Origin of the sequence: Acutalibacter muris (assembly GCF_002201475.1) — a bacterium.
Lineage (GTDB): Bacteria > Bacillota > Clostridia > Oscillospirales > Acutalibacteraceae > Acutalibacter > Acutalibacter muris.
The window spans coordinates 338,612-396,098 of record NZ_CP021422.1 but is presented as its reverse complement, the minus strand read 5'-3'; the positions used below and the strand labels follow the sequence as shown (position 1 = coordinate 396,098).

The following is a 57,487-nucleotide window of genomic DNA, read 5'->3' as shown; positions in this document are numbered from 1 at the left end:
TGCGCCGAGCGCACGGCCATCTTCTCCGCCGTGGCGGACGGACATAGAAATTTTGCCGCTATAGCCGTAGCGGGGGCCGGGAAGGAGCAGGAACCCGACTTCTTCTGCACCCCCTGCGGCGTGTGCAGGCAGGTGATGCGGGAGTTCTGCAAGCCGGATTTCGAGATAATCATGACCGACGGCAAGGATATAAAAGTTATGACCCTTGAGGAACTCTTACCCATGGCCTTTGGGCCCGACGACTTGGCGTAAGCCGGAGGTTTTTACAATGCGTATGTACGATATCCTCCACAAGAAACGCGAGGGCGGAGAGCTTTCCACAGAGGAGATAAGCTGGCTGGTAAGGGCCGTCACGGAGGGCTCTGTGCCCGACTACCAGATATCCGCCCTATTGATGGCCATATACTTTAAGGGCATGACCCCCGATGAGACCGTGGACCTCACCTGGGAGATGGCCCGCTCCGGGGACATGGCGGACCTGTCCCCCATACCCGGGGCCAAGGTGGACAAGCATTCCACCGGCGGGGTGGGCGACAAGACCTCGCTGATAGTGGGACCCATCGCCGCCGCCTGCGGGGTGAAGATAGCGAAGATGAGCGGCCGGGGGTTGGGCCATACTGGCGGCACGGTGGACAAGCTGGAGAGCATACCGGGCCTCTGTATGGATATCCCCCGGGAGAGGTTCTATGAGATAGTGAACAGGACCGGCATAGCCATCGTGGGTCAGTCCGGCAGCTTATGCCCCGCCGATAAGAAGCTCTACGCTTTAAGGGATGTGACCGCCACCGTGGACAGCCTGCCTCTTATCGCCGCCAGCATTATGTCCAAAAAGCTTGCCGCCGGGGCGGACGCGATCTTGCTGGACGTGAAGCTGGGCTCCGGGGCCTTTATGAAGACCCTGCCCGAAGCGGTGGAGCTGGCAAAGCTCATGGTGGACACCGGCAATAAAGCCGGACGGCGTACTGCCGCCCTGATAACCGATATGGATATGCCCCTGGGACGGTGCATAGGCAATGCCCTGGAGGTCAGGGAGGCCGTGGAGATACTCCACGGCACGGGGGACAAGCGCCTGACGGAGCTCTGCCTGGAGCTTTCCGCCGGGATGATAGTTCTGGCTGGGCTGGCCGAAACCCGAGAGGACGCGCTCTCTAAGGCCCGTGAAGCCATAAGAACAGGCCGGGCGTTCAAGGTCCTCTGCGATATGGTATCGGCCCAGGGCGGAGATTCCTCCTGCCTTGAAGATACAGGCAAGCTCCCCCTCTCCCCCTGCGGGCTCACGGTCACGGCAGCCGAGTCCGGCTATATCGCCGCCCTGGACGCGGAGGCCTGCGGCCTTGCGGCAATGGAACTTGGCGCGGGCCGGGAGAGCAAGGAGGACGAAATAGACTATGGCGCGGGCATAGAGCTCCTTGCAAATAAAGGCAGCAAGGTGGAGCAGGGCCAGCCCATAGCGAGGCTCTACGCCGGATCCGAGGGCCGGTGCGAGAGGGCGAAGGAGCGTTTCCTCTCGGCCCTCAGCATAGAAAAAGAGGAGCCGGAAGCCCGGCCCCTCATAATAGAGCGGATAGGTATTTAGTATTCCGGGCCCACCTTGGGCTCCGGGTACTCCTGGCCGAAGGTCTCAACAGTGACCTTCTCCATTATCTGGTCGGAGTCGGGCCTGTCGTCCCGGTCGCGGCTCGCGTGGGCGATGGCGTCGGCCACCTCCTGGCCCTCGGTGACCTTGCCGAAGGCGGCGTACTGGCCGTCAAGGTACGCCGCGTCCGCCACCATTATGAAGAACTGGCTGCCCGCGCTGTCGGGCATCTGGGAGCGGGCCATGGAGATAACGCCGGTGGTATGTTTTAAGGGGTTCTGGGTGCCGTTGGCGGCAAACTCGCCCTTTATGCCGTAGCCCGGGCCGCCCATACCGGTGCCCTCGGGGTCGCCGCCCTGTATCATGAAGCCGGGGATGACCCGGTGGAATATGGTGCCGTCATAAAAGCCCTTTTTTACAAGGGAGATAAAATTGTTCACCGTGTTGGGAGCAATCTCGGGGTAGAGTTCCACCTTGATAATGCCCTGGTTTGTCTCAATGGTGACGATGGGATTCTGCAATTTCTAAACCTCCATTTTTCAAGTTTGCCTTACTTCATTTTTTCATTATAACATAAAAGCCGGGGAAAGCATAGCCCCCTGCCGTAATTTTATAATTTATTAACAGTGAGTTCACGAATCCCATTTGTGAACCCGGGTTTACAAGAAAGGACGGAAATGATGAAGCTTATCTCATGGAATGTAAACGGTCTTAGGGCCTGTATGGGCAAGGGGTTCATGGACGTTATAGAGCAGGAGCAGCCCGACGCCATATGCTTACAAGAGACTAAAATGCTCCGGGAGCAGGCGGACTTCCAATTCCCCGGCTACCTTGAATACTGGAACTCCGCCGAGAAGAAGGGCTATTCCGGCACGGCCATTTTTACCAGCACCGAGCCCATAAGCGCAGCCTACGGCATAGGCTGCGAGGACTACGACCGGGAGGGCCGGGCTATCACCCTGGAGTATGAGAGCTTCTGCCTGGTGACAATATACACCCCCAACTCCCAGCGGGGCCTGGAGCGGCTGCCCTTCCGCATGGTCTTTGAGGACAAGCTTCGGGAGTACCTCTATAGGCTCCGGGAGAAAAAGCCCGTGGTGGTCTGCGGGGATCTGAACGTGGCCCACAGGCCTATAGATTTGAAGAACGACAAGTCAAACATCGGCAACGCGGGCTACACCTATGAGGAGCGGGGCAAGTTCAGCGAATTACTTGCCAGCGGCATGACAGATACCTTCCGCTATCTGTACCCGGACAAAGAGGAGGCGTATTCCTGGTGGAGCTACCGCAGCAACTCCCGGGAGAACAACACAGGCTGGCGCATCGACTATTTCCTCTGTGACAAGCGCCTGGAAAGCAGGATAGAGGACAGCCTGATACTGCCTCAGTACACGGGCAGCGACCACTGTCCGGTCTGCCTTATCTTAAAGGAGGACGAAAATGCCTGATATCAACGCACTGAAAAGCTGGCTTAAAGAGAGTAGGCACACCGTGTTCCTGGGGGGTGCGGGCGTTTCCACCGCCAGCGGTATCCCGGACTTTCGCAGCGCCCACGGGCTGTATATGCAGAAAAAGTCCGGCATATCCTATGAGGAGATGCTGTCAATAGATTACTACCGCGCCCACACAGAGGAGTTTTACGACTTTTTAAGGAAGGTCATGCTCTATCCCGACGCAAAACCCAACCCCGCCCACTATGCCCTCTCTAAGCTTGAGCGGGAGGGCTTGCTGGAGGTGGTGATAACACAGAACATAGACGGCCTGCACCAGATGGCGGGCAGCAAAAATGTCATAGAGCTCCATGGCAACGAGAACCGCTATATCTGCGTAAAGTGCGGCAAAGTCTACGATATGCGCTACGTGATGGACTGCAAGGGTATACCCCTCTGCTCCTGCGGCGGGGTGCTCAAGCCCGATGTGGTGCTCTACGGCGAGGCTTTGAAGGAGCGTGACCTGGGCCGGGCGGTGCAGTACGCCTATGACGCGGACCTGATGATAGTTGGCGGTACTTCTTTGGTGGTATATCCGGTGGCAGGGCTGGTGCAGTACCTTTGTAAGGAGGCGAAGCTTGTGATACTCAACCGGGACCCCACCCCCTATGACAGCCGCGCCCAGCTTATCCTCAGGGAGGATTTAGCCGAAGTGCTGGCAGATACGGCGGATTTGTAAATCCTGGAAACTTATGGTATAATAGAGGGAGAAAAACACACAAAGGAGTGGGAAAATGGAGGAAAGCCTCAATAGACGTCAGAAGGGCCTTGTAAGAAGGTTCCTGCCATATTTCAGAAAGTACGTATGGGTGATGGTCTTCGACCTGTTCTGCGCCGCGCTCACTACGGTCTGCGAGCTTACACTGCCGCTTTTAATGCGGTACGTGACGGATATGGGCATAAACGACCTGGGGGCCCTGACCTTGCAGGTGGTCATAAGGATAGGTATGCTCTATCTGTTCCTGTGCCTTGTGGACGCGGGGGCCACCTTCTTCCGGGCCTCCATCGGCCATATAATGGGCGCGAGGATGGAGACGGATATGCGCACCGAGCTCTTTGCCCACCTGCAAAAGCTCAGCTTCAACTACTTTGACAACATGAAGGTGGGACAGATAATGTCCCGCATAACCTCGGACCTCTTCGATGTGACGGAATTCGCCCACCACTGTCCCGAGGAGATATTCATGGCAACGATAAAAATTGTGGGCGCGTTTATCATCCTTTGCGGTATGAGTGTGCCGCTGACGCTGATAGTCTTTTCCGTGGTGCCCTTCATGGTGCTGGCCGCCGCCTATTTCAACATGAAGATGCGCAGCCAGTTCCGCCAGCAGCGCAGCCAGATAGGCGAGATAAACGCCCAGGTGGAGGACAGCCTTCTGGGTGTGCGGGTGGTGAAATCCTTCGCCAACGAGGGCGTGGAGACCGAGAAGTTCGAGGCAGGCAACAAAAAGTTCTTCAACATCAAGCGGGGCCGATACTACCTGATGGGCGGCTTCGAGGCCACAAACCGTATGTTCGACGGCCTTATGCACTTCCTGGTGCTGTTAGTGGGCGCTATATTCATGATAAACGGCAGCGTCCAGCCCGCGGACCTGGTGGCCTATATGCTCTACGTGGGCACCCTCATTACCTCCATCCGCCAGCTGGTCCAGTTTGCCGAGCAGTTCCAGCAGGGCATGACCGGCATCGAGCGCTTCTTCCAGATACTGGACGCGGACGTGGACATCTTTGACGAGCCCGGTGCGAAGCCCCTTGAGATAAAGGAGGGCGGCGTCCACTTCGAGCACGTGGGCTTCTCCTATGCCGACGACGGCAGGCAGGTGCTCAGCGAGATAAACCTGGACGTAAAACCCGGCCAGAACGTGGCCTTAGTGGGGCCCTCCGGCAGCGGCAAGACCACCCTGTGCAACCTTATCCCCCGCTTCTACGACGTGACCGAGGGCCGCATAAACATCGACGGCCAGGACATCAAAAACGTCACCCTCAAGTCCCTTCGGGAGCAGATAGGCTTTGTGCAGCAGGACGTATACCTGTTTTCCGGCACCGTCTTTGAGAACATCGAGTACGGCAGGCCCGGGGCCACCCGGGACCAGGTCATAGCCGCCGCCAAACAGGCCGGGGCCCACGGCTTCATAACCGAGCTCAGCAATGGGTATGATACATACGTGGGTGAGCGGGGCGTAAAGCTTTCCGGCGGACAGAAGCAGAGGATAAGCATCGCCCGGGCGTTCCTTAAAAACCCGCCCATCATGATACTGGACGAGGCCACCTCGGCCCTTGACAACGAGAGCGAGAAGATAGTGCAGGAGTCCTTGGAGAAGCTCTCAAAGGGCCGCACCACCTTCACCATTGCCCATAGGCTTTCCACCATCAAGAACGCCACGGTGATACTTGTGCTCACGGAAAAGGGCATTGAGGAAAAGGGCACCCATGGAGAGCTCATGGCAAAGGGCGGCGTGTACTATAATCTATACAACACCTACAGCGGAGACAAGGAGGATTAAAGATGGACGCCACAGCGTTTTTCAAGAGCATAGCTGGCAAACGTGTCGCCTTCTGCGGCATAGGACGCAGCCATATGCCCCTTATGGAGCTCTTTAAGAAGCATGAGGCGATAGTCTCTGCCCGGGACCGCCGCAGTTTCCAGGAGCTGGGGGAAAACGGCCGGATACTCCAGGACCTTGGCATAGATCTGATACTGGGCAAGGATTACCTCCATGATCTTAATGAGGATATAATTTTCCGCACCCCGGGTATGCCCTTCCATCTGCCGGAGCTGGAGGCCGCCCGCAAGCACGGCCAGGCGGTCACCAGCGAGATGGAGCTCTTCTTTAAGCTCTGCCCCTGCAAGATATATGCTGTCACCGGCAGCGACGGTAAGACCACCACCACCACCCTCCTCTCGGAGTTTTTAAAGGCCGAGGGTAAGACCGTGCACCTGGGTGGGAATATAGGCAGGCCCCTGCTGCCGGAGATAGAGTCCATCTCCCCGGACCATGTAGTGGTGGCCGAGCTCTCCAGCTTCCAACTAATCTCCATGCGCCAGGGCCCGGACGTGGCCGTGGTCACCAACCTTGCCCCCAACCACCTGGACATACACAAGGACATGGAAGAGTATGTGGACGCGAAGAAGAACCTTGTCCTGCACCAGGACGGCTTTTCCCGCACGGTATTAAACGCCGATAATGAGATAACCGCCGGCTTTAAGGACCTTGTGCGCGGGGACTGCTGGCAGTTCTCCCGAGTGACCGAGCCCGCCCGGGGGGCCTTTTGTGACGGCGAAAAGATAACGGTGAACGGCCAGCCGCTTATGAACGTTGGGGAAATAAAGCTTCCCGGCTGGCACAACGTGGAAAACTACATGGCCGCCATAGCCGCCGCATGGGGTGACGTGTCCCCGGAGAATATGCGCAAGGTGGCAAGGGAGTTCGGCGGCGTTGAGCATAGGATGGAGTTTGTGCGGGAGCTGGGCGGGGTAAAATACTATAACGACTCCATTGCCAGCTCCCCCAGCCGGACTATCTCCGGGACCCTTAGCTGCTATGACAAAAACCTGATACTCATCTGCGGCGGCTATGACAAGCATATCCCCTATGATCCCCTGGGCACACCCATATGTGAGCGTGTGAAGGAGCTGATACTCATGGGCGACACGGCGGAAAAGATAGAGCAGGCCGTAGTCTCCTGCCCAGAGTACAGCGAGGGCCTTCCCAGTATCCACCATGTAAGCGATATGCCAGGGGCCGTTGCCCTGGCCCATAAGCTGGCCGCCCCTGGGGACGTGGTATCCCTGTCCCCGGCCTCGGCCTCCTTTGACCTGTACCCGGGCTTCGAGGCCCGAGGGCGGCACTTCAAGGAGCTTGTGAACCGGCTTTAAAACTAAGGAACCTATCCAAAAAGAGAGGAAGTCAGATAAATGAAGAACAACAGAGGACCACATAAGGGCGGCCGCGGCTTCGGCGAACCCCGCCGGGTATTCGGCGCCCCCGCTGAGGACGCCTACCGGCTGCCCAGCGCCGCCAGCACCCCCGAGGAGCTGCTCCTGCTTGGCGCTCTCAAGCGCTGCGGCGGGGACGGCGTACCCAGCAAGTCCCTCCAGCGGGAGGCGGGCATACGCGACAAGGACAGCTTCTACAAGGCCTTAAAGAGCCTTGAGGAACTGAAGGAGGTCACGGTAGACAAGGACCACTGGGTAAAGCTTGTGCCCCCGGCAAAGGAGATAGAAGCGGAAATAGTCTCTCTCTCCGCCCGCTTCGGCTTCGCAAAGCCGAAGATCGGCGAGGACATCTTTATCCCCGGCCGGGATCTGAACGGCGCGTTTCTGGGGGATAAGGTGATACTCTGGGACCTGCAAAAGCGGGACAGGGGGCCTAGCGGCAAGGTCAAGCGCATAGTGGAGCGCAAGGAGAATAAGCTCACCGGCACGGTGCACATAAACGAGCACGGCTCCGCTGTTGTGACCCCCGACGGCCCTGTGCGCTATGATATGGAGGTCCAGGCCGCAAGGCTTGGCGGCGCAAAGGACGGCGACAAGGTGCTCATAGAGCCCATACAGGACGGCCGAGGGGACTGGAGCCAGGCCGCCGTGAAATATGTTTTCGGCACCGGGGACCGGGCTCGGGTATGCGCCGACGCTATAATAGAGCGCTGCGGCATACCTACGAAGTTCCCCTCCGAGGTCATGGCCCAGGCGGAGAAGATATCCCGAATGACCGTAACCCAGGCGGATATAGACGAGCGCCTGGACCTTCGGGACGAGCCCATCTTCACCATCGACAGCGCCGACGCAAAGGACCTGGACGACGCGGTGTCAGCCATGAAGACCGTTGACGGCTACACCCTGGGGGTGCACATCGCGGACGTGTCCCACTATGTGAAGGCGGGCACGCCCATCGACACCGAGGCCTTTCTCCGGGGCACCTCGGTGTACTTTGCGGACCGGGTGATACCCATGCTTCCCGAAGCCCTCTCAAACGGCGTTTGCTCTCTGAATGCGGGCACCGAGAAGCTGACCTTTTCGGCGCTGATGGATTTCGACCTTGACGGCAATATGATAGACTACCGCTTTGAAAAGACGGTTATAAACTCAAAGGTCCGGGGCGTGTACAGCGAGGTAAACGAGATTTTTAAGGGCACTGCGAGCCCAAAGATACTGGAAAAATACTCCCCGGTCATGGACAGCCTTATGGCCGCCAAGGAACTTGCGGATATTTTGCAGCATAACGGCAAATCCCGGGGCCAGATGGACCTGACCAGCGACGAGACCAAGTTCCTCCTCAACGAGGACGGCGTGTGCATAGACCTGCTGCCCCGCACCCAGGGCATATCCGAGGAGCTTATCGAGCAGCTGATGGTGGCCGCCAACTGCGCCGCCGCCAAGGCCAGCCTTGACGCGGAGATACCCTTCCTATACAGAGTCCACGAGAAGCCCAACCCCGACAGGGTCTATGAGCTCTGCGACCTCTTTGACCGGCTGGGGGTAAAATGCGGCGAGCTTAAAAAGGGCAGTCCCAGCGCAAAGGACTTCGCGGAAGTCCTCAGTCGGGTAAAGGGCACCGGGAAGGAGTCCCTTGTAAACCAGCGTATACTGCGCACCATGGACAAGGCCCGGTACGACCACCGGGAGCTTGGCCACTTCGGCCTGGCTCTAAATGAGTACAGCCACTTCACCTCCCCCATACGCCGCTATCCGGACACCTCTATCCACCGCATTTTGAGCGATGTTGTCCGGGGCGAGGATAAGGGGAGCATACGAAAGAAGTACAAGACCTTTGCCGAGGAGTCGGCCATAGAGAGCTCCAAGAACGAGGTCAGAGCCGTCACCGGCGAACGGGACGCGGAGGACTGCTATATGGCCGAATATATGCGGGCTCACCTGGGCGAGCATCATGTTGGGGTCATAAACGGCGTTACCCCGAAGGGCATATTTGTAAAGCTTCAGAACAACGCCGAGGGCTTTATAAGCCTTGGGGATTTCGAGAGCTGTGACTTCGAGTTCGACGGCGAGATCTGCCATAAGTGCCGCCGCAGCGGAAAGACCCTGATGATGGGCCAGGAGCTGGCCATTATTATCGCCGGGGCGGACGTGGCCACCGGGCGCATAGACTTTATGCCCGAGGAGCCGTGATATTTTGACTTAGCTTTTCATAGGTATTTACTGGCGAGGCTTCGCCCGCCACCCTTTAAGAACCCCCAAAAACTTTTACATGGAAGGGCATACTTTATGAAAAGCTTCATCTTCTCCGGCGTGCTGGGCTTTGCGGCCCTGGCCGCCGTCAACCTGACCGCCCAATACACCGGCGTAGCCCTGGCCGTCACCCGCCTGTCTGTGGCGGTCTCCGGCCTTCTGGGCGTGCCCGGCGTTACCCTTATGGTAATTTTAAACACGATACTGCTATAATCTTAATAAGAAGCGAGGGAAGTCAAAATGTTCATCATCAACACCACCTACCTTGATAAGGATTTCCACCTTGTAAAAGGCGACCTTCAGATTGAAAACGGCAGGATAACCGCCTGCGGCCCCCACCTGCCCCGCAATGACGGGGACACGGCCATAGACGCGGCGGACTACACCATCGTCCCCGGCTTTGTGGACGTGCATATCCATGGCTGCGACGGCGCGGATACCTGCGACGGCACCCCCGAGGCCCTTGAAAAGATGGCTCGGTTCCTCCTGGCCCACGGCGTGACCTCCTTCTGCCCCACCACCATGACCGTGGACCGGCCCACTATTGAGAAAGCCCTGCTTGCCGCCAAAAGCGTCCATGAGAGCCCCATAGAAGACGGCGCAAAGGTGGCCGGGGTGAACATGGAGGGCCCCTTCATTTCCGCCGCTCGTAAGGGGGCCCAGAGAGAGGACGACATCGTCGCCCCGGACTTTCAGATGTTCAGGGAGCTCTTCGACCTTTCCGGCGGCCTTGTGAAGCTGGTAGACGTGGCCCCGGAGCAGCCAGGCGGCGAGGACTTTGTAAAGCGGGCAAAGGAACTCTGCCGGGTGTCCATCGCCCACACCACCGCCGACTATAACACGGCCAAGGAATCCTTCGACTGGGGCATAACCCATGCCACTCACCTTTTCAACGCCATGAATGGCCTGCACCACCGGGATCCTGGCGTGGTGGGGGCGGTCTTTGACGACGAGCGCGTCCGGGCCGAGATAATCTGCGACGGCCAGCATATCCATCCCGCAGTGCTGAAGACGGCCTTCCGGCTTATGGGCGACAGGCTGCTCATTATCAGCGACTCCATGCGCGCCAACGGTATGCCCGAGGGTACTGCCTACGACCTGGGCGGCCAAATGGTCACCGTCTCCGGCGGCAAGGCCGTACTGGAGGACGGCACCATCGCAGGGTCCGTCAGCAACCTCCATCAAGAGGTCAAGAACCTTGTAAGCTGGGGCGTGCCCCTGGAGACGGCGGTGAAGTCCGCCAGTCTTATCCCCGCCCTGCAGATTGGCCTTGATAAGGAGATTGGGAGCATTGAGCCCGGCAAGTACGCGGACCTTGTGATACTGGACAAGGACCTGGAGATATCCGCCGTGTGGATAAGCCATGGGGAGGAAACCCAGTGCGCGGTGAAGAAGGCGTAAAATCACAAAATAAAAAGGGAGCCTCCGGCTCCCTTCTTATTTTGGTTTTATAACAAAAGAGATAGTTTCCCAAAAGCCGGAAACTATCTCTTTTCGAATATCCCTTATTTCAACGCCTTCTCCAGCGCCTCCACCACAATTTCCAGCGCTTTTATCCTGGCGTACTTCTTATCCACCGACTCCAAAATATGCCAAGGCGCATAGGTGGTGCTGGTCTTCTCCAACATCTCGTCTATGGCCGCCTCGTACACGTCCCACTTCTCCCGGTTGCGCCAATCCTCGTCTGTAAGCTTCCACTGCTTGGCGGGGGTGTTCTGCCGGTCGGTGAAGCGCAGGAGCTGGGTGTCCTTGTCTATCTGCACCCAGAACTTCAGCACCACCGCCCCCCAGTTCGAGAGCTCCTGCTCAAACTCGTTCATCTCGTAGAAGGCCCGCTGCCAGTCGTTTTCCGTGCAGAAGCCCTCCAATCTCTCCACCATCACCCGGCCGTACCAGCTGCGGTCAAAGATGGCTATGTGCCCGTCCTTTGGGAGCCTTGTCCAGAACCGCCACAGATAGTGCCTTGCCTTCTCATGGGGCTCGGGGCTGGCGATGGGGTGCACCTCGAAGCCCCGGGGGTCCATGGCTCCGGTCAGGCGTTTGATATTGCCGCCCTTGCCGGCCGCATCCCAGCCCTCGTACACTATCACCACCGGCACACGCTTGCGGTAAAGCCTATTATGAAGCATACCCAGCTTGCCCTGGAGCTCCTTGAGCTTAGTCTTGTACTCCTCGTCGGTGATGGTCTTGCTCTTTAATTCCACCTCCCTGAGCTTGGGCATCTTTACAAGCGGGAACACGTTTTGCAAAAGGGGCACAGCCAGGCTGCCGTTGTGCAGGGCTGTGTCTATCCCCGTGCACAGTGCCTCCATCACCTGAAGCTCAGCGAAGCGCTTATTCTTCGCGTCCACAATGTACCAAGGGGCGCTGGGGGTGTTGGTGTCCTCCAGATACTTGTCGAACACGTCCAGGCACCGGTCATAGTGGCTGTTCTGCCAAACGTCCCCCCGGCTCACCCGCCAGGCGGTGTCCTTATTGTCCATCAGGGCGTTTATCCGTCCGGCCTGCTCCTTTTTGCTGATATGGAAGAAGAACTTTAGCACCAGATAGCCGTTATCGGTGAGCTGACGCTCAAAGCGCTTCACGCTGTCCACACGCTGGGCGTAATCCCCGCCGTCTAACACCCCTGAAAGGGTCTCCTTGGTTATCTCGTCCATCCAGCCGGAGTCCAGGAAGGTGAACTTTCCCTCCTCGGGTATCTTCTCAAAGTACCGGGTTAAAAAGGGCTTGCGGCGCTCCTCGGCGGTGGGGGCGGCCATGGAGAACACCTTGAAGAACCTGGGGTCGATGTTCCTGATTATCCGGCCGATGGCGCTGCCCTTCCCGGCGGCGCCCCAGCCCTCTATAAGCACCAGCACCGGCAGCTTCTTATCCTTTAGCTGCATCTGCTGTACGGCCAGCTTCTCCTGGGCGGCCTTCAGCCGCGCCTTTACCTCGTCCTTCTCCGGGCGCGCCGGACGTATCCAATTTTTAAGCATATTGCTCACCTCAGTGATAATCTTAGGATTTGATGGAGACATTATAACATATTTACCCATGAAAATCCAGGCTTTTTTCACCAAAACAGCAATTATCCCGCACTTCTTTTATGCGCACCCGCATCATTTGCCCCCCAAGCTCTCCCGGGGCCTCCACCTGCACCGGGGTGTAATTGGCCGTCAGGCCCTCCCATATTCCGGGGCCTGCCTCACGCTCTATAAGCACCTGCTCCGTGCGGCCCACCTGGGAACGCAGAAAACTGAGCCGGGAGGCCTCCATGGCCTCCGAGAGCACACGGCTGCGGCGTTCCTTCACGGCGTTTGACACTTGATCCGGGGCCCTGTCGGCCACGGTGCCGGGCCGTCTTGAGTAGGCAAAGACGTGTACCTTTGCAAAGCCCACCCTTTTGCAAAAGTCCAGGGACTCCATAAACTCCCCCTCGGTCTCTCCGGGGAAGCCCGTCATCACATCGGTGGTAACAGCGCAGTTGGGGAACGCCGCCCTCAGCTCCTCCACTATCCTCATATACTCAGCAGAAGTATAATGCCTGTGCATACGCCGCAGTGTCGCGTCACAGCCGCTTTGCAGCGACAGATGGAACTGGGGGCAGAGCTTGTCCTGCCGCTTCATTCTTTCAATGACCTCCGGGGTCAGCCGCTCCGGCTCTAAGGACCCCAGCCGCACCCGGCTTATTCCCTCCACTGAACATGCCGCCTCTACCGCGTCGCAGAGGGTGATTCCCAGGTCCTGTCCATAGGCGGGCAGATTTATCCCGGTGAGCACCACCTCCTTATAGCCCCTTTCAGACAGCCCCGCCACCTCGGCCCGAATATCGCCCATGGGCTTCGAGCGCACATGTCCGCGGGCATATGGGATTATACAGTAGGCGCAGTACCGCTCGCAGCCGTCCTCTATCTTCAAAAAGGCCCTGGTATGCCCCGAAAGCCCCCGCACGCTCATGGGCTCGAAGGGTTCGCCTTTGGTGCGTGGGGCCACGTCCACTATCCGCTGCTTGGTGGATAGGTACTCCATTATCCTGTCCGCCAGCTCTCCTCTTTTCGAGTTGCCCAGAATTATGTCCGCCTCCATAAGCTTCTCCGCTTCATGGGGGAAGGCCTGGGGCCAGCAGCCGGTGAGCACCGTCACCGCGTCCGGGTTCTGCCGCTTAAGCCGCCGCAGGGCCTGCCTTGCTTTCTGGTCGCTCTGGGCCGTAACCGTGCAGGAGTTCACAATAAGCACATCGGCGGGCTCATTGTCGCCGGCGGCGGCAAAGCCCCGGCCCTCCAGCCTCTCCCTCATGGCCTCGGTCTCATACTGGTTCACCTTGCAGCCCAATGTCAAAAACCTAACCTTCACTCTCCGCCTCCTGCCGCTCCAGCTCCTCCGAAAGCTCCGTCCACTCTGAAAGCAGTTCCTCGCTCCTTGCGTTCAGCTTTGTCAGTTCCTCCGTGACCCTGGTCAGTTCCTCATAGTCTGCGGCCACCTCCGGGTGGTTTAGCTGCTCCTCCAGTTCCCCGCGCTTTGCGTCGTTCCCCTCTATCTCCTGCTCCAGCTTTTTAAGCGCCGTGCGCATACGCCGAAGCTCCGCCTCCCGCTCCTTGCGCTGCTTATAGAGGTTCACCTTCTGAGGGGCCTCCTGCTCCTCTTTTTCAAGCTGCACCTGCCGCTTCTCGAGATAATAGTCATAGTTGCCGTGGTAGAGCTCCGCTCCCTTCGGAGTCAGGGCGTACACCTTATCGGCCAGCTTGTTGATAAGATAGCGGTCGTGGCTCACCACGAACAGGGTGCCGTCATAGCCCGAGAGGGCGTCCTCCAAAGCCTCGCAGGAGCCGATATCCAGGTGGTTTGTGGGCTCGTCCAAAAGCAGGAAGTTTGCCTTTGAGAGCATAAGCTTTAATAGAAGCACCCGAGCCCGCTCCCCGCCGGAGAGGGCCCCCACGGGCTTGAACACGTCCTCTCCCTTGAAGAGGAACACCGCCAGGGCGTTTCGCACCTGGGTCTCGGTCATGCGCGGGTGCTCGTCCCATATCTCGTCGAGGACCTCCTTGCCGTCGTGCAGGCTCATCTGTGACTGCTCGTAATAGCCCAGGTCCACCCCCGCCCCCAGCTTTACAAAGCCGGTATCGGGCCGGTACTGCTCCAAAAGTATCTTGAAAAGGCTGGTCTTTCCGCAGCCGTTGGGGCCGATAAGAAATATCTTCTCCCCCCGCTTTATCTCGATGCTGACCTTCTCAAATATCTTCGCCCCCCCGAAGCTCAGGCTCAGTTCCTCTGCGGTCAGCACGTCGTCGCCGCTCCTCCTGCTGGCGCTGAATTGGAAACGTATGCTCTCCGGGTCCGCGTCGGGCTTTTCCAGGGTGGCCTCCAGCCGGTCAATGGCCTTCTGCTTGCTGGCGATGGTCACATAGTTGCGCTCCTGGTTCCAGCGTTTCTGCTGCTCGATAATGCCCTCTATGCGCTTTATCTCTTTTTTCGTGTTCTCATAGACCCGCTCCAGGGCCAGCCGCTTCTCGGCCTTTAGCTCCAGGTGCCTTGAGTAGTTGCCCTTATAGCTCTCCACGGTCTTGTTCTGCATGAGCAAAGTGCGCTCGGTGACTTTATCGAGAAAATAACGGTCATGGGATATGACGATATATGCCCCCTGATAGTTCAAGAGGAACCCCTCCAGCCACTCCACCGACTGGAGGTCCAGGTGGTTCGTGGGCTCGTCCAAAAGCAGCAGGTTCGCGCCGCTTAAAAGCATCTTCGCCAACTGGAGCTTGGCCTTCTGCCCGCCGGAGAGGACCCCCACCTTATTTCCTATCTGCTCCTCTGTGAGCCCCAGGCCCATCAGGGCCGATCGGGCCCGTGAGCGGCAGGTGAGCCCGCCGCCCGCGGCGTACTCCTCGTTGAGCCGGTCCTGGCGCAGGATAAGCTCGTCCATCTCCTCCTTGGGCGGGGACTGCAAAAGGCGCTTTGAAACCTCCTCCAGTTCTCTCTCCATGTCCGTAAGATGGGTGAATACGGTCATGACCTCCTCAAAAGCGGTCTTATGGAGGTCCCGGCAGACATGCTGCTCCATATACCCGGGCACGGTCTCTCTTGAGAATATGGCCGAGCCGGTATCCGGGGAATACTCGCCGGTCAGGGTCTTGAACAGTGTGGTCTTGCCGGAGCCGTTTACTCCTACCAGGCCGACGTGCTCGCCCTTTTGCAGCTCGAAGCTGACGTTTTCTATTATGGTCTCCTCGCCAAAGGCAAGGGATATATCTGAAACGGTGAGGATAGCCATATTGTCTCCTTTTCAACTTATATATCATGTGGACAGGCCATTTTATTATAGCATATCCCGGCGATTTGTCAAATAGTGGTAAAATATCCCTGGAACACAATTTTTATGTAAAGTATTTTATAAATAAGCCTTGCTTTTACGCCACATATAGTGTATAATTTAAAGTAATAGTTCTTTTTAAGGGAGATGTAGTCACTGTGAAATGCCCCTATTGCGGTTATACCGAGAGCAAGGTCGTGGATTCCCGCCCCACTGACGAGAGCGAGCGCATCCGGCGGCGCCGGGAGTGCCTGAAATGCGGCAAACGCTTCACCACCTATGAGGTTATAGAGAGCGTACCAATCGTCGTCATTAAGAAGGACAAGTCCAGAGAGGCCTTCGACCGGCAGAAGCTATTAAACGGCCTGCTGCGCGCCTGTGAAAAGCGGCCGGTGTCTCTGGACACCCTGGAGCATATCGTGGGAGAGATCGAGGTCCTGCTCCAGAATTCCCTGGATAAGGAGGTCTCCTCCCAGCGCATCGGCACCTACGCCATGGAGAAGCTCAAGAGCGTGGACGAGGTGGCTTATGTGCGCTTCGCCTCGGTCTACAGGCAGTTTAGAGATATCAACAGCTTTATGGAGGAGCTGAACAAGATCATCAGCCAGAAGCAGGGGAACTAGGCTTTTGTAAGGCCCAACTAAAAAACCAGGCGCACTGTGTATCCCGGTGCGTCTGGTTTTAGTCATTTTTAAGCTTAAAGCCTCGCAGCCAGCTCCTTTAAATATTCCCTGAAGGCCGCCCCGATCTCCGGGTGTGTAAGGGCCGTCTCCACGTTGGCCTGCATAACCCCCAGCTTGCTGCCCATGTCATAGCGGGTGCCGGTAAAGTCCACGGCTATCATACTCTTCTCGCGGGCCAGGGCCTTCATGGCGTCCGTAAGCTGTATCTCCCCGCCCGCACCGGGCGGAGTGTTGTCCAGCATATCGAATATCTCCGGCGGCAGTATGCAACGGCCCAGTATAGAATAGAGGGAGAACTCCTCCCCGGGCTTCGGCTTCTCTACCATATCCGTGCACCTGAGACAGCCGTCCTCTAAGGGCTCCACCAGCAGGGAGGAATACTTGCGTATGGCCTCGGCGGTAACCTCCTTAACCCCCACCACGCCCAGGCCGTATTTCTCATAGGCCCTGATAAGCTGACCGCAGGCGGGCTCCTCACCCATTATAACGTCGTCTCCATACAGCACCGCAAAGGGCTCGCCGCCCACAAAGGCCCTGGCGCAGTTCACCGCGTGGCCCAGACCCTTTGTCTCCTTCTGCCGCACGTACCAGACGTTACAGAGCCTTGAAATGCCTATAACCTGCTCGAGCACGTCGGACTTATTGGGATCGGCCGAAAGGCGCTCCTCCAGCTCCGGGGCCCGGTCGAAATGGTCCTCCAAAAGCCCCTTGCCCCGGTTTGTTATGATAAGCACGTCCTCAATGCCCGAGGCCGCCGCCTCCTCAACGATATACTGTATGGCGGGCTTGTCCACAATGGGCAGCATCTCCTTTGGCATGGCCTTTGTGGCCGGCAGCACCCGTGTACCCAGCCCCGCAGCGGGTATAACGGCCTTGCGTATCTTTTTCACCTGTATCGTCTCCTTCTCTCGGGAAGTTACAGCAGCAGCGGCACCACATTCACCAGCAAAAAATAGCACACGAACATACACACGGCAACGGAGGTGTTCACCCCGCCCTTCTGGTCCAGGGTCATATTGGGCTCTATGGAAAGGTCCGCAGACTTGACCCTGCGCACGGTGACTATACAGTGGCGCATATACATCTTGTTGCCCCTGACGCCTATGAATATCATCAGCGCCAGCATAAGCAGAAGGCACATCATCGGCAGGCAGAGCTCCAGGTACAGGGAGGGTTCCTCGGTGATAAGCTGGCTTATCACCAAAAGCTGCTCGTTGGTAAGGCCCGTGGAGAGCCCCGCCGACACGTCTATGCCCGCCTGCTGCATAAGGCCCAGAAGGGCCGGCGTGGCCACGAACACAGACGCGGCCAGGTACAGAAGGTATAAGAGAAACATCAGCGCTGTGACCACAATTCCGTACTTATACTGCTTGCGGTACAGCATCCAGGCCCCCGAGAACAGGAAGGCGCAGAAATTGAACTTGTTTCTGCCGGTCTGCTTTATATAGCGGAAGGTTGGCATATAGTAGGTGGTGTTCTGCTTAACAAGCTTGGAAGCATCACCATAGCTTACCCCCATATCCAGGGTATCCGCAGGGCTCACGCCGCCCATAGGGTCGAACATAAAGGGCATCTGCCCATAATACCGGCCCTGTGGCGTCCCGCCCGGCTGGTAGGGGTTCTGGACCGGCGGCCGGCTGCCTCCGCCCTGTCCCTGGAAAGGGGCCTGGGGGCCCGGGGCGAAGGGATTCTGTCCCGGCAGCGGCGCGCCGCAGTGGTCGCAGAACCTGGAGCTATGGGCGCTGAGCCCGCCGCAGACAGGGCACTCCCGGTCTTTTACCTCAGCCGTGACCGGGGGCTTTGGGGGCGGCGGAGGGGCCCATTCCCTCCCCTTCTCGTGCAGGTCGTCAAAAATGCACTGGCCCTTCTCCTGGTAGCACTCCCGGTGATAGGGCGCGCCGCATTTGGGACAGACAACAATATCGTCCTCGTCGGTAAAGGCTTTGCCGCAGACCGGGCATTTGATGCCTGTAAAGTTTATCATACTTAACATGCCATTCCTTTTATTATTTGAGTATCCTAAAGGTTATTGTACACGATTTTTGGCAAGGTTGCAACTCATACCGCAGGAATTTTCATTCTGTTTACAAAGTTGTTGCCATTTTGTAACTCTTCCGGGCATTTTACCATTGAATTAACCGGGGTTTGGGCTTATAATGGAGAGTAGTCTAATATCCATATAAGGGGGCGGCCCGTTTGAACTTTCTGATGTATTCCCTATGTGCCCTGCCGGTCTGGGGCGCAGCGTTCGTGCTGTACTTTATCCTGAGGAGAGCCGGACTCATGAGGGAGAGCCTTATAGCAAAGTGCTTGGGAAGCTTCCTCTCCGTCGTCTCGTCTGGGCTGGGGCTGTACCTAAGCGGAGCGTCACCTATACGGGAGCCTGTTTTCTGGTTCTTTGTGCTGTGCACCGCCGCGGACGCCCTCTTGGAGATAAGCTTTGTGCCGGGGATGCTGCTGTTCGGCGGGGCACATATATGCCTTATTCTCTGGCTCTGGGGGCTGGCCCCGGCGGGCTGGGCAAGCCTGATAGTCTGGCTTGCCGCCTACGCAGCGACGGCCTGGCTCTTCAGAAAAGAGCTGCCAAGGCTTCATAAGCTTCTCGTCCCCTTCTGTTTGTACCCTGCCTTGCTTGGCGGGTCACTGGCCCTGGGAGCGGCGCTGCCCTTTACCGCCGGGCCGGATTATTGGCCGCTGGCTGTGGGGACTCTGTGCTTTTTTGTCTCTGACATGATGGTGGCTAAATCTGAGCTCTCGGGCCTGGACCCAAAATGGCAGAAGCCCATAATGCTGCTGTACTGGGGCGCTTTGTACCTTATCTCCTCGGCGCTCTGGCTAGTATAAAACTTAACAGAAAGGATACTTTCATATGCTGCTTTCAACGCTTCTCCGCCCTCTCGGCATAAAAGAGGGGTTCACCGATACCGATATCACCGATATAGCCTATGACTCCCGCAAAGCCGTGCCCGGCTGCGCCTTTGTGTGCCTGAAGGGCTCTGCCTCAGACGGACATAAATTCGCCGGGAAGGCCGCGGAGTCCGGCGCGGCTGTCATCATCGCCCAGGAGCCGGTGGAGGTTAAAACCGCCCAGGTGATACTTGTGCCCGACACCAAAAAGGCCCTGGCCTTAATGAGCTCGGCTTTCTTCGGGGAGCCCGCGAAGGGAGCTATCAGGGTCATAGGCATAACCGGCACCAAGGGCAAGACCACCACCGCCTATATGGCCCGAGCCCTTCTGGAGGCCGCCGGGCATAAGACCGGGGTGATGGGCACCATCGGCGCGGATATTGACGGCAATATCGAGCCTCTTGACAATACCACGCCCATAAGCCATGAGGTTTTCCGTCAGCTCAGAAGAATGGCGGACGCGGGGTGCGAGTACGCCGTCATGGAGGTGAGCTCCATCGCCCTTAGGGAGCACCGGGTGTACGGCCTGCCCTTTGAGGTGGGGGTATTCACCAACTTTTCTGAGGACCATATCGGCGGGGTAGAGCACAAGGACATGGAGGAGTATCTGCAGTGCAAGGCCCTGCTCTTCTCCATGTGTAAAACCGGCGTTGTGAACGCCGACGATCCCGCAACGGAAAAACTCCTTGAAAGCAGCACCTGTGAGGTTTATCGGTTCAGCATGGAGGGCCGCGGGGATATGAACGGAGATAACTGCCGGCACTTAAATCAGCCCGGGCTTTTGGGCGTGGAGTTTGACATAAGCGGGGACCTGGAGCTTTCGCCGAAGGTGGGCATACCCGGGCGGTTCAACGCCTATAATGCCCTGGCCGCCGTCTCCTGCTGCCATAAGCTGGGCGTACCCAAGGAGGCCCTGCTGGAGGGACTGCGGGGCGTGAAGGTAAAGGGTCGGGTGGAGCCGGTGGCCGTACCGGGGAACTACACCCTGCTGCTGGACTACGCCCACAACGCCGTGAGCATGGAGAGCCTCCTGAGCACCCTTCGGGAGTATGAGCCGAAGCGTCTTATCTGCCTGTTCGGGGCCGGTGGCAACAGGCCCAAGGTGCGCCGGTACGAGATGGGCGAGGCCAGCGGAAGGCTTGCCGACCTGTCGGTTATAACCGCCGACAACTCCCGGTTTGAGGACGTGCTGGACATTATCGAGGATATAAAGATAGGCATGAACAAGACCGACGGGAAATATATCGAGATACCCGACCGGCGGGAGGCCATCCGCTGGTGCATAGAGCACGCCCAGGACGGCGATATCATCGTGCTGGCGGGCAAGGGCAGCGAGGACTATCAGGAGATAAAGGGCGTCAGGTACCCCTTTGACGAGCGGGTGGTCATCAGGGAGATACTTGATAGCCTGAAATAAATTCAAGGAGAGAGAAAACGGACGAAAGGGGAGTTATTACCTATCTGTTCCGTCTGGACGGCATGGTGTAACAAGTTTGCCGGAACAGTGGAGCCGGCACGAGATGCGGATACCCATAAAGCGCGGGTAAAAGCAGCATATCAAACAGCCTTATCTTAAAGTGTAATAAGGGAATATATAATTTTACGGAGGAATCTGCAATGAACAAAGGCATCAGTTTGACACAGCTTGAGGAGTTCGAGAAGGATTTTCACCGGGACCCGGCAAAGCGGGTGGCCCAGCTGGCGGTAACAGCAAACGGCGTGAACCAGAGCGCCACAGATCCCTTTGCCGCCCGGCGGGACCGCTTCCAATTCTCGGTGGAGCTGAAGACCGGGCATATCACCAACCAGAAATCCTCGGGGCGCTGCTGGATGTTCGCGGCGCTGAACACCATGCGGGTGGAGGTCATGAGAAAGCTGAACCTGGAGGATTTCGAGCTCTCCCAGAATTACCTGCTCTTTTACGACAAGCTGGAGAAGTCCAACTACTTCCTTGAGAGTATCTTAGATACCCTTGATGAACCCACCAACGGCCGGGTGATAGCCCACCTGTTGGGCGCGCCCCTGAACGATGGCGGTCAGTGGGATATGCTGTGCAATTTGGTGGATAAGTACGGCGTTGTGCCCAAGGACGCCATGCCCGAGACAGCCTGCTCCTCGGGCACCTGGGAGGTCACCTCCTACATGACCCGCAAGCTTCGGGAGTTCGCCCGCGTTTTACGCACCGGCCATGCCGGGGGCAAGACCGTGGAGCAGCTGCGGGAAATGAAGGAAGCTATGCTCTGCACCATCTACAATATGCTCTGCATCGCCTTTGGCAACCCGCCCAAAACCTTCACCTTTGAAGCCAGGGACAAGGACAAGACGTTTATCCGGGAGACAGATATGACCGGGCGGAGCTTCTATGAAAAATATGTAGGCTGGGAGCTCTCGGACTACGTCAGCCTGATAAACGCCACCACCGCTGACAAGCCCTTCCATAAAACCTTTACCGTGAAGCTGTTGGGCAACGTGAAGGAGGGCAGGCCCGTGAAGTACCTAAACCTGCCCGTTGAGGACCTGAAGAAGGCCGCCATACGCCAGATGCAGGACGGCGCGCCGGTTTGGTTCGGCTGCGACGTGGGCAAGAGCTCCACCAGGAAGACCGGCATCATGGACCTGGAGGCCCTGCGCCCGGACCAGCTTTTCGGGGTGGAGTTCGGCATGGATAAGGCCCAGCGCCTGGACTACGGCGACAGCCTGATGACCCACGCCATGGTGTTCCAGGGGGTGAACCTGGACGAGAACGGCGCTCCTGACCGCTGGAAGGTAGAGAACAGCTGGGGTGACGAGCCCGGGGAGAAGGGGTACTTTGTCATGAGCGACGACTGGTTTACCGAGTACACCTATCAGGTAGTGGTACATAAGAAGTACCTGACCGACGAGCAGCGGGCCGAGCTGGACCAGGCTCCCATCGAGCTGGAGCCCTGGGACCCTATGGGCTCGCTGGCATAACGAATAAACTTTACAACAAGGGGTGGCTCCAATGAAGCTTACGCTTTTCGAAATTGCCGGCCTTGCCGGCGGCAGAATATTACGCGGCGACCCGGGCGCGGTGGTGACGAACTTTTTTACCGACAGCCGGTGCGCGGGACCCGGGCTGATGTTCGTGCCCATAAGGGGCGAGAATAACGACGGCCACGACTTCATAGGCTCCGCCTTTAGAAACGGCGCCGCCGCCAGCTTTACGGACCACCCCATGGAGGCGGAGGGCCCCCTGGTGCTGGTGGAGGACTGCCGGGCCGCCTTACAGAGGGCAGCGGAGAAGTACCGGGAGAGGTTCAGCCTCCCTATCCTGGGCATAACCGGGAGCGTGGGCAAGACCACCGCCAAGGAGATGGCCGCCCTGGCCATAGGCGCGGGGCATAAGGTATGGAAGACCCCCGGCAACGCCAACAGCCAGGTGGGCGTGCCCATAACCGTCTGCGGCCTAGAGCCGGAGCATACCGCCGCCGTGGTGGAGATGGGCGTAAGTATGCCCGGGGAGATGGAGCGCATCGCCCGGGTGGTAAAACCCACCTGCGGGATAATCACCACCATCGGCACCTCCCATATCGAGTTCATGAAAACCCGAGAGAATATCATGGCAGAGAAGGTGAAGCTTGCGGACTATCTCAAGTCTGACGCTCCCCTGTTCGTCTCGGGGGACAACGACCTGCTGTCTTCTTTAGACAGCGGGGGCCGCTATAGAATTGTGACCTTCGGCCTTTCTGAAGGGTGTATGTGGCGGGGCACGGACCTAGAAACGGACAGCGGGGGCCAGAGCTTCCTCTGCCGCACCCCCGACGGCCGCACACAGTCCGTGCGCCTACCGGCGCCGGGCAGCCATATGGCCTGCGATGCGCTGGCCGCGCTGGCTGCTGCCGACTGGCTGGGGGTACCGCTCCCCGACGCGGCTCGGGCGCTGGCGGGATATATCCCGCCGAAAATGCGCCAGGTCATCTCTCAGGAGGGGGGCGTGCTGCTTATCGACGACAGCTACAACGCCAGCCCCGACTCCATGCGCAGCGCCCTCGGCCTGCTGGCCGGACAGGAAATATCCGGGCAAAGGTTCGCGGTGCTGGCGGGTATGCGGGAACTGGGGGACTATACCCAACAAGGCCATCTTGAGACCGGCGCGTATGCGAAGGAGCTGGGCATAGATACCCTTATCGCCGTGGGCGAGCTTGGTGAGATAATTGCCGAGGGGTACGGCCCCGGGGCCATATGCGCGAAGGACAACGCCCAGGCCTGGGAGCTTTTGAGGGAACTTCTAAGGCCCGGGGACGCTGTGCTCGTAAAGGGCTCCAGGGGGATGAAGACCGAGGGGATAGTCGAAAAGATCAAGGAGAACCATATATGCTAAGACAATTAGCCCAAGATGAGTATATGCAGTATCTGGACTCTGCATATGAGCTGGCCCTGGACATGAGCCGCTCCTGCTATCCAACGTATGCAGATGGGCTCAAGACCCGGGCGGACTTCAACGCCCACGCCGCGCGCTCCTTTCCAGCGGGACAACTATACCATGCTCCTCTATGAGCAGGACGGCGAGCCCCTGGGGCTTATCCAGTTCTACGTGTGGGACGATGACAAGTACGTCCAGCCGGACATCTTCTGCATAAAGCGGGACTACGGCCGGGCGGTGCGGGAGTTTGTGGAGTATCTGCACATGCGGTTCCCGGGCTACGAGCTGCACTTCGGCGTGTCAAGGACAAACACCGGGGCCGTGGAGGCCCTGGAAAGCCTGGACTTTGAGCGGGAGGAGGTCAGCCTTGTGGGGGTGCTGCGCTTTGTGGACGGCTCCATGGAGATATTCGGCGTGGACTTCGAGAACGACCGCTTCAACGCCGAGGACTTCCGTACCCTTATGGTCCGGGCCCTGAACCAGTCTAAGAAAGACGGCATGAAGGACATGACCTTCTTCCACGAGGACGAGACCCACCCAGCGGCGGAGAGCGTGGGCATTCGCATTATCGACACATACTACGGACATAAGCTAGCCCTGTAATTATCTGCATAAAAAGACCCCCGGGCGACCGGGGGTCTTTGCTTTGCTCAACTTTTAATCCTGGGTCTCGCCCTTATCCTCAAGGAGAGTTATCTCCACCTCCAGCTCTCTGCCCTTCTGGCCGAAGGTCTGGGCGGGCCGGTACAGGGTCAAGGTCACCTGGTCCCCGGGGGAGTAGCGCAGGAGCAGGTTCGACACGTCCCTAAGGCTCTCCACGGTCTCGCCCTCAATAGCAATTATAATGTCCCCGGGCTCCGCGTCGGTACCTATCAGACTACAGTCCTCGTTAAACTCGGTTATCTGGAGCCCCCGGGGGACGTTGTACATCTCCGACATGGCGGAGCCCACCTCACGGCACATGATGCCTAAGCGGGTGCGGCCCTTGATATATCCGCCGGAGAGCAGCTCGTTGATTATTGGCTGGGCCTTACTGACAGGTATGGCAAAGCCCATGCCCTCATAGCCCTCGGTGACTATTTTGGAGGAGTTTATACCCACCACCTGACCATACATATTCACCAGTGGCCCGCCGGAGTTGCCGGGGTTTATGGCCGCGTCGGTCTGGATATAGGTCATGCCCTCCTCGCTGTACTTGCCCACCTCACGGTCAAGGCCGGAGATTATCCCCCGGGTCAGGGAGCTTGAGAAGCGCGCGCCGCCGGGGTTGCCTATGGCCAGCACCCACTCCCCCACGGACAGCTCCTCCGCGTCTCCGAATTCTGCGGGGACAAAGTTGTGGTCGTTGGTCTTTAATACCGCCAAATCCGTAGTCCTGTCCACGCCCACCACCACAGCTTCATACTCCAGGCCGTCAAAGGTAGTCACAGTCACCTTGGCGGAGCGGGAGTTCAGCACCACATGGGAGTTGGTAATTATATACCCGTCGCTGGTGGCGATAATTCCGGTGCCGGTGCTCTCGCCGGTGCTGGCCCCCTCCTGGGTAAGCTTTGCGGAAACGGTGACCGTAGAGGTGACGACCCGGTTATATACCCCCTCTGCGTCCATGGTGGAGCCCGAGGGCCTGGGGCTTATGGCGATGCCGTCGGTATTGGGGGTCACGTCCACCTCCGGGTGGCTCTCCTCCTCTTCAGGAGGGGCAACGCCGAAGTCGGGGTCTTCGTCCTCCCAGGGCTCTGAGCCATCGTCATCGTCGGGCACCTCATAGCCGAAGAAGGGTTCCCTTTCCGGCGCTACGCTGGAATTGCCCACAGCCAGGGCAAAATATATCACCGCCGCAGATATACCCGCAAGGGCAAAAATGCCCGCTATAATGAGAAACACCTTGGCCCCTGTGGACATCCTCCTTTTCGCCGGGGCCTGGGCTGTATATGTGCCCTGGTACGGCGGATAGGGTGGCTGCGGCTGGTATACCTGCTGCGGGTACTGGTACTGCTGCACAGGCTGCTGTACCGGCTGCTGGGGCTGATATCCCTGGTACGGCTGGGGCTGGGGCGGGTACATTGGCTGTTGAAAAACCGGCTGCTGAACAGCAGACTGATATTCAGCATATCCAGGTTGTACCTGGGGCTGCTGATAGTACGAATACTCCGGCTGGGGCTGCCGGTATGGCTCGGGCGGCATGACCGGCTCCAGTGTCTCTGGCGGCATGGGCTCTATAGCTCCGTCAGGAGGCAATGAGGCTTCGACGGGTATCTGCATATCCTCTCCGTTCTCCCCCGGCTCCGTCTCTATCTGCACATTTTCCCTCTCAGGCTCCTCCGGGACGCCCTCTTTCCATTCACTCATCATCTTTACTCCTTTCGGTCTCCGGCTTTATATCCGGCTTTTTCTGCTTTTTGACCCTGGGCTCCCTTAGCTTCGGCGCGTTCTCTTTGGGCTTCTGCCCGGCCTCCTTCAGCCGCGGGGCCTCCTGGGGCTTTGGCACGTAGAACTCAAAGCGGCAGTATTGCCCCTGTACCGAGCTCACCTGAATATTGCCGCCGTGAAGCTGCAATATGGTCCTCACCAGATACAGCCCCAGGCCCATGCCGTTCTTGTCCCGGCTGCGGGATTTATCCCCCTTATAGAAGCGGTCGAAGACCATGGGCAGGTCCTCCGCCGCTATCCCCGGCCCGGTGTTCTCTATGGCCACCACGGTGCGGTCCACGCTGTCTATTATCTGCACACGGATAGTTCCGCCCTGATTGGTAAATTTTACCGCGTTCTCCACCAGATTATACACCACCTGGTGCAAAAGGTCCGGGTCGCCGTACACCTGCATTGGCGCGGCGTCCTCCAGGCCCGCTATCTCTATCCCCTTTTCGTCGATGCTCTGCTCAAAGGTCAAAAGGGTGTTCACCACAGTGTGGGTAATGTCAAAATGGCTTGGGTGTATCTTCATATCGCCGCTGTCTATCCTTGAAAGGTCCAGCATGGACTTCACAAGCCTAGAGAGCCGCTTGACCTCGTCGGAGACTATATGCAGATATTTGTCCTGCTCGTCCTGGGGTATGGTGCCGTCCAAAATGCCGTCTATAAAGCCGGCTATAGTGGTCATGGGGGTTTTCAGCTCGTGAGACACGTTGGCAATGAAGCTGCGGCGCATACCCTCGGAGTTTGTAAGGGAGTTTGCCATATTGTTGAAGGACATAGCCAGCTGCCCCATCTCGTCCTCGCTGGTGACAGGCACCCGCACGGAGAAGTCCCCCGCGCCAAAGCTCCTTGCCGCCGCAGACATCAGCCGGAGTGGACGCACCAGCCTATAGGCAAATATTCCCACCACGCAGAAGGTTATAAGCAGTGCCAGCCCCGCCGCCACAAGAAATATCTTGAAGGCCTCCAGCTGTATGACGTTCATGGACGCCGGACTGGTGGTGGCGAAGACCACCCCCACCTGGGGCCCGCCCTCCGTGGCAGCCATGGGCACGGCGATGATATAGTAGTTCTCCCTATAGAGCCCGTCAAAGCGTCCCCGGCCCTCATAGAGCCCCTGGGAGGCCTTCTCCACCAAGGGCGGCGGGGCCTTGTCTATACCCTCCACCCTGCTGCAGGCGTAACTGCCCAGCAGCACGTTGCCGTCAAGATCCGTGATGAAGATGTCCGCGTCTATGCTGGTGGAAAAGCTCTCCATAAACAGCATGAGCGCCTCCCCCTGCAGCTCGTACTTGCCCTCGGACTTCTCATGCAGAAACCGGCTGGCCGCCTGGGCGATGGAGGTGGCGTTCTGGGTCAGCAGCTCCTTTTTCTCCTGCCGCCAGTACCGGCCGAAGAAGACCAGGGTCACCGTCCCCAGCATGGTAAAGCTCAGGAAGATTATAGCCATGGTGATGGAGAGATAGCGTTTGAATATGCTCCTCTGCATAGGCTAGTCCTTCACCTCAAACTTATAGCCAACGCCCCAGACGGTCTTCAGGCTCCACTTTTCCGAAACCCCCTCCAGCTTCTCCCTAAGGCGTTTTATGTGCACGTCCACCGTGCGGCTGTCGCCGTAATAGTCAAAGCCCCATACCTCGTCAAGAAGCTGGTCCCTGGTAAAGACCCTGTTGGGGTTGGAGGCCAGGTGATAGATAAGCTCCATCTCCTTGGGCGGGGTATCTATCTGCACGCCCTTCACCTTCAGCTCATAGTTTGTAAGATTTATCACCAGGTTCTCATATGAGACCTCCTTGTTGTCCAGTCTGTCGCCGCCCTTGCCGCTCCGGCGCAGCACGGCGTTTATTCTGGCGATGACCTCCTTGGTCTCAAAGGGCTTCACCACATAGTCGTCGGCCCCCAGCTCCAGCCCCAGGACCTTGTCGAACACCTCGCCCTTGGCGGTCAGCATGATTATGGGGCAGGAGGATTTTTTGCGTATCTCCCGGCAGACCTGCCAGCCGTCAAGGCCGGGGAGCATTATGTCCAGAAGCATAAGGTCCGGGGAGAAGCTGTCGAACTTTTTAAGCGCGCTCTCCCCGTCGTTGGAGATGGCCGCCTCAAAGCCCTCCTTCTCGATATAGAGTCGCAGAAGCTCACATATATTGGTATCGTCGTCAACGATCAGAATTTTCGCCATAAAAGCACCTCTCATAATATGTTCTTTTATATTTTAACCCAGAACTGTGGCAAAAGCAAGAAAAACAGGTTAATAAAACGTGAATAAAAAGGCCGCCCCACAAAAGGACGGCCTTTTTATCTCATTCGCCTTCAGCCGCGCCGTACCTGTCAAAATGAGATACCCCATTTCCATTAAGGCTCCTGGCCTGGCCCGCAATAAAGCTGACCTCTATCTCGTCGATAGCCTGATACCCGAACCCCACCTCATTGCCGCTGCTGTCGATAAGGGGTTTCGCCTGCTTTATCTCAAGCACAATGGTCCTATAGCCGTTAAGCTGGTATTTCAGAGAAACCTTGTTCCCCTCGTTGCTCCGGCTGAGCCGCACCACCGAGTCCGCGTTGTCCCCGGAGACCCTGATGTCAAACTGGTCCAGGTCCAGTTCCTCCGGCTCCATCACCGGGGTGATAGTCATTTCTATGGTCACGGTGTCCTCCGCCCCATAGCTTACCGAAGCGACGGCCACGGAAACCTTCTGGCTGTCGTCCTCCAGGACAAAGGCAGCGCCGCCGCTTACCGCCGGGCTCCCGCCGCTCTCCGGGGCCGCAGCGTCCCCGGCGCTCCTGGGCCCCAGGCCGAAGTCCAGGCTTTTAATGAGCCATGGCCCCCAATTAACCGCCACCACCAGCACAAGGCAAGCCGCAAAGGCCCAGCCCGCCCAGTCCCTCCAGCGATGGTGCACCACCACCGGCACCTCTACGAACTCCGGTTCCTCCTTTTTACTCTGCCCCGCTGTGTTCCTGCGGCGCGGGTGCTTTACGGTAAGCTCCGGCAGCTCCAGCCTTGGGGAGGGCTTCAGCCCCAGATTCTCAAGGGCCCTGCTGAGTATGGCGTCCTCGTCCACGTCTATGGGCTCAATATCCCGAAGCTCATCGGGAAAAGCCTGGTTTATCAGCTTGTCTATCTCGCTCATATAGGACAGTCCTCCTTTAACAATATTTTTCTCAGCTTCTCTCGGCCCCGAGCCAGCCGGCTCTTAATGGCCGAGGAGTTTTTATCCATCTCCCTGGCAATCTGCTGCACCGGCTGGTGCCAAAAATAATGTCTTAGGAATATCTCCCGATCGACGGGCTCCAGTCCGTCGACCGCCTCCCGCACCTGCCGTATGCGCTCCCGCTTCTCGGCTTGGGTGGCGGGGGTCCTGTCAAAGACCAGGTTTTCCTCCAGCGGCACGGTGCTGACACTCTTCTGCCTTCTTCTAAGGCTTGCGTTGCGCACAACTATGGCCAGCCAATATTTCAGGTCGCTGTCATCCCTGAGCTTACCCGCGTTGGCCCAAAGGGCCACGAACGCGTCCGCGGTCAGTTCCTCGATGTCCTGCCTTGCGCAGTCGTCTCCAAGGGTCTTCTTCACCACCGCCGCCACGTACCCGGAATAGCGGCGTATGGCCGTCTCCAGGGCCGCCTGGTCCCGGTCCCTCAGACGCGTGAGTATCTCGTAATCTCCGCGCATAGCTTCGCTCCTTTCTTCATATTCTACCTATAAGAATACATAAAACAGCGCTTTGGTTGCAGGTTTTCAAAAATATTTTTAAAAAACTTCAAAAAATTTTTCCTGGGCCTTGCGAAGCGGCCCCCAAGGGTATATGATTATTATATAATACTTGTCAGGTCGGCGCAAGGAAATTTTCAGGAGGACATAATATGACAACAACTCAAATCGCTGAAGCTATAACCGCCGGGAAGACCGCCCTTGGCATAGAGCTGGGCTCCACCCGGATAAAGGCCGTGCTTATCGGTCCGGAGCACTCCCCTATCGCCTCCGGGTCCTACGACTGGGAGAACCGATTGGAAAATGGCATATGGACCTACCGCTTAGAGGACGCTGTCGCAGGCATACAGAGTGCCTACAAGGCCCTTGCGGAGGACGCAAGGGCGAAATACGGCACAGAGCTGCGCACCCTGGGCGCTCTTGGCGTCTCGGCCATGATGCACGGCTATCTGCCCCTTGACAGAGAGGGCAGGCAGCTTGCGGAGTTCCGCACCTGGCGCAATACCGTCACCGAAGAGGAGGCCGCCCTGCTGACAGAGCGCTTCAGGTTCAACATCCCCCAGCGCTGGAGCATCGCCCACTTGTACCGGGCCATAAGGCTCCGCGAGGGCCATATACAAGAGCTCGCCCACTTGACTACTCTGGCCGGATACATACACTGGCGGCTCACCGGGCAGCACAGCATGGGCGTGGGCGAGGCCGCGGGTATGTTCCCCATTGACAGCGTGGCCTGTGACTTTGACGTAAATATGCTCGACAGCTTTGATGAGATACTTGCGGAGAATAATATTCCCTGGCGGCTGCGGGACGTGCTGCCAAAGGTCCTGCCCGCCGGGGCCAATGCGGGTACCCTCACCGAGGACGGCGCAAGGCTCCTGGACCCCAGCGGACTTTTGCGGGCCGGCCTCCCTGTCTGTCCTCCCGAGGGGGACGCAGGCACCGGCATGGTGGCCACAAACAGCGTGGCCCCGCGCACCGGGAACGTGTCGGCGGGCACCTCCATCTTCGCCATGGTGGTGCTGGAGAAGCCCCTCGGAAGGGTCTACCCGGAGCTTGACATGGTCACCACTCCTGCCGGGGACCCAGTGGCCATGGTGCACTGCAATACCTGCACCTCGGACCTGGACGCGTGGGTATCACTTTTTGGCCAGCTTCTGGACAGGGCCGGAACAAAGCTCCCAAAGCCCCAGCTTTACGATATGCTCTATAACGCGGCCCTCTCCGGGTCCCCGGACTGCGGCGGGGTCACCGCCTATAACTGCTACTCCGGCGAGCCTGTGATAGGGCTTCCCGAGGGGCGGCCCCTTGTAATGCGCCAGCCGGAAATCCCCCTGTCCCTGGGCGACTTTATGCGTGCCCAGCTCTACGCCGCCATGGCCCCACTGAAGCTGGGGATGGACCTGCTCCTTGATAAGGAACACGCGGCCCTCGACCGCCTTACCGGCCACGGCGGGCTGTTCAAGACCCCCATGGTGGGCCAGCGGCTCATGGCCGGGGCCTTGGGCGTGCCTGTCACCGTCATGGAGACCGCCGGTGAGGGAGGCCCCTGGGGCATGGCGATCCTCGCCATGTACAGCGCAAAGAGCGGTGGCCTGACCCTGTCGGAGTACCTGGGACAAAAAGTTTTTGCCGGGGCTAATGGCTCAACAGCCGACCCCCAGCCGGAGGACAAAGAGGGCTTTAGGGCTTTCCTAAGACGTTATACCGCCGGCCTGCCGGTGGAAAAGCTGGCGGGGGAGACGAGGTTTTAAGGTAATATGACAAAAGCGGGACTGCGCCGAGCAGTCCCGCTTTTTGTTAATTATCTAACAGTTCAACTATCTCCGTTAATGTGCCAATTTTATGCTCCGGCGGGCCTATATGGTCTGGCACAGCCATATACGGGTTCACCGGCCTCCAGATGACCGGCATATCCGCCGCGTGGGCGCAGAGTATGTCAAAGGGATGGTCGCCCACATACACGCTGTCCCCAGGGGCAGCTCCCAGCTGTTCACAGGCCAGCTCAAGGATAGCCGGGTCGGGCTTATACAGGCCCACCTCCTCGGAGATGACTACGCTCCCGAAGAACTTATCCAGACCTAGCTCCGCAAGCTTTGCCCGTACCTTGGGGGTGTTATTACTCACGATACCCAGCTTCAGACCCCGGGACTTCAGTCGTTCAAGTGTCTCCACCGCCCCGGGGACAAGCTCATACTCCATAAAGTATTTGTGCATGAACACGTCCCGAAGCCCCTCCAAGGCCTCCTCCGGCAGGCCTAAAGCCTCCCTGTAGATCCCGAAAATATTTTGCAGATACTCCTCGTCGGGCATACGAACGCCGGTCTCGTTCTCCTTTTGTATCTGCTCTCCCTGCCAGAGCTCGCTCTTGGCATAGGACCGTTCTACGTCCTCAAATGCCAGTTCCGGCAAGAACTGCTTAGCAGTCTCGTAAACCTTCTCCGGGATAGAGGGACGTTTCATCAGGAGTGTATTGTCAATGTCAAAGAGCACACATTTTGGTGCTTTCATTGTACCTTCTCTACACCCAGCGTGGTCTTCTCGCCGTTGATGTCCCACTCTGCCGTGTACCCGCAGAGCTCCCCGCACAGTAGCACGTCGCCCAGCACATCGCCCAGAATCTCCTTCTGGTGCTCCTTCAATATATTCTCGACCTTGGCGCTGCCCTTATGGCTCACCCTGATATGGTCGGTGACATAGAAGCCCGCGTCCTTGCGCATGGACTGGAGCTTTGAGACTATCTCCCTGACAAAGCCCTCCTCAATGAGCTCCTCTGTAAGGGCGGTGTCCAGCACCACCGTAAGGCCCCGGTCCGATTCGGAGGTATAGCCCTCCTTCTGGCTGGTCTCTATGAGCAGTTCCTCCGGGGTAAGGCTTATCTCTCCATCGGGCAGGGTAAGGGACAGCACGCCCTCAGAGTCCAGCTGTCTCTTGGCGGCGTTTCCGTCCAGCTCAGACAGGGCCTGCCGGAGGGAGCCTATGCGCTTTCCGTACTTCTGGCCCAGTATGCGTAGCTGGGGCTTGAAGCTGTAGGAGGTGAGCTCCGACATATCAGAGAGGAACTCTATCTCCTTCACGTTCAGCTCCTGGCGGATTATCTCCTGATACAGCCCCCCGAGCCCCGCGTCCGCATCGGTGAAGAGCTTTGAAAGAGGCTGGCGGTTCTTGATATTGGCCTGATTTCTGGCCGCCCGGCCCAGGGTCACCACACGCAGCACCTCGTCCATATCGCTCTCAAGCTTTCCATCTACGCGGCTCTCGTCGCACACAGGGAAAGCGCAAAGGTGCACGCTCTCCGGAGCGCTCTCGTCCACTGAGCACACCAGATTCCTATAGATATCCTCACTCATAAACGGTGCCATGGGGGCCAAGAGCTTCGCCACGGTCACCAGCGCCGTGTATAGAGTCATATAGGCGGCGGTCTTGTCCCCGGCCTCCCCCTGAACCCAGAAGCGTTCACGGCTGCGGCGCACGTACCAGTTTGAGAGCTCCTCCACAAAGTCCTGCAAGGTCCTGGCGGTCTCCGGCACCCTATAGGCGGCTAAATGTCCGTCCACGGCCTTCACCGTGCTGTTGAGCCGGGAGAGCAGCCAGCGGTCCATCACTGTCAGCGGGCAGTCCTCAAGGCTGTACTTGGTGGGATCGAACTCGTCGATATTGGCGTACAGCACAAAGAAGGAATAGGTGTTCCAGAGGGTGGAGAAAAACTTTTTCTGGCCTTCTACAACCGTCTTTTTGCTGAAATTCTTGGGCAGCCACGGAGCCGAGCAGGTATAGAAAAACCACCTAAGGCTGTCCGCGCCAAAGTCGGAGAGGGCCTCCATGGGCTCCACGGCGTTGCCCTTGGACTTACTCATCTTCTTGCCCTCCTCGTCCTGCACAAGGCCCTGGACCAGCACGTTCTTATAGGGGGCCTTGTCAAAAAGCAGGGTGGAGATGGCCAAAAGGGAGTAGAACCATCCTCTGGTCTGGTCCACGGCCTCGCTTATGAAGTCGGCGGGGAACTGCCGCTCAAAGAGCTCCTTATTCTCAAAGGGGTAGTGCTGCTGGGCAAAGGGCATTGCCCCGGAGTCAAACCAGCAGTCTATCACCTCGGGCACCCTGTGCATCTGTTTGCCGCAGTGAGGGCAGGTTATGGTGACCTCGTCCACATAGGGCCTGTGCAGCTCGATGTTCTCCGGGCAGTTGGGGGACAGTTCCCGAAGCTCCGCTATGCTGCCCACGGCGTGCCTGTGCCCGCACTCGCACTCCCAGATATTCAGCGGCGTGCCCCAGTACCTGTTGCGGCTGACGGCCCAATCCTGAAGGTTCTCCAGCCAGTCTCCGAAGCGGCCCTTGCCTATGCTCTCAGGCAGCCAGTTTACGGTGTTATTGTTCGCTATTAGCCGGTCCTTCACCTTGGTCATCTCGATGTACCAGCTCTCCCGGGCGTAGTAGATAAGGGGCGTGTCACAGCGCCAGCAGAAGGGATAGCTGTGCTCGAACCTGGGCGCGGAGAACAGCAGGCCCCTTGTTTCAAGGTCCACTAAGATCTCCTTGTCCGCGTCCTTGCAAAACATACCGGGCCACTTGGTCTCGGCGGTCATCTGGCCCTTCTGGTCCACCAGCTGCACCAGGGGCAGGCCGTACCTGCGGCCCACCTTGGCGTCGTCCTCGCCGAAGGCCGGGGCAATGTGCACTATGCCGGTGCCGTCGGTAAGGGTCACATAGTCGTCGCAGACAATGTACCAGCATTTTTCCTTGGGGCTCACAAAGTCAAAGAGTGGCTCGTACTCCTTGTTCTCAAGCTCCGCGCCCTTGTACCGCTCCAGCACCGTATATCCGTCCTCTCCCAGCACCGTGTCGCACAGCGCCTCGGCCAGGTAATACACCTCCGTCTTGTCATCTTTCGTATAAGAGACCTTCACATAATCTTCATTGGCATTGACACACAGCGCTACGTTGGAGGGCAGTGTCCAGGGCGTGGTGGTCCAGGCCAGGATAAACGCCTCCTCACCTCTGCACCTGAACTTGGCTATAGCCGAGCGCTCCTTCACGTCCTTATAGCCCTGGGCCACCTCGTGGGAGGAAAGGGGCGTGCCGCAGCGGGGGCAGTACGGTACTATCTTAAAGCCCTTATACAGAAGCCCCCTGTCAAATATCTGCTTTAGGGCCCACCATTCGCTTTCTATAAAGCTGTTGTCATAGGTGACATAGGGGTGCTCCATATCCGCCCAGAAGCCCACGGCCTTGGAGAAATCCTCCCACATACCCTTATACTTCCACACGCTCTCCTTGCACTTGTCAATAAAAGGGGCTATGCCGTACTCCTCTATCTGGTCCTTGCCGTTGATGTGCAGGAGCTTTTCCACCTCCAGCTCCACCGGCAGCCCGTGGGTGTCCCAGCCGGCCTTGCGGAGCACCTGCTCCCCCTTCATGGTATGATACCGGGGGAACATATCCTTAAAGGCCCGGGTCTCCAAATGCCCGATATGGGGCTTGCCGTTGGCCGTGGGCGGGCCGTCGTAGAAGGTGTAAAGGGGCGCGCCCTCCCGCTGCTCTACGCTCTTTTCAAAGATACGGTTCTCCGACCAGAACCTTTCCGTCTCCTTCTCCCTCTCCACGAAGTTCATGTTCGCGGAGACCTCCCTGTACTTGCTCATTATCAATCTTCCTTTCAAAAAAATAAACCCCCGCCCCGAAACGGGACGAAGGGAACCTTCGCTGTACCACCCATTTACGCTATCCATCAATAGCTCCCCGGTAACGGCGGGGACCGTCCTCGCTTAATGGAAACTTCACCGCAGGTAAATGTTTTTTCACCGTCAGGTGAACGTCTTGTTCGGCTGGCAACTTCGGGAGGGATGCAAAGCTCAGCTTCGGCGCCGGTTCGCACCACCCACCGGCTCTCTGGGGCCCACACTCAGCCTGCCTGTCTCCGTCAACGTCTTTCCCGGGTATTATAGCATATCGGATTTTGAAAGTCAAGGGAAATCACTGGTATTCTGCCGGTTTGCGCCCCTTATAACGAAATTATATCAACCCCTGTCACTCAGGTCAACACATTCCCCCAGATCCAGCGCGCCACTCCCTCCTCCTCGTTACTCCCGCAGACCTCGTCCGCCGCTGCCTTCACCTCCGGCAGTGCGTTCCCAACCGCCACGCCCACTCCACAGGCGGTCAGCATCTCGATATCGTTCACGTCGTCCCCAAAGGCGGCTATCTCGCCAAGCCCCACCCCATACCGCTCCGCCAGCAGCCTTATGCCGTTCAGCTTTGTGGCCTGCCGGTTCATCACCATGAGCAGGGTGCCCTCGGACATCTGCATATACAGGTCCTCGGGTATGTACCTTTCGTACTCCCTCTCCCAGCCCTCCGGCTGGATATTCTCTGAGGAAATGAGTATCTTCTCCACCTGCCGCCCGCCGGTCTCGTGAAAGTCCCTGGTGTAGCCGTAGTCGCTCCCCCAGTCCCCCAGGCTCTCCGGGGGTATATTGCTGTAGAGATAGTCCTCCATCTCCACTGACAGCTGCGTCTCAGGCTTGTCCCTAAGTATGGCCCGCACTATATCCAGCGCGCCGTCTATCTTATACGCCCGCAGGCTCTCCCCGCCCGCTGTCACCACTGCCCCGTTGAAGAACACCGCCCCGTCATATCTCAGCCAGGGCATGGCCTTACGCACCGCTCTGGTGGGCCGTGCCGTGGCTATCACAAAGGGTACTCCACTAGCATGAAGCTTCTCCAGGGTCCCAGCGGTGTAAGGAGAGATGGTCTTGTCGTCTCTCAGCAGTGTGCGGTCCAGGTCTGTCACTATCATTTTTATTGCCATTTTAGTCACCCCGTGGTATAATGTAAAAAATTATAATTGGAGGGAGTATATCATATGCTGAAGGTATTGTCAAATACAGCGGAATATATTGATTTTGCCGATGAGATAAACAGCTCATCTGACTTCAGTCTTCCCGTCTATTCCAGCGCAGAGGAGCTTAACCAAAGGCTGCTTGACGCGCCGAAGCAGCACAACAAGCTGGTGCTGGGGTACTATGAAGATGGGACCATCATGGGGTTGTTCGTGTTACTTGTGGAGGAACAGGACAGGTATCTCGAGATGCTTATGCCTCTGTCCCGAAGCGCCACGGCCTATGGAGCGCTGCTGGCTTTTCTTAAGGAACGGTATCCGGGCTGGCAGTGTGATTTTGTCTATAACCCCGGCAACTACCTGCTTCACAGCCTTTTGAAGGAAAATGCCGCGGAGTTCGATACCGAACAGCAGAAAATGGTGCTTACAGGTGGCGCCGCCTATACAGACGACAGCCGGATAGTGCTTTACAGCCCCAAATATAGGGACGGCTACACCGCCATACACTCCACCGACGTGTACTGGACGGCTGAGCGGGTCCTGGAGGCCCCCGAACGGTTCCGGGTCATACTAGCCCTTGAAGCCGGCGAGGTGGTGGGTTATATCGATGTCACCCACAACTACGACGAGAACGAGCCCTTCGACGTGTTCGTGAAGGAGAGCCACCGCCGCAGGGGTTACGCCAGGGCAATGCTCACGAAAGCTATCGAACTGAACCGGCCCAAGGCTATGATGCTTACGGTGAACGTAGACAACGCCCCGGCCATTTCGCTGTACGAATCCCTGGGCTTTGAGAGGGTGGAGGGACAGAATAATATCACGGCCCATCTGACTCTTTGAAACCGGCATAAAATGAAAGGAGACTCCCTTCCGGGAGCCTCCTGTTTTTATCTTAGGAATTGATAGCGGTAACAACGCCGGAGCCAACGGTACGGCCACCCTCGCGGATAGCGAAGCGCAGGCCCTCCTCGATGGCGATGGGGGTGATGAGCTCAACGTCCATCACAACGTTGTCGCCGGGCATGCACATCTCGGTGCCCTCGGGCAGGGAGATAACGCCGGTAACGTCAGTGGTGCGGAAGTAGAACTGGGGACGGTAGTTGTTGAAGAAGGGGGTATGACGGCCGCCCTCGTCCTTGGTCAGCACGTAAACCTGACCCTTGAACTTGGTGTGGGGATGGATGGAGCCGGGCTTGGACAGAACCTGGCCGCGCTCGATCTCATTGCGCTGCACACCGCGGAGCAGAACGCCCACGTTGTCGCCAGCCTCGGCGTAATCCAGGGTCTTGCGGAACATCTCGATGCCGGTGACGACCACCTTGCGGGTCTCCTCGGTCAGACCGACAAGCTCGACCTCCTCGCTCATCTTCAGCTGTCCGCGCTCCACACGGCCGGTGGCAACGGTGCCGCGGCCGGTGATGGTCATAACGTCCTCAACGGGCATCAGGAAGGGCAGGTCGGACTTGCGCTCGGGGGTGGGGATATAGCTGTCGACCGCGTTCATCAGCTCCAGAATGGAAGCATAGACCGGGTCGTTGGGGTCGGTGCTGCTGCTCTCCAGAGCCTGCAGGGCGGAACCCTTGATGAAGGGGATATCGTCGCCGGGGAACTCGTACTCGCTGAGCATCTCGCGGACTTCCATCTCCACCAGCTCCAGCAGCTCCTCGTCGTCCACCTGGTCGACCTTGTTCATGAACACCACGATGCTGGGCACACCCACCTGACGGGCCAGCAGGATGTGCTCGCGGGTCTGGGGCATGGGGCCGTCGGCGGCGGAAACCACCAGGATAGCGCCGTCCATCTGAGCAGCGCCGGTGATCATGTTCTTGACGTAGTCGGCGTGGCCGGGGCAGTCCACGTGGGCATAGTGGCGTGCGTCGGTCTGATACTCAACGTGTGCGGTGTTGATGGTGATGCCGCGCTCGCGCTCCTCGGGAGCCTTGTCGATGTTGGCGTAATCCATAAAGTCGGCGTCGCCCTTCATAGCCAGCACCTTGGTGATGGCGGCGGTCAGGGTGGTCTTGCCATGGTCAACGTGGCCGATGGTGCCGATGTTTACATGGGGTTTGTTGCGTTCAAATTTTGCCTTAGCCATTGGGAAATTGCCTCCTTGCAATATAAAATATACCGTACATACCTTGCTTTACATTTTACCAGCATTGGCCGGAAAAAGCAAGGATAATTTATGATTTATTCGGACTTTTTGCCGCGGTCGCTAATTATCTTCTCGGAGATATTCTTTGGCACCTCGGCATAGTGGGCGGGCTCCATAGTGTACTGGCCCCGGCCCTGGGTGCGGGAGCGCATATCGGTGGCATAGCCGAACATCTCGGAAAGGGGCACTTCGGAGTTCACCTGCTGTGCGCCCGGAAGAGCGTCCATGCCTAAAATCATGCCGCGCCGGGAGTTCAGGTCGCCGATAACGTCGCCCATATACTCCTCGGGGGTGATGACCGTGACCTTCATAATGGGCTCCATGAGCACCGGGTCCGCCTTGCGCATGGCCTCCTTAAAGGCCATGGAACCGGCAATCTTAAACGCCATCTCAGAGGAGTCCACCTCGTGATAGGAGCCGTCGTACAGGGTGACCTTCACGTCCACCACGTTGTAACCGGCCAGAACACCGGCCAGCATAGCGCCCTGTATACCCTGGTCAACAGCGGGAATATACTCCTTGGGAATAGAGCCGCCGACCACAGCGTTGACAAACTCATAGCCCCCTGCGGGATTGGGCTCAATGCGGATCTTGACGTGGCCGTACTGACCCTTACCGCCGGACTGCCTGGCGTACTTGGTATCGCTCTCGGAGTTCTTGCGGATGGTCTCCTTATAGGCCACCTGGGGCTTGCCCACGTTTGCCTCCACCTTGAACTCGCGGAGCAGCCGGTCCACGATGATCTCCAGGTGCAGCTCGCCCATGCCGGCGATAATAGTCTGGCCTGTCTCCTCGTCAGTATACGCCTTAAAGGTGGGGTCCTCCTCGGCAAGCTTAGAGAGGGCTATGCCCATCTTCTCCTGGCCGGCCTTGGTCTTGGGCTCTATTGCCACACGGATAACCGGGTCCGGGAACTCCATGGACTCCAGTATGACCGGATGCTTCTCGTCGCAGAGGGTGTCGCCTGTGGTGGTGTTCTTCAGACCCACAGCGGCGGCGATATCGCCGGCGTAAACACGGTCAATGTCCTTGCGGTCGTTGGCGTGCATCTGCACTATGCGGCCCATGCGCTCGTTATTATCCTTGACGGAGTTATAAACGGTAGCGCCCGCCTCCACGGAGCCGGAGTATACGCGGAAGAAGCAGAGCTTGCCCACGTAGGGATCCGTGGCGATCTTGAACGCCAGGGCGGAGAAGGGCTCCTCGTCTGAAGAATGCCTTACGACCTCCTCCTCGGTGTCGGGGTTGGTGCCCTTAATGGCGGGCACGTCGGTGGGAGCGGGCATATAGTCGACGATAGCGTCCAAAAGCTTCTGCACGCCCTTATTGCGGTAGGAGGTGCCGCAGGTCACAGGGACCATGTGGTTGGCGATAGTGGCCTTGCGGATGCAGTCCTTTATCTCGTCGATGGTGAGCTCCTCGCCCTCAAGGTATTTCTCCATGAGAGCGTCGTCCAGCTCCGCCACGTGCTCCACCATCTCGCCGTGGTATTTCTCTGCAAGCTCCCTCATGTCCTCGGGGATCTCCTCCTCGCGGATATCCTTGCCCAGATCGTCATAGTACACATAGGCCTTCATGTTCACCAGGTCAATAATGCCCTTGAAGGTGTCCTCCGCGCCGATAGGCAGCTGTATCGGGACAGCGTTGCACTTGAGCCTGTCCTTCATCATCTGCACCACGCGGTAGAAGTCCGCGCCCATGATGTCCATTTTGTTCACATACGCCATTCTGGGAACCTTATACTCGTCCGCCTGGCGCCATACTGTCTCTGACTGGGGTTCAACGCCGCCCTTGGCACAGAACACCGTCACCGAACCGTCCAGCACACGGAGGGACCGCTGCACCTCAACGGTGAAGTCCACGTGGCCGGGGGTGTCGATGATGTTTATGCGGTTCTGTTTGCCGTTGCGGTCCGGCCAAAAGCAGGTGGTAGCGGCGGAGGTAATGGTGATGCCGCGCTCCTGCTCCTGGGCCATCCAGTCCATGGTGGCGGCACCCTCATGGGTCTCGCCTATCTTGTAGTTCACGCCTGTATAAAACAGGATACGCTCTGTTGTGGTAGTCTTACCGGCGTCGATGTGAGCCATGATGCCGATGTTCCTGGTTAATTCCAGTGGTACCTGCCTGGCCATAAATACGTTGTTTCCTCCTTATATCCTATAGGTTTGAGCCCATCACCAGCGATAATGCGCGAAAGCCCTGTTTGCCTCCGCCATGCGGTGGGTGTCGTCGCGCTTCTTGGCCGCGCCGCCCGCGCCGTTGATAGCGTCCAGTATCTCGCCGGCTAGTCTCTCGCGCATGGTGCGCTCGTTGCGGGTGCGTGCAAAGGCTGTCAGCCAGCGCAGTCCTAAGGTCTGCCTGCGCTCGGGACGCACCTCCATGGGCACCTGATATGTGGAGCCGCCTACACGGCGAGACTTACACTCGAGACTCGGCATGACGTTCTCCATGGCCTGCTCAAAGACCTCCAAGGGCTCCTTGCCGGTCTTCTCCTGGACGATGTCAAAAGCGCCGTACACAATCTTCTGTGCAACGCCCTTCTTGCCGTCCAGCATTACGCTGTTGATAAGGCGCGTGACCAGCTTGGAGTTATACATAGGGTCCGGCAAAACATCACGCTTTGCCACATTGCCTCTTCTTGGCATAATCTTCCCTCCTTCATAAAATGAATTCATCGGTACTCGAAGGTATTTATCATACTTCCGGTCAGCTAAAAGGCAATTTACTAAGACCCCAGGGCAAAAAGCCCTTTAATCTATATAAATTAAGCCAATAGCTTAGATATTTCTCTTACTTCTTGCCGGCCTTGGGACGCTTCGCGCCGTACTTCGAGCGGGCCTGCATACGCTTTGCCACGCCCTGGGTATCCAGAACGCCGCGGATGATGTGGTAACGCACGCCGGGCAGGTCGCGCACACGGCCGCCGCGAATCATCACCACGCTGTGCTCCTGCAGGTTATGTCCCACGCCGGGGATATAGCAGAGCACCTCGATGCCGTTGGAGAGCCTGACACGGGCGATCTTCCGCAGAGCTGAGTTCGGCTTCTTGGGTGTACGAGTGGTAACCGTCGTGCACACGCCGCGCTTCTGGGGAGAATCCTGGTCGATGGCCGCGCGCTTCTTGGAGTTCCATCCCTTCAAAAGCGCGGGAGCCTTGGACTTCTTAATGGCATCGGACCTGCCGTTTTTAACCAGCTGGTTAAAGGTTGGCATTCAGCTGCACCTCCTTCTTTAAAAATTTTTATATATGCGAAAGCAGTATTCCGTTGAAATACCGCAGAACGCCTGTAAAACCGGGCCCTTTTGGCCTATCCTGCTGATTATAGCACCAGCGCGCCGCCCTTGTCAAGCTTTTTCTCACACGACCTCGGGAGCGGGCTCCTGGGGCTCGCCCATAGGCGGGAATACGGTCTCCTTCAGAAGCATATCCTCGGCCAGCTCCTCCAGGCCATCGCCGTACAGCTCCTCCCGCGGCTCCGAGGTGGACTCCACCTCCACGTCGCCGTACATTTTCAGGCCTGTGCCCGCGGGCACCAGCTTGCCTATAATGACGTTCTCCTTCAAGCCCACCAGCGGATCCACCTTGCCCTTTATGGCGGCGTCCGTCAGAACCCTTGTGGTCTCCTGGAAGGAGGCCGCCGAAAGGAAGGAGTCCGTAGCCAGAGACGCCTTTGTAATGCCCAAAAGTATCGGCGTATAGGTGGCCTCTCTCAGCTCTGTCTCGCCCAGGGCTATCCTGCGGCGGATATCCTCGTTTGCGGTGAGCACCTCGTTCTTGTCGGCCAGGGAGGCCACCAGCAGCCCCGTGTTCCCCGCGTCGTCTATGCGCACCTTTCTGAGCATCTGGCGCACGATTATCTCTATATGCTTGTCGTTGATGTCCACGCCCTGCATACGGTAGGTGCGCTGTACCTCCTGTATCAGGTAGTTCTGGACCTCCTCAACTCCGCTTATGGCCAGCACGTCGTGGGGGCTCACGGATCCCTCGGTGATGTGCTTGCCCCGCTTGATATACTCCCCTTCTTTTACGGTCACCCTGGAGCCGAAGGGGATAAGATAAGAGCGGCTCTCGCCGGTCTCGTCGTTTGTCACCACCACATGGTGGTTGCGCTTTATCTCCTCAAAGCTCACCTGTCCGTCCAGCTCGTTTATAATGGCCACGTGCTTGGGCTTTCTGCCCTCAAAGAGCTCGTCGATTCGGGGAAGGCCCTGGGTGATGTCCTCGGCGCTGGCAACGCCGCCGGTATGGAAGGTACGCATGGTAAGCTGGGTGCCGGGTTCGCCTATGGACTGGGCGGCGATAATGCCCACAGCCTCGCCCACCTGCACGGGCTTGCCCGTGGCCAGAGACGCGCCGTAACAGCGCTTGCACACGCCGTTATGGGCCCGGCAGCTGAGGACCGTGCGTATCTTGATGCGCTCGGTGCCCCGGTCAATTATGGTGTCGGCGTCCTTGTCGTCCATGAGCTTGTCATGGGAGACCAGCACATTGCCGTCCTCATCACAGTAGTCCTCCACAAGATATCTGCCTACCAGCCGCTCCTTCAAGGGCTCGATAGACTCCGGTCCGGACTTTATCTCAAAGACCTCTATGCCCTCGTGGGTGCCGCAGTCCTCCTCCCGGATGACCACCTCCTGGGAAACGTCCACCAGACGGCGCGTTAGATAACCTGAGTCGGCTGTACGCAGAGCAGTGTCCGTGGTGCCCTTCCTGGCCCCGCGGGAGGAGATGAAGTATTCCAAAACGTTGAGCCCCTCCCGGTAGTTGGAGCGGATGGGTATCTCTATGGTCTTACCGGCGGTGTTGGAGATATTGCCGCGCATACCGGCCAGCTGGTTCAGGTTGGAGATACTGCCTCTGGCGCCGGAGTCCGCCATCATGTAGATGGGGTTATACTTGTCAAGGCCCTTCTGCAACGCGGAGGCCACGTCCCTTGTGCACTTGTCCCAGACCTTTAAGACGGCCTCATAACGCTCGCGCTCTGAGAGGAAACCCTCGCTGTACTCCTCGGCTATCTCGTTGACCTCCTCCTGGGCCGCGTCCACCAGTTCCTTCTTCGCCTCCGGTATGGTGGCGTCGCAGACGGCAACGGTTATGCCGCTTATGGTGGAATACTTATAGCCCTGGGCCTTTATCTCGTCCAGCACCTCGGCGGAGCGCTCGGTGCCATGTACCTTTATGCAGCGCTCGATAATGGCCTTGAGCTGCTTTGAACCCACCAGGAAGTCCACCTCGAACTGCAAAGCGCCCTCCGGGGTGGTGCGGTCCACATAGCCCAGGTCCTGTGGTATGGGCCGGTTGAATATCATGCGGCCCATGGTGGTGTCCACAAGGCCGGTGACCTTCTCTCCTTTATACTCCACTGTGCGGCGCACCTTTATCTTTGCGTGCAGGCCTATCACCTTCGCGTCATAGGCCATCATGGCCTCCTCCATATTGCGGAAGACCTTGCCCTCCCCGGGCTCGCCCGCCTTCTCAAGGGTCAGGTAATAGGAGCCCAGCACCATATCCTGGGTGGGCACCGTAACAGGCCGCCCGTCCGAGGGCTTTAAGAGGTTGTTGGCCGCCAGCATCAGGAACCTGGCCTCTGCCTGTGCCTCTGCCGACAGGGGCACGTGCACGGCCATCTGGTCGCCGTCGAAGTCCGCGTTATAGGCCGTGCAGACCAGCGGGTGCAGCTTTAATGCCCTGCCCTCCACCAGCACCGGCTCGAAGGCCTGTATGCCCAGCCTGTGCAGGGTGGGCGCGCGGTTCAGAAGCACCGGGTGGTTCTTTATCACCACTTCAAGCGCGTCCCAGACCTCGGACTTGGCCCGCTCAACGGACTTCCTGGCGGCCTTTATATTGTTCACAATGCCTGTCTCCACAAGGCGCTTCATAACGAAGGGCTTGAAGAGCTCCAGCGCCATCTCCTTCGGCAGGCCGCACTGGTACATCTTAAGCTCCGGCCCCACCACGATAACGGAGCGCCCCGAGTAGTCCACGCGCTTTCCCAAGAGGTTCTGCCTAAAGCGCCCCTGCTTGCCCTTGAGCATATCTGACAGGGACTTTAAGGGACGGTTATTGGGGCCGGTCACGGGCCTGCCCCGCCGGCCGTTGTCTATCAGCGCGTCCACGGCCTCCTGGAGCATACGCTTCTCGTTGCGCACTATAATGTCCGGCGCGCCCAGCTCCAGAAGCCTTTTCAGGCGGTTGTTCCTGTTAATGACCCTTCTGTACAGGTCGTTGAGGTCGCTGGTGGCAAAGCGCCCGCCGTCCAGCTGCACCATGGGCCGTATGTCCGGCGGGATAACCGGCACCACGTCCAGTATCATCCACTCCGGCCGGTTGCCCGAAACCCGGAAGGACTCCACCACCTCCAGGCGCTTTAATATCCTCATGCGCTTTTGCCCGCTGGCGGCCTCCAGTTCCTCCCGAAGCTCCACCGAGAGCTTCTCCGGGTCTATCTCCGAGAGCAGCTCCTTTATGGCCTCCGCGCCCATGCTGGCCTTGAAATCGTCCTCATACTTCTCCTGCAGGTCCCTATACTCCTTCTCGGTAAGGGTCTGCATCTTCGTCAGCTCCCGCACGTCCCCCGGGTCGGTGACGATATAAAGGGCAAAGTAAAGCACCTTCTCCAGGATCCTCGGGGAGATGTCCAGTATCAGCCCCATGCGGCTGGGTATACCCTTAAAGTACCAGATATGGGACACCGGGGCTGCCAGCTCGATATGGCCCATGCGTTCCCTTCTAACCTTGCTCCTTGTAACCTCCACGCCGCAGCGGTCGCATATCTTGCCCTTATAGCGTATGCGCTTATACTTGCCGCAGTGGCACTCCCAGTCCTTTGTGGGCCCGAATATTCTCTCGCAAAAGAGGCCGTCCCGTTCGGGTTTCAGGGTGCGGTAGTTGATAGTCTCGGGCTTTTTGACCTCGCCGTGGGACCACTCCCGGATCTTGTCGGGGGAAGCAAGGCCTATCTTTATAGACTCAAATGTGTTGAATTCCATAGCTGCCATCCTCTTCCTTTCCAGTTACAGTAAACGCCAGGTCAAAAATCCTCGCCCTCATCGCCGTCGTCCAGGCCGAAGTCCTCGTCAAGGTCGTCGTCCTCCTCGTCTCCGAAATCCTCGTCCTCGTCTTCGTCCTCAAGGAAGTTGCCGTCCTCGTCCTCCTGATAGTAACCCTCAAGGTCGTCGGCCACGTTCTCCTCGTCGAAGTTTCCTCCCCGGGACAGGCCCATATCATCGTCGTCGAAGGTCTGCTTCAAATCTATCTCCTGGTCGTCCGCGTCCAGCACCTTCACGTCAAGCCCCAGGGACTGCAATTCCTTAATAAGCACCTTAAAGCTCTCGGGTATGCCGGGGGTGGGGATGTTCTGGCCCTTCACTATGGATTCATAGGTCTTCACCCTGCCCACCACGTCGTCGGATTTCACCGTCAGTATCTCCTGCAGGGTATAGGCCGCGCCATAGGCCTCCAGGGCCCAGACCTCCATCTCGCCGAAGCGCTGGCCGCCAAACTGGGCCTTGCCGCCCAAAGGCTGCTGGGTCACCAGGGAATAGGGGCCCGTGCTCCTGGCGTGTATCTTATCGTCCACCAGATGGTGCAGCTTTAAATAGTACATATAGCCCACCGTCACCGGGTTGTCAAAATATTCGCCTGTACGCCCGTCCCGAAGGTAGAACTTGCCGTCCTCGTGCATTCCGCTCATGCGGAAGCACTCCCGGATGTCCGCCTCCTGGGCCCCGTCAAACACAGGAGTCATTATCTTCCAGCCCAGAGCGTGGGCCGCCATGCCCAGATGGACCTCCAGTACCTGTCCGATATTCATTCGGCTGGGCACGCCCAGGGGGTTCAGCACAATGTCCAGGGGCGTGCCGTCAGGCAGGAAGGGCATCTCCTCTTCGGGCAGTATCCTTGACACAACGCCCTTATTGCCGTGCCGTCCCGCCATCTTGTCGCCCACGGAGATCTTGCGCTTCTGGGCGATATAGCAGCGCACCACCTTGTTTACTCCCGGGGAGAGTTCGTCGTGGCTGTTCTCCCTGGTGAACACCTTAACGTCCACCACCACGCCGTACTCGCCGTGGGGCACTCTCAAAGAGGTGTCCCGCACCTCTCTGGCCTTTTCACCGAATATGGCTCTGAGCAGCCGCTCCTCGGCGGTAAGCTCCGTCTCGCCTTTTGGCGTAACCTTGCCCACCAGGATATCCCCGGCGCGCACGTCCGCCCCTATGCGGATAATGCCCCTATCGTCCAGGTCCCCCAAAAGCTCGTTGTTGGCGTTGGGGATGTCCCTGGTGATCTCCTCGGGACCAAGCTTCGTGTCCCGGGCCTCCATCTCGTACTCCTCTATATGGATAGACGTGTAAACGTCGTCGCGTACTATCTTCTCATTGAGGAGCACCGCGTCCTCGTAGTTATAGCCCTCCCAGGTCATGAAGCCTATAAGCGCATTCTTGCCCAGGGCTATCTCGCCATTCCTTATGCCGGGCCCGTCGGCTATGACAGAGCCCTCCTCGACCCGCTCTCCCACGTTCACCACCGGCACCTGGTTTATGCAGGTGCTCTGGTTAGAGGGCATGAACTTGATTATCTCATAGTCGTCTGTATCGCCGTTATCGGCGGTCACCCGCACCAGGTCCGCGGAGACGGACTTCACAACGCCGCCCCTTCTGGCCAGCACGCACACGCCGGAGTCTACCCCCGCCTTATACTCCATGCCGGTGCCCACTATGGGCCCTTCGGTCCTGAGAAGGGGCACGGCCTGACGCTGCATGTTGGAGCCCATCATGGCCCGGTTGGCGTCGTCATGCTCCAAAAAGGGAATCATTGCCGTAGCCACGGAGACCACCATCCTGGGGGTGATGTCCATATAGTCGGCCCGGGCCGCGTCCACGTCCACGAACTCGTCCCTGTACCGGCCCACCACGCGGCTGTTTACAAAGTGCCCCTCCTGGTCCAACGGCTCGTTGGCCTGGGCCACAACGTAGTTGTCCTCCACGTCGGCGGTCATATACTCCACCTCGTCGGTGACCCTGCCGGTGGCCTTGTCCACCTTGCGGTAGGGGGCCTCTATAAAGCCGTACTCGTTTATCTTCGCGAAGCTGGCAAGATAGGATATCAGGCCGATGTTTGGGCCCTCCGGGGTTTCCAGGGGGCACATGCGCCCATAGTGGGTGTAGTGCACGTCACGTACCTCGAAGCTGGCCCGGTCCCTTGAAAGGCCGCCGGGGCCCAAGGCGGAAAGCCTGCGCTTATGGGTGAGCTCCGCCAGGGGGTTCGTCTGGTCCATGAACTGCGAAAGGGGCGACGAGCCGAAGAACTCCTTTATGGCCGCCACCACCGGCCGGATGTTTATAAGGGAGTGGGGGGTCAGCTGCTCCAAATCCTGGGCCTGCAGGGTCATGCGCTCGCGGATGACTCTCTCAAGACGGGAGAAGCCTATCCTGAACTGGTTCTGCAAAAGCTCGCCCACGCAGCGGATGCGCCGGTTGCTCAGATGGTCTATATCGTCCGTAAGCCCCAATCCCTGGGCCAGGCAGTTCATGTAGTTTATGCTGGCGAAAATATCCTCCACCGTGATAATGTTGGGTATCAGCTCCGGCTTGCGCTTTTTAAGGGCGGACTTGAGCTTCCTCTCGTCCTCTCCGCACTCCTCCAGTATCTCCCTTAGTACCGGGTAGCTTACGCGCTCGTTTATGCCGCAGGAGAGCAGCGTCTCCCTGTCTAGGGACACGTATTTTGTGATATCCACCATGCCGTTGGAAATTATCTTGACCTCCCTGCCCTCCACCGAGACCACAGCCTCTGTAACCCCCGCGTCGTCCAGCCGCCGGGCAAGCTCCTTTGAAACGGTCACCCCCGCCTCGGCCAGCACCTCGCCGGTATATGGGTCCGCGATGGGCTGGGAGAGAGTCTGGCCGTTGATGCGTCCCTCAAGGCGCAGCTTCTTGTTATACTTATAGCGGCCCACCCTGCTCATATCGTACCGCCTGGGGTCGAAGAACAGGGAGTTTATATGGGCCTGGGCGCTCTCTATGGTGGGCGGCTCGCTGGGGCGCAGCTTGCGGTATATCTCAAAGAGGCCCTCCTCCATGGAGTGGCAGGTGTCCTTCTCCATGGTGGCCCGGATACGGTCGTCGTCCCCGAAGAAGTCCAGAAGCTGCTGGTCCGTCCCAAGCCCCAGACAGCGGGCAAACACCGTAATCGGTATCTTCCTGTTCTTGTCTATGCGCACGTAAAGCACGTCGTTCACGTCGTTCTCATACTCCAGCCAGGCACCCCTGTTGGGTATTATGGTGGAGCTGAAGAGCTCCTTGCCCGAGCGGTCGTAATCCATCTTGAAATACACGCCCGGGGAGCGCACCAGCTGGGAGACGATAACGCGCTCCGCTCCGTTTATCACAAAGGTGCCGCTCTGGGTCATCAGGGGGAAGTCTCCCATAAATACCTCTGAGACCTTTATCTCCCCGGTTTCCTTATTCAATAGCCGCGCGGTCACCCGCAGGGCCGCGGAATAGGTGGCGTCCCGCTCCTTACACTCAGTCACGCTGTAGTTGGGCGTCTCGTCCAGCTTGTAGTCCACAAAATCCAGCACCAGGTTGTTATTAAAGTCAGTGATTCCCGACACATCCTGAAACACCTCACGCAGGCCTTCGTTCAAAAACCATTCATAGGAATTTTTCTGGATCTCTATAAGGTTGGGCATTTTCAAGACTTCCTCGATCTTGCCAAAGCTCATCCGCTTGGTTTTACCCAGCTGGACCGGTTTAACATTCACCATTAGGCACAGCCACTCCTATCCTTAAAAATATACAAAAAATCGGTTTTTCTGCGTTATCCTCTTGACACCCGCCTTCTCCTTGTGCTATACTGGTTTCAAGTACAAGAGGACATTTTTACCGATGATGATACAGTATATTATTGTAAACCTCATCTTCCCAGTTGTCAAGCCCTCCTGTGGATTTTTTGCAGCTTTTTTTCATTTTTTCCCTTTCTGTGATGCCGGAAGGGTATTTTTTATGCGAAAGGAGCATTATTATGGCCCTCATAGTCCGGCCTGCCCGTGAAACGGATCTCCCCGCCATAGGGGAACTTTACGGCACTGTCTGTGACGCCCTTCAGGGCAAGGCCTATAATCCCGGCTGGGCCCGGGACGGCTTCCCCACTCTTGACTGCGCCCGGGAATACCTGCGCGAGGGTGCCCTGCTTATCGCCATGGAGGGCAGCGAGCCTGTCGGCTCCGTGGGCCTTACCAGGGAGCCCAGCGCCGAAGACGGCTTTGAAAACGCCCCGGACTTCGATGATAAGGTCTGGTACCTCCACGTTCTGGCCGTCCACCCCGCCCATCAGCGCCGGGGTATAAGCTCACTGCTCCTGTCCGCCGCCGAGGACTATTCCCGGGCCCAGGGCGCAAATACCACGCGCCTGTACGTTTGGGAGGGCAATGCCCCTGCCCTCCGCGCTTATGAAAAATCCGGCTACTCCTGCGTGAAGCGGAACGTTGACATCGGTCTTGCCGGGTTCGGATTACCGCGCTTCTTTCTCTACGAAAAACCGCTTTAGATAAAATAGCGAGCCGCTCGCCGGGGTTTCCCCCAGACGGGCGGCTTTAATTTATTTAACCCAGCTCATACCCAAGCCCCTTCAAAAACCTCCGGTCCCCGGCATATTCAAGCGCAAGCTCCCGGTCGTTGTCAAGGAATCTCTCATAGAGCTCCGGCGGCCAAGTTCACAGAGTGAACTTAAAGGGGGCTTTGCCCCTAAGAACCCCACCGCCTTTGAAAGGGTAGACGAAATTTTTAATCTTTCCGCTCTCCGCATTCGCATATCACATCAAAGGTGTACGCCTCCAGCTCCTTGCGCACCGTCTCGCTGACCCTCTCATATATATTGTGCAGCTTGCAGTGCTCCCGCCCGCAGCTGTACTCCTCCTTCTGGCAGCGGCTGAGCATATAGGGCCCCTCCACGCTCTCTATCACCTGCAAAAGGGTTATCTCCCCCGCCGGACGCGCCAGGCTGTACCCGCCCTTTGCCCCCTTAAAGGAGCAGACCATTCCCGCACCCACCAGACCTCTGAGTATTTTAAGGCAGAACCGCAGGGGTATCTGCATCTTCTCCGAGATGGTCTTCGCGTCCCAGCGCCCCGGGTTCCGGGTCAGATATTCAACTATCCTCACGGCGTAATCCGCCTCTAATGTCATTACCACTTTCTCACCACTTATTTTTCCTCTCCGTCGCCCTTCGCGTTCATGTCCGGCCGATGCTTTTGCCCTTTATTGCCCCGCCTTTAATTGTCCCAGGGCTCCTGCTCCCATTCCAGGAACTCCCCGCTCTGTGCGTCTATCTTAAACTCATACTCCATGCCATCATAAACCAGCTTGCCCTCGAACACCTCTCGTCCGTCGTCGTTGTCCCGGCCGAACTCCCATATATCCTCCATGGCCGCCCCCGGCACCCTGTCAAGGGCCAGATCCTTTGCCTCCCGTCCGGTAAGCCCAGTGTGGCCGGAGTCGTGGCCGCCGCCCTTGCCGTGGCCGGAGCTCTCGCTCTTATAGCCTATGACCTCGCCGGTATACGCGTCTATCTCGTATTCATATTCGTCGTAAGTATCCGTGTAGAATTCCAGCTCATACACCTGCCGTCCTCCCTCAAAATCCAGCTTGACCTTTGTGAAGGTCACGCCTCCGCCGTCCAGCTCCGCGTGGGCCAAGGCCTTCTCCTTGGCCTGCTCCTCTGTGAGCATTATCTGGGAGCTGCCGCCGCTCTCCGGCGCGGGCACAGGTGTACTCTTGCTCTCATGCGTATGCCCGCCCTCCGATTCAGATTCAGGTGCAGGCGTGCTCTCCGCCACAGCGGGCGCGGGCGTGGCCCCAGGCTCCGCCTGAGGAGGCTCCCCGCTGCACCCCGCAAGTGTCAGCATAAGCGCCGCCATAACAAGAGAAACAGCTTTCTTCATGATATCTACCCTCTTTACTAAATAGTCATAACTCAGTCCAAAAAGTCCTTCAGCTTCTTGCTCCGGCTGGGGTGCCTAAGCTTTCTAAGGGCCTTGGCCTCTATCTGCCTTATGCGCTCCCTGGTGACGTTGAACTCCTTGCCCACCTCTTCGAGGGTCCTGGAGCGTCCGTCCTCCAGCCCGAACCGCAGCCGTAGCACCTTCTCCTCCCTGGGGGTCAGAGAGTCCAGCACGTTGCCCAAGGTTTCCTTCAAAAGGGTCAGGCTGGCCGCGTCCTGGGGGGCCGGCGCGTCCGAGTCCTCAATGAAGTCCCCCAGATGGCTGTCCTCCTCCTCGCCGATGGGGGTCTCCATGGACACCGGCTCCTGGGCCACGCGCATTATCTCCCGCACCTTGTCCACCGGCATCTCCAGCTCCTCGGCTATCTCGTCGGCGCTGGGCTCCCGGCCGTTCACGTGCAGCAGGGAGTTATTTGCCTTCTTCACCTTATTGATGGTCTCCACCATGTGCACAGGAATACGTATAGTCCTGGCCTGGTCGGCTATGGCCCGGGTGATGGCCTGGCGTATCCACCAGGTGGCGTAGGTGGAGAACTTGAAGCCCTTTGTATAGTCGAACTTCTCCACGGCCTTGATAAGCCCCAGGTTCCCCTCCTGTATCAGATCCAGAAACTGCATCCCCCGCCCCAGGTATCTTTTCGCTATGCTCACCACCAGGCGCAGGTTGGCCTCACTAAGACGCTTCTTGGCGGCCTCGTCGCCGTTTGTGATGCGCACGGCGAGGTCCACCTCCTCCTCCGGGGTCAGAAGGGGCACCCTGCCTATCTCCTTGAGATACACCTTCACCGGGTCGTCAATGGTGATACCCTCGCTGCCGTCCAGCTCCACCTCCCCGGCCTTAACCAGGTCGTTCTCGTCCAGCTGCATCTCGTCGAAATCCTCGACGATCTCCACCCCCTGGCTCTCCAGGGTGTCGTAGAATTTCTCTATCTGCTCCGGGTCGAAATCCAGCTCGCCCAGGGCGTCCAGGATCTCCTTGGTGCTCAGCTGTCCCTTCGCCTTGCCGATCTCCACCAGGTCTCTAATCACGGTCTTCTTATCCGGCTGTGCGCTCATTCCAATGCCCTTCCTTTCTTTTCCCCGATCACGCTTTTTTCTTCCTCAAATTTTCAAAGTATTTATTTATGTCCTCCGTGCTGGCCGTCCTGCTCCACTCCTCGGTGCCCTCCCGCCCGGCCTCCTCCTCCAGGGCCCTGAGGTATTCCTTAACGTCCCGCTCGTTTGGGGGCGCGTCCTGGGCCGCGGCCAGTATCCCGCTGAGGCACCCGGCCTCCTCCCCGGTCAGCGTCTCCCCAAGGCTCGATAAGGTTACCGTATCTTGTATCATTCTGCCCAATATGGCAGTATATACTCTGCGGTACTCGGGAGTGATAAACTTTTCAGGCGGACAGTGCTTCAAAAAGACCTCCGCCCTGTCCTGGTGCCTGAAAAGGTAGGCGATAATGCCCCTCTGGGCCACCTGCGCTCTTATTCTGCCCTCCTGGCGGCGGTCCTTCCCCGGGGCCGGGGCCAGCTTCACGCTCATCTGCCCCCGCTCCAGCTCCCTGTCCTCCCGGCGCCGCTCCTGTTTGGAGAGCCGCTCCACGGTTTCCAGGACCCGGTCCTTGTCCACACCGGCCTCCTGGGCCACTCTCCCCGCATAGACCTCCTGCTCCATGGGGTTCCGGAGCTTCGCTATCACCGTCCGGGTGGCCTCGCTCAGGTACCTTACCCGGCCCTCGTCGGTGTCAAGGTCGAACTGGTCCCTAAGCTTTTGCAGTCTATACTCCACGTCCGTGCCGCCCTTTTCCAGCAGCTGCCTGAACCTTATGGGCCCGTCCTTGCCATAATTTTTCATAAACTCGTCCGGGTCCTTGCCCCCGGGCACGGTTATCACCTTGACCCGAAGGCCCGCCGCTTTCAGTATGGGTATCGCCCGCTGGGTAGCCCGCTGCCCCGCGTCGTCCGAGTCGTAGCATATTACCACCTCATCGGCGTAGCGCTTCATTATCCTGGCCTGCTCCTCCGTCAGGGACGTGCCCAGGGAGGCTATTGCGTTTGTGAACCCCGCCCTGTGCAGAGCTATCACGTCCATATACCCCTCGGCCAGGATAAGCTGCCGGCTTTCGGAGTTCTTCGCCAGGTTCATGGCGAAAAGCCCGCTGCTCTTGTGGTACACCGGCGTGTCGGAGGTATTTATGTACTTGGGCTTCTCGTCGGTAAGTATGCGCCCGCCAAAGGCCGTCACGTTCCCCCTAAGGTCAAATATGGGGAACATCACCCGGCCCCTGTACCTGTCGTACAAATTGCCCTTCTTCGAGGTCCTTACCATGTCCGACTGGAGAAGCTCCTCCTTTGTGTACCCCAGCTTCCTGAGATGGTTCACAAGCCCGAACCCGCTCTCCGGCGCGTACCCCAGCCCAAAGTGCTTAATGGTCCCCGGGTCCAGCCCCCGGCCCTTAAAGTAGCTGAGCCCCGGCTCCCCCTCGGGGGAAATAAGGGTCTTATAGAAGAACCGCCCGGACTCCCGGTTAATCTCAAGTATGCGCATACGAAGCTTTGACATACTGTCGTCCGCGCCCTCCTCGGGCATGGACATACCTGCCCGCTGGGCAAGCCACTTCACCGCCTCCAGAAAGTCCAGCCGCTCTATGTCCATCACGAAGTTTATCACCCCGCCGCCCTTGCCGCAGCCGAAGCAGTAGAAGGAGTTGTTCCCCGGATAGACGTTGAAGGAGGGCGTCTTTTCGCTGTGGAAGGGGCAGAGCCCCACCAGGTTCTTCCCCGCCCGGCGCAGGCGCACGTAGCTCTCGGCTATCTCCTCTATGCGGCTGCGGTCCTCAAGCTCCCGCAGAAATTCCGGCGGAAACGCCATATCTCCCTCCCCCTTTCCTCAGGTTATGCCAGACTCAGCTAGTTATGGCTCCAGGCCTTGGGTATGAACAGGTCGCTGTAGGTGTTCACCGCGTACAAATCGCTCATGCCCGCCACATAGTCCATGGCGGCTGTCTCCCGGCCGTCCTCCTCGGCTATCCTCTGCATATACTCCGGCAGGCACGCCGGGTCGCAGAAGTGCTTATAAAGTCTCTCTATAACATGGGGCACCTTCTTCTCCTCGCTCTTGGCGTACTCGTTTCTGTACACCGCCTGGTACATGAACTCATGCAGCGCGTCATAGGCCTCAAAGTCGTCAGGGTCCATGGCTATGACCCCCTCATGGCTGTTCTCCACCACAGAGCATATCAGCGAGGTTATCCGCTCCTTCTTGCTGCCCCCAATCCGCTCCGTAATACCCCGGGGAATGTCCTCCTCCCCCATCACTCCGGCCCGGACAGCGTCGTCTATGTCATGGTTTATGTACGCTATCCTGTCCGCCACGCGCACTATCCTTCCCTCGGCGGTATAGGGCTCCTTGCCCTCTGTGTGGCAGACTATGCCGTTTCGCACCTCCCAGGAGAGGTTCAGCCCCTCCCCCTCCTTCTCGAGCCTGTCCACCACCCGAAGGCTCTGCCTGTAGTGCTTGAAGCGCCCGCCGGAGATCTCGCTCAAGGCCCGCTCCCCGGCGTGGCCGAAGGGGGTGTGCCCCAGGTCGTGGGCAAGGGCTATGGCCTCGGTCAGGTCCTCGTTGAGCCGCAGGGCCCTGGCGATGGTCCTCGCTATCTGGGAAACCTCTAAGGTATGAGTCAGCCGGGTCCGGTAGTGGTCGCCCCTTGGGGACAGAAAAACCTGGGTCTTGGTCTTAAGCCTTCTGAAGGACTTGCAGTGTATCACCCGGTCCCTGTCCCGCTGGAATATGGTCCTGAGGGGGCAGTCCTCCTCCGGCCGCGCCCTCCCCCGGGAGCTGCCGGCCTTTGCCGCCCACGGTGAAAGTATTTCCTGTTCTATCTGCTCTGTCTGCTCCCGGACGGTCATAGCCATGCCCCCCTTAATATTTCTCAATTACATAATACGCTTTTTTGAAGAAAAATACTTTTCCCCCGAAAAAATTTTTCAAAAACCTATTATATAGCCAGAGGATAAAACTCCTCCCCCCTCCTCTCAATAACCGCCCGTCCCGAGGTGGCGTCCGCCAGCCGACGGGCAAGGCCCTCCAAACGCTCCGGCTCCAGGTGCAGGTAAAGGGTGACAGAGTCGGTGAAGGCCGTGTCGTCCACTATACCCCCACACTCGGGCACTATGGCCTGCACCCGCCCATAGCTGTCATAGGAGCAGGCAATGCTCAGCTTTAAACACCGCTTCATGCGCACCCGCTGTGCCGCCGCCAGCGCAATAGTCGCCGTGTGGGAATAGGCCCTTATAAGCCCGCCGCCCCCCAGCAGTATGCCGCCGAAGTACCGGGTAGCCACCACCACCGCGTCCGTGACCCCGGATTTTTTCATGGCCTCTATAACGGGAATGCCCGCCGTACCCTGGGGCTCGCCGTCGTCGGAGAAGCGCTGGATATTCCCCTCCCTAAGTATATACGCGTACACGTTGTGGGACGCGTCCCAGTATTTTGTCTTGAGCCCGGAGATAAACTCCAAGGCCTCCTCCTCGGTGCTCGCCGGCCTGCACGAGCCGATAAACCGGGACTTCTTCTCAACAAACTGGTCCGCACCCTCTGCCCGCACCGTGATGTATTCCACGCTCTCCCCCTCTTTCCACTGCAAAAAGACGGCGCTTTTACACGCCGTCCCCTCGTCTCATAATTCCTGCCCGTCCCCGCCAAGGCTTCTTCGGAAGTCCTCCTTCAGCCTGTAGCTTCGTCCATACGGGTCCCGGTCCAGAAAGCGCCTGTCGTAAAGCTCCCGCCGCAGGGTGGCCGGGTCCTTGAAGGTGTGCCACTCCAAAAGAAGCTCGTTCACCTCCCGCTCGGTGTACTCCCTGTCCGGCGAAAACTTCTTCGCCAGATACGTAAGCGCCTCCATCTGCAGGGGACGCTTTGACGGAAATTTTACCAGCCGGCCCTCTGGGTCCAGAAAATTGTTAAGCGACTTCATAAGCTTTGCTTACTTTAAAAGCCGGGCTTATTTAAGCCCATAGCGCTTCTTGAACATATCCACGCGCCCGCTGGTGTCCACCAGCTTCTGCTTGCCCGTGAAGAACGGATGGCACTTGGAACATATTTCGACCTTGATATTCTTCTTGGTGGAGCGGGTGTGTATTACATTGCCGCAGGCGCAGGTGATGGTGGTCTCCTGATAGTCGGGATGTATATTCTCTTTCATCGCAGTATTCACCTCTTTATAGTCAATTCTTCGCTTATTGTAGCACGTTACTCTATAAATTGCAAGGGAAATTTTTGGGCCTAGGTCTCTTTTTCCGAAAGGCCTTTTCCCTCCTCCCCCTCCTTTGTCTCCTGCTTCGTCCTCTCCTCTATCCGTATCTCCCAGTGGATAAGGAACGTCAGCGCTGCCCTAACGGCGATTATCGCCGCCACCAGCGCCACCTCCGAGAGCTCCCTGACCACAACCGTGCGCAGGATCTCGCTGCCCAGCTTGAACTCAAGCCCCAGCGCCATCCCCTGGGCCAGCTGTAAGCGCACCGAGGGGTCCTTGCGTACATATTGCGCGAGCCCCTTCACTCCCGCCACTACTATTATCACCACGCCGATGAACTCAAAGCAGTGTATGGCAACGCCCACAATGCCGTCCAAAAGCTCCGCGAAGCCCGCTGTAAACGCCTCCAAAAACGACCCTTCTTTCCGTTTAAACCACCTATTTTTAATATGCAGATATTACCACACCCGCCGCCCCTTGTCAAGCTGACCAATATCTCCATGAAATTGGCGCAAAATATTCTACCTTTTTTGTGCCCTCTCGGGGGCTCTGGCGGTTGACTTTTTTTCCGCTCGTGATAAAATTATTGTGTACGGTTTTTTAGTCTTGAATTTTGA

49 protein-coding genes (1 of these 49 only partly in view) are annotated in these 57,487 nt (G+C 58.1%); 19 read left to right on the top strand and 30 right to left on the bottom strand.

Annotated features, from left to right (window positions below):
• Window positions 1-252 carry the 3' portion of a cytidine deaminase gene (gene cdd / locus ADH66_RS01945; RefSeq protein WP_066536362.1) on the top strand. 168 nt of this gene lie to the left of the window's left edge, so the window shows 252 of its 420 coding nt (coding positions 169-420); the start codon falls outside the window, past its left edge; its stop codon occupies window positions 250-252.
• 16 nt (window positions 253-268) lie between these two features.
• Entirely contained in the window at window positions 269-1,576 is a 1,308-nt protein-coding gene (locus tag ADH66_RS01940) for a pyrimidine-nucleoside phosphorylase (protein WP_066536364.1), read from the top strand.
• Here ADH66_RS01940 and ADH66_RS01935 read toward each other — a convergent pair.
• Window positions 1,573-2,097: a peptidylprolyl isomerase gene (locus ADH66_RS01935; RefSeq protein WP_066536366.1), complete on the bottom strand. Its 525-nt coding sequence runs from the start codon at window positions 2,095-2,097 to the stop codon at window positions 1,573-1,575. The genes ADH66_RS01940 and ADH66_RS01935 overlap by 4 nt on opposite strands.
• Window positions 2,098-2,256: 159 nt before the next feature.
• On the opposite strand from ADH66_RS01935, the gene ADH66_RS01930 reads away from it, so the two are divergent.
• The 7 genes from ADH66_RS01930 to nagA all read left to right on the top strand — a co-directional run bounded on the left by ADH66_RS01930 (window position 2,257) and on the right by nagA (window position 10,654).
• Complete coding sequence (locus tag ADH66_RS01930) at window positions 2,257-3,024, top strand: exodeoxyribonuclease III (RefSeq protein ID WP_066541703.1); 768 nt, start codon at window positions 2,257-2,259, stop codon at window positions 3,022-3,024.
• Window positions 3,017-3,745 carry an NAD-dependent protein deacylase gene (locus tag ADH66_RS01925; RefSeq protein ID WP_066536369.1) on the top strand — a complete coding sequence of 243 codons (729 nt, stop codon included), beginning with the start codon at window positions 3,017-3,019 and terminating at the stop codon, window positions 3,743-3,745. Before ADH66_RS01930 ends, ADH66_RS01925 begins: the two co-directional genes overlap by 8 nt.
• 55 nt (window positions 3,746-3,800) lie before the next feature.
• Window positions 3,801-5,570: an ABC transporter ATP-binding protein gene (locus ADH66_RS01920; protein WP_066536371.1), complete on the top strand. Its 1,770-nt coding sequence runs from the start codon at window positions 3,801-3,803 to the stop codon at window positions 5,568-5,570.
• 2 nt (window positions 5,571-5,572) lie between these two features.
• Entirely contained in the window at window positions 5,573-6,943 is a 1,371-nt protein-coding gene (murD, locus tag ADH66_RS01915) for a UDP-N-acetylmuramoyl-L-alanine--D-glutamate ligase (protein WP_066536375.1), read from the top strand.
• Window positions 6,944-6,982: 39 nt separating this feature from the next.
• Window positions 6,983-9,193 carry a ribonuclease R gene (gene rnr / locus ADH66_RS01910; RefSeq protein WP_066536377.1) on the top strand — a complete coding sequence of 737 codons (2,211 nt, stop codon included), beginning with the start codon at window positions 6,983-6,985 and terminating at the stop codon, window positions 9,191-9,193.
• 96 nt (window positions 9,194-9,289) lie between these two features.
• Complete coding sequence (locus tag ADH66_RS01905) at window positions 9,290-9,466, top strand: pro-sigmaK processing inhibitor BofA family protein (RefSeq protein ID WP_084384284.1); 177 nt, start codon at window positions 9,290-9,292, stop codon at window positions 9,464-9,466.
• 27 nt (window positions 9,467-9,493) lie between these two features.
• Window positions 9,494-10,654 (top strand): N-acetylglucosamine-6-phosphate deacetylase, encoded by a 1,161-nt coding sequence (gene nagA / locus ADH66_RS01900; protein WP_066536383.1) that lies wholly within the window; start codon window positions 9,494-9,496, stop codon window positions 10,652-10,654.
• Between the two features lie 104 nt (window positions 10,655-10,758).
• On the opposite strand, the gene pap is transcribed toward nagA, so the two are convergent.
• Genes pap through abc-f form a run of 3 tightly spaced genes read right to left on the bottom strand, consistent with a single transcriptional unit; the run spans window position 10,759 to window position 15,503 of the window.
• Window positions 10,759-12,231, bottom strand: a complete 1,473-nt coding sequence (pap, locus tag ADH66_RS01895; RefSeq protein ID WP_066541705.1) for a polyphosphate:AMP phosphotransferase — start codon at window positions 12,229-12,231, stop codon at window positions 10,759-10,761.
• 52 nt (window positions 12,232-12,283) lie between these two features.
• Window positions 12,284-13,588, bottom strand: coding sequence for a tRNA (N(6)-L-threonylcarbamoyladenosine(37)-C(2))-methylthiotransferase MtaB (mtaB, locus tag ADH66_RS01890; RefSeq protein WP_066536385.1), 1,305 nt, complete (start codon window positions 13,586-13,588; stop codon window positions 12,284-12,286).
• Window positions 13,578-15,503, bottom strand: a complete 1,926-nt coding sequence (gene abc-f / locus ADH66_RS01885; RefSeq protein WP_066536389.1) for a ribosomal protection-like ABC-F family protein — start codon at window positions 15,501-15,503, stop codon at window positions 13,578-13,580. Before abc-f ends, mtaB begins: the two co-directional genes overlap by 11 nt.
• 197 nt (window positions 15,504-15,700) lie before the next feature.
• On the opposite strand from abc-f, the gene nrdR reads away from it, so the two are divergent.
• Entirely contained in the window at window positions 15,701-16,165 is a 465-nt protein-coding gene (nrdR, locus tag ADH66_RS01880) for a transcriptional regulator NrdR (protein WP_066536395.1), read from the top strand.
• A gap of 74 nt (window positions 16,166-16,239) precedes the next feature.
• On the opposite strand, the gene galU is transcribed toward nrdR, so the two are convergent.
• Together galU and ADH66_RS01870 are read right to left on the bottom strand one after the other, a co-directional pair.
• On the bottom strand, window positions 16,240-17,115 hold the full coding sequence (gene galU / locus ADH66_RS01875) for a UTP--glucose-1-phosphate uridylyltransferase GalU (RefSeq protein WP_066536397.1): 876 nt from the start codon (window positions 17,113-17,115) through the stop codon (window positions 16,240-16,242).
• Between the two features lie 26 nt (window positions 17,116-17,141).
• Window positions 17,142-18,209 (bottom strand): RING finger protein, encoded by a 1,068-nt coding sequence (locus tag ADH66_RS01870; protein WP_066536399.1) that lies wholly within the window; start codon window positions 18,207-18,209, stop codon window positions 17,142-17,144.
• Between the two features lie 212 nt (window positions 18,210-18,421).
• Between ADH66_RS01870 and ADH66_RS01865 the strand changes: the two genes are divergently transcribed.
• The 6 genes from ADH66_RS01865 to ADH66_RS01840 all read left to right on the top strand — a co-directional run bounded on the left by ADH66_RS01865 (window position 18,422) and on the right by ADH66_RS01840 (window position 24,119).
• Entirely contained in the window at window positions 18,422-19,069 is a 648-nt protein-coding gene (locus ADH66_RS01865) for a lysoplasmalogenase family protein (RefSeq protein WP_066536400.1), read from the top strand.
• A 25-nt stretch (window positions 19,070-19,094) separates the two neighbouring features.
• Window positions 19,095-20,549: a UDP-N-acetylmuramoyl-L-alanyl-D-glutamate--2,6-diaminopimelate ligase gene (locus ADH66_RS01860; protein ID WP_066536402.1), complete on the top strand. Its 1,455-nt coding sequence runs from the start codon at window positions 19,095-19,097 to the stop codon at window positions 20,547-20,549.
• Window positions 20,550-20,749: 200 nt separating this feature from the next.
• Complete coding sequence (locus ADH66_RS01855; protein ID WP_066536404.1) at window positions 20,750-22,084, top strand: C1 family peptidase; 1,335 nt, start codon at window positions 20,750-20,752, stop codon at window positions 22,082-22,084.
• Window positions 22,085-22,115: 31 nt separating this feature from the next.
• Window positions 22,116-23,474, top strand: coding sequence for a UDP-N-acetylmuramoyl-tripeptide--D-alanyl-D-alanine ligase (locus tag ADH66_RS01850; RefSeq protein ID WP_066536410.1), 1,359 nt, complete (start codon window positions 22,116-22,118; stop codon window positions 23,472-23,474).
• Window positions 23,468-23,650, top strand: coding sequence for a hypothetical protein (locus ADH66_RS01845; protein WP_066536416.1), 183 nt, complete (start codon window positions 23,468-23,470; stop codon window positions 23,648-23,650). The genes ADH66_RS01850 and ADH66_RS01845 overlap by 7 nt, the downstream gene beginning before the upstream one ends.
• Window positions 23,637-24,119 (top strand): hypothetical protein, encoded by a 483-nt coding sequence (locus ADH66_RS01840; protein ID WP_066536419.1) that lies wholly within the window; start codon window positions 23,637-23,639, stop codon window positions 24,117-24,119. The genes ADH66_RS01845 and ADH66_RS01840 overlap by 14 nt, the downstream gene beginning before the upstream one ends.
• A 54-nt stretch (window positions 24,120-24,173) precedes the next feature.
• On the opposite strand, the gene ADH66_RS01835 is transcribed toward ADH66_RS01840, so the two are convergent.
• From ADH66_RS01835 to ADH66_RS01815, 5 genes are all read right to left on the bottom strand, one after another.
• Entirely contained in the window at window positions 24,174-25,865 is a 1,692-nt protein-coding gene (locus ADH66_RS01835; protein ID WP_066536422.1) for a S1C family serine protease, read from the bottom strand.
• Complete coding sequence (locus ADH66_RS01830; protein WP_066536425.1) at window positions 25,858-27,420, bottom strand: sensor histidine kinase; 1,563 nt, start codon at window positions 27,418-27,420, stop codon at window positions 25,858-25,860. Before ADH66_RS01830 ends, ADH66_RS01835 begins: the two co-directional genes overlap by 8 nt.
• A 3-nt stretch (window positions 27,421-27,423) precedes the next feature.
• A complete protein-coding gene (locus ADH66_RS01825; RefSeq protein WP_066536434.1) occupies window positions 27,424-28,110 on the bottom strand; it encodes a response regulator transcription factor in 687 nt (228 codons plus the stop codon).
• A gap of 121 nt (window positions 28,111-28,231) precedes the next feature.
• Window positions 28,232-29,062, bottom strand: a complete 831-nt coding sequence (locus ADH66_RS01820; protein WP_066536437.1) for a hypothetical protein — start codon at window positions 29,060-29,062, stop codon at window positions 28,232-28,234.
• Window positions 29,059-29,601 (bottom strand): RNA polymerase sigma factor, encoded by a 543-nt coding sequence (locus ADH66_RS01815; RefSeq protein WP_084384286.1) that lies wholly within the window; start codon window positions 29,599-29,601, stop codon window positions 29,059-29,061. Before ADH66_RS01815 ends, ADH66_RS01820 begins: the two co-directional genes overlap by 4 nt.
• Before the next feature lie 191 nt (window positions 29,602-29,792).
• Between ADH66_RS01815 and ADH66_RS01810 the strand changes: the two genes are divergently transcribed.
• Window positions 29,793-31,391, top strand: coding sequence for a xylulokinase (locus ADH66_RS01810; protein ID WP_066536442.1), 1,599 nt, complete (start codon window positions 29,793-29,795; stop codon window positions 31,389-31,391).
• A 46-nt stretch (window positions 31,392-31,437) separates the two neighbouring features.
• Here ADH66_RS01810 and ADH66_RS01805 read toward each other — a convergent pair whose 3' ends face one another.
• The 3 genes from ADH66_RS01805 to ADH66_RS01795 all read right to left on the bottom strand — a co-directional run bounded on the left by ADH66_RS01805 (window position 31,438) and on the right by ADH66_RS01795 (window position 36,445).
• Window positions 31,438-32,148: an HAD family hydrolase gene (locus ADH66_RS01805; RefSeq protein WP_066536447.1), complete on the bottom strand. Its 711-nt coding sequence runs from the start codon at window positions 32,146-32,148 to the stop codon at window positions 31,438-31,440.
• Window positions 32,145-35,279: an isoleucine--tRNA ligase gene (ileS, locus tag ADH66_RS01800; protein WP_066536450.1), complete on the bottom strand. Its 3,135-nt coding sequence runs from the start codon at window positions 35,277-35,279 to the stop codon at window positions 32,145-32,147. Before ileS ends, ADH66_RS01805 begins: the two co-directional genes overlap by 4 nt.
• 389 nt (window positions 35,280-35,668) lie before the next feature.
• Window positions 35,669-36,445 (bottom strand): Cof-type HAD-IIB family hydrolase, encoded by a 777-nt coding sequence (locus tag ADH66_RS01795; RefSeq protein ID WP_066536458.1) that lies wholly within the window; start codon window positions 36,443-36,445, stop codon window positions 35,669-35,671.
• 54 nt (window positions 36,446-36,499) lie between these two features.
• On the opposite strand from ADH66_RS01795, the gene ADH66_RS01790 reads away from it, so the two are divergent.
• Entirely contained in the window at window positions 36,500-37,315 is an 816-nt protein-coding gene (locus ADH66_RS01790; protein WP_066536460.1) for a GNAT family N-acetyltransferase, read from the top strand.
• Window positions 37,316-37,367: 52 nt separating this feature from the next.
• Here ADH66_RS01790 and tuf read toward each other — a convergent pair whose 3' ends face one another.
• The 7 genes from tuf to ADH66_RS19805 all read right to left on the bottom strand — a co-directional run bounded on the left by tuf (window position 37,368) and on the right by ADH66_RS19805 (window position 49,667).
• Window positions 37,368-38,570 (bottom strand): elongation factor Tu, encoded by a 1,203-nt coding sequence (gene tuf / locus ADH66_RS01785; protein ID WP_066536463.1) that lies wholly within the window; start codon window positions 38,568-38,570, stop codon window positions 37,368-37,370.
• Between the two features lie 95 nt (window positions 38,571-38,665).
• Entirely contained in the window at window positions 38,666-40,762 is a 2,097-nt protein-coding gene (gene fusA / locus ADH66_RS01780) for an elongation factor G (RefSeq protein WP_066536466.1), read from the bottom strand.
• Between the two features lie 42 nt (window positions 40,763-40,804).
• Window positions 40,805-41,275: a 30S ribosomal protein S7 gene (gene rpsG, locus ADH66_RS01775; protein WP_066536469.1), complete on the bottom strand. Its 471-nt coding sequence runs from the start codon at window positions 41,273-41,275 to the stop codon at window positions 40,805-40,807.
• Between the two features lie 145 nt (window positions 41,276-41,420).
• Window positions 41,421-41,843, bottom strand: a complete 423-nt coding sequence (gene rpsL / locus ADH66_RS01770) for a 30S ribosomal protein S12 (protein WP_066536472.1) — start codon at window positions 41,841-41,843, stop codon at window positions 41,421-41,423.
• Between the two features lie 144 nt (window positions 41,844-41,987).
• On the bottom strand, window positions 41,988-45,620 hold the full coding sequence (rpoC, locus tag ADH66_RS01765; RefSeq protein WP_084384287.1) for a DNA-directed RNA polymerase subunit beta': 3,633 nt from the start codon (window positions 45,618-45,620) through the stop codon (window positions 41,988-41,990).
• A 41-nt stretch (window positions 45,621-45,661) separates the two neighbouring features.
• Window positions 45,662-49,399: a DNA-directed RNA polymerase subunit beta gene (gene rpoB, locus ADH66_RS01760; protein ID WP_066536473.1), complete on the bottom strand. Its 3,738-nt coding sequence runs from the start codon at window positions 49,397-49,399 to the stop codon at window positions 45,662-45,664.
• A 115-nt stretch (window positions 49,400-49,514) separates the two neighbouring features.
• Window positions 49,515-49,667, bottom strand: a complete 153-nt coding sequence (locus tag ADH66_RS19805) for a hypothetical protein (RefSeq protein ID WP_157767183.1) — start codon at window positions 49,665-49,667, stop codon at window positions 49,515-49,517.
• Here ADH66_RS19805 and ADH66_RS01755 point away from each other — a divergent pair.
• Entirely contained in the window at window positions 49,657-50,181 is a 525-nt protein-coding gene (locus tag ADH66_RS01755; protein ID WP_066536477.1) for a GNAT family N-acetyltransferase, read from the top strand. The genes ADH66_RS19805 and ADH66_RS01755 overlap by 11 nt on opposite strands.
• Window positions 50,182-50,417: 236 nt before the next feature.
• Here the strand turns inward: ADH66_RS01755 and ADH66_RS01750 are convergent, their stop codons facing one another.
• The 9 genes from ADH66_RS01750 to ADH66_RS01710 form a co-directional block, all read right to left on the bottom strand.
• The gene (locus tag ADH66_RS01750; protein ID WP_236757276.1) at window positions 50,418-50,819 is read right to left on the bottom strand and encodes an RrF2 family transcriptional regulator; all 402 of its coding nucleotides are present in this window, start codon (window positions 50,817-50,819) and stop codon (window positions 50,418-50,420) included.
• Window positions 50,820-50,905: 86 nt separating this feature from the next.
• Window positions 50,906-51,574: a PepSY domain-containing protein gene (locus ADH66_RS01745; RefSeq protein ID WP_066536482.1), complete on the bottom strand. Its 669-nt coding sequence runs from the start codon at window positions 51,572-51,574 to the stop codon at window positions 50,906-50,908.
• Window positions 51,575-51,606: 32 nt separating this feature from the next.
• Complete coding sequence (gene rpoD, locus ADH66_RS01740) at window positions 51,607-52,689, bottom strand: RNA polymerase sigma factor RpoD (RefSeq protein WP_066536485.1); 1,083 nt, start codon at window positions 52,687-52,689, stop codon at window positions 51,607-51,609.
• A gap of 28 nt (window positions 52,690-52,717) precedes the next feature.
• On the bottom strand, window positions 52,718-54,487 hold the full coding sequence (gene dnaG, locus ADH66_RS01735) for a DNA primase (RefSeq protein ID WP_066536488.1): 1,770 nt from the start codon (window positions 54,485-54,487) through the stop codon (window positions 52,718-52,720).
• Window positions 54,488-54,525: 38 nt separating this feature from the next.
• Entirely contained in the window at window positions 54,526-55,524 is a 999-nt protein-coding gene (locus ADH66_RS01730; RefSeq protein ID WP_066536491.1) for a deoxyguanosinetriphosphate triphosphohydrolase, read from the bottom strand.
• Window positions 55,525-55,613: 89 nt separating this feature from the next.
• Window positions 55,614-56,237 carry an IMPACT family protein gene (locus ADH66_RS01725; protein ID WP_066536495.1) on the bottom strand — a complete coding sequence of 208 codons (624 nt, stop codon included), beginning with the start codon at window positions 56,235-56,237 and terminating at the stop codon, window positions 55,614-55,616.
• Window positions 56,238-56,294: 57 nt separating this feature from the next.
• Entirely contained in the window at window positions 56,295-56,591 is a 297-nt protein-coding gene (locus ADH66_RS01720) for a DUF2087 domain-containing protein (protein WP_066536504.1), read from the bottom strand.
• 27 nt (window positions 56,592-56,618) lie between these two features.
• A complete protein-coding gene (rpmE, locus tag ADH66_RS01715) occupies window positions 56,619-56,819 on the bottom strand; it encodes a 50S ribosomal protein L31 (RefSeq protein ID WP_066536507.1) in 201 nt (66 codons plus the stop codon).
• Window positions 56,820-56,899: 80 nt separating this feature from the next.
• Entirely contained in the window at window positions 56,900-57,280 is a 381-nt protein-coding gene (locus tag ADH66_RS01710) for a DUF1622 domain-containing protein (RefSeq protein ID WP_066536510.1), read from the bottom strand.
• Window positions 57,281-57,487: the final 207 nt, after the last annotated feature.

What these genes read in the sequence shown, in the direction of transcription:
- ADH66_RS01940 (WP_066536364.1), top strand. Translation starts at nt 269, where the DNA reads ATGCGTATGTACGATATCCTCCACAAGAAACGCGAGGGCGGAGAGCTT.
- ADH66_RS01930 (WP_066541703.1), top strand. Translation starts at nt 2,257, where the DNA reads ATGAAGCTTATCTCATGGAATGTAAACGGTCTTAGGGCCTGTATGGGC.
- ADH66_RS01925 (WP_066536369.1), top strand. Translation starts at nt 3,017, where the DNA reads ATGCCTGATATCAACGCACTGAAAAGCTGGCTTAAAGAGAGTAGGCAC.
- ADH66_RS01920 (WP_066536371.1), top strand. Translation starts at nt 3,801, where the DNA reads ATGGAGGAAAGCCTCAATAGACGTCAGAAGGGCCTTGTAAGAAGGTTC.
- murD (WP_066536375.1), top strand. Translation starts at nt 5,573, where the DNA reads ATGGACGCCACAGCGTTTTTCAAGAGCATAGCTGGCAAACGTGTCGCC.
- rnr (WP_066536377.1), top strand. Translation starts at nt 6,983, where the DNA reads ATGAAGAACAACAGAGGACCACATAAGGGCGGCCGCGGCTTCGGCGAA.
- ADH66_RS01905 (WP_084384284.1), top strand. Translation starts at nt 9,290, where the DNA reads ATGAAAAGCTTCATCTTCTCCGGCGTGCTGGGCTTTGCGGCCCTGGCC.
- nagA (WP_066536383.1), top strand. Translation starts at nt 9,494, where the DNA reads ATGTTCATCATCAACACCACCTACCTTGATAAGGATTTCCACCTTGTA.
- pap (WP_066541705.1), bottom strand. Translation starts at nt 12,231, where the DNA reads ATGCTTAAAAATTGGATACGTCCGGCGCGCCCGGAGAAGGACGAGGTA.
- abc-f (WP_066536389.1), bottom strand. Translation starts at nt 15,503, where the DNA reads ATGGCTATCCTCACCGTTTCAGATATATCCCTTGCCTTTGGCGAGGAG.
- ADH66_RS01870 (WP_066536399.1), bottom strand. Translation starts at nt 18,209, where the DNA reads ATGATAAACTTTACAGGCATCAAATGCCCGGTCTGCGGCAAAGCCTTT.
- ADH66_RS01860 (WP_066536402.1), top strand. Translation starts at nt 19,095, where the DNA reads ATGCTGCTTTCAACGCTTCTCCGCCCTCTCGGCATAAAAGAGGGGTTC.
- ADH66_RS01855 (WP_066536404.1), top strand. Translation starts at nt 20,750, where the DNA reads ATGAACAAAGGCATCAGTTTGACACAGCTTGAGGAGTTCGAGAAGGAT.
- ADH66_RS01850 (WP_066536410.1), top strand. Translation starts at nt 22,116, where the DNA reads ATGAAGCTTACGCTTTTCGAAATTGCCGGCCTTGCCGGCGGCAGAATA.
- ADH66_RS01845 (WP_066536416.1), top strand. Translation starts at nt 23,468, where the DNA reads ATGCTAAGACAATTAGCCCAAGATGAGTATATGCAGTATCTGGACTCT.
- ADH66_RS01840 (WP_066536419.1), top strand. Translation starts at nt 23,637, where the DNA reads ATGCTCCTCTATGAGCAGGACGGCGAGCCCCTGGGGCTTATCCAGTTC.
- ADH66_RS01835 (WP_066536422.1), bottom strand. Translation starts at nt 25,865, where the DNA reads ATGAGTGAATGGAAAGAGGGCGTCCCGGAGGAGCCTGAGAGGGAAAAT.
- ADH66_RS01830 (WP_066536425.1), bottom strand. Translation starts at nt 27,420, where the DNA reads ATGCAGAGGAGCATATTCAAACGCTATCTCTCCATCACCATGGCTATA.
- ADH66_RS01825 (WP_066536434.1), bottom strand. Translation starts at nt 28,110, where the DNA reads ATGGCGAAAATTCTGATCGTTGACGACGATACCAATATATGTGAGCTT.
- ADH66_RS01820 (WP_066536437.1), bottom strand. Translation starts at nt 29,062, where the DNA reads ATGAGCGAGATAGACAAGCTGATAAACCAGGCTTTTCCCGATGAGCTT.
- ADH66_RS01815 (WP_084384286.1), bottom strand. Translation starts at nt 29,601, where the DNA reads ATGCGCGGAGATTACGAGATACTCACGCGTCTGAGGGACCGGGACCAG.
- ADH66_RS01810 (WP_066536442.1), top strand. Translation starts at nt 29,793, where the DNA reads ATGACAACAACTCAAATCGCTGAAGCTATAACCGCCGGGAAGACCGCC.
- ADH66_RS01805 (WP_066536447.1), bottom strand. Translation starts at nt 32,148, where the DNA reads ATGAAAGCACCAAAATGTGTGCTCTTTGACATTGACAATACACTCCTG.
- ileS (WP_066536450.1), bottom strand. Translation starts at nt 35,279, where the DNA reads ATGAGCAAGTACAGGGAGGTCTCCGCGAACATGAACTTCGTGGAGAGG.
- ADH66_RS01795 (WP_066536458.1), bottom strand. Translation starts at nt 36,445, where the DNA reads ATGGCAATAAAAATGATAGTGACAGACCTGGACCGCACACTGCTGAGA.
- ADH66_RS01790 (WP_066536460.1), top strand. Translation starts at nt 36,500, where the DNA reads ATGCTGAAGGTATTGTCAAATACAGCGGAATATATTGATTTTGCCGAT.
- tuf (WP_066536463.1), bottom strand. Translation starts at nt 38,570, where the DNA reads ATGGCTAAGGCAAAATTTGAACGCAACAAACCCCATGTAAACATCGGC.
- fusA (WP_066536466.1), bottom strand. Translation starts at nt 40,762, where the DNA reads ATGGCCAGGCAGGTACCACTGGAATTAACCAGGAACATCGGCATCATG.
- rpsG (WP_066536469.1), bottom strand. Translation starts at nt 41,275, where the DNA reads ATGCCAAGAAGAGGCAATGTGGCAAAGCGTGATGTTTTGCCGGACCCT.
- rpsL (WP_066536472.1), bottom strand. Translation starts at nt 41,843, where the DNA reads ATGCCAACCTTTAACCAGCTGGTTAAAAACGGCAGGTCCGATGCCATT.
- rpoC (WP_084384287.1), bottom strand. Translation starts at nt 45,620, where the DNA reads ATGGAATTCAACACATTTGAGTCTATAAAGATAGGCCTTGCTTCCCCC.
- rpoB (WP_066536473.1), bottom strand. Translation starts at nt 49,399, where the DNA reads ATGGTGAATGTTAAACCGGTCCAGCTGGGTAAAACCAAGCGGATGAGC.
- ADH66_RS01755 (WP_066536477.1), top strand. Translation starts at nt 49,657, where the DNA reads ATGGCCCTCATAGTCCGGCCTGCCCGTGAAACGGATCTCCCCGCCATA.
- ADH66_RS19805 (WP_157767183.1), bottom strand. Translation starts at nt 49,667, where the DNA reads ATGAGGGCCATAATAATGCTCCTTTCGCATAAAAAATACCCTTCCGGC.
- ADH66_RS01750 (WP_236757276.1), bottom strand. Translation starts at nt 50,819, where the DNA reads ATGACATTAGAGGCGGATTACGCCGTGAGGATAGTTGAATATCTGACC.
- ADH66_RS01745 (WP_066536482.1), bottom strand. Translation starts at nt 51,574, where the DNA reads ATGAAGAAAGCTGTTTCTCTTGTTATGGCGGCGCTTATGCTGACACTT.
- rpoD (WP_066536485.1), bottom strand. Translation starts at nt 52,689, where the DNA reads ATGAGCGCACAGCCGGATAAGAAGACCGTGATTAGAGACCTGGTGGAG.
- dnaG (WP_066536488.1), bottom strand. Translation starts at nt 54,487, where the DNA reads ATGGCGTTTCCGCCGGAATTTCTGCGGGAGCTTGAGGACCGCAGCCGC.
- ADH66_RS01730 (WP_066536491.1), bottom strand. Translation starts at nt 55,524, where the DNA reads ATGACCGTCCGGGAGCAGACAGAGCAGATAGAACAGGAAATACTTTCA.
- ADH66_RS01720 (WP_066536504.1), bottom strand. Translation starts at nt 56,591, where the DNA reads ATGAAGTCGCTTAACAATTTTCTGGACCCAGAGGGCCGGCTGGTAAAA.
- rpmE (WP_066536507.1), bottom strand. Translation starts at nt 56,819, where the DNA reads ATGAAAGAGAATATACATCCCGACTATCAGGAGACCACCATCACCTGC.